Origin of the sequence: Morganella psychrotolerans (assembly GCF_965118875.1) — a bacterium.
Lineage (GTDB): Bacteria > Pseudomonadota > Gammaproteobacteria > Enterobacterales > Enterobacteriaceae > Morganella > Morganella psychrotolerans_C.
In genome coordinates, this window is record NZ_CBCPJD010000002.1 from 288358 (window position 1) to 346028 (window position 57671).

42 protein-coding genes, 1 tRNA gene and 2 pseudogenes (2 of these 45 only partly in view) are annotated in these 57671 nt (G+C 42.5%); 14 read left to right on the plus strand and 31 right to left on the minus strand.

Going from position 1 to position 57671, the window contains the following annotated elements:
- Window positions 1-7: the 3' end of a homoprotocatechuate degradation operon regulator HpaR gene (gene hpaR / locus ACMHKJ_RS04755; RefSeq protein WP_413492357.1), read on the plus strand. Its footprint begins 431 nt before the window's first position; the window shows 7 of its 438 coding nt (coding positions 432-438); the start codon falls outside the window, past its left edge; it ends in the stop codon at window positions 5-7.
- Between the two features lie 60 nt (window positions 8-67).
- Here hpaR and ACMHKJ_RS04760 read toward each other — a convergent pair whose 3' ends face one another.
- Window positions 68-2068, minus strand: coding sequence for a BCCT family transporter (locus ACMHKJ_RS04760; protein ID WP_413492358.1), 2001 nt, complete (start codon window positions 2066-2068; stop codon window positions 68-70).
- 531 nt (window positions 2069-2599) lie between these two features.
- A complete protein-coding gene (locus tag ACMHKJ_RS04765; protein WP_413492359.1) occupies window positions 2600-3136 on the minus strand; it encodes a hypothetical protein in 537 nt (178 codons plus the stop codon).
- A 405-nt stretch (window positions 3137-3541) separates the two neighbouring features.
- Here ACMHKJ_RS04765 and ACMHKJ_RS04770 point away from each other — a divergent pair, with 405 nt between their 5' ends.
- Window positions 3542-4219, plus strand: a complete 678-nt coding sequence (locus ACMHKJ_RS04770) for a DUF421 domain-containing protein (protein WP_413492360.1) — start codon at window positions 3542-3544, stop codon at window positions 4217-4219.
- Between the two features lie 12 nt (window positions 4220-4231).
- On the opposite strand, the gene ACMHKJ_RS04775 is transcribed toward ACMHKJ_RS04770, so the two are convergent.
- The 11 genes from ACMHKJ_RS04775 to ACMHKJ_RS04825 form a co-directional block, all read right to left on the minus strand.
- Entirely contained in the window at window positions 4232-4987 is a 756-nt protein-coding gene (locus ACMHKJ_RS04775) for a DeoR/GlpR family DNA-binding transcription regulator (RefSeq protein WP_413492362.1), read from the minus strand.
- A 43-nt stretch (window positions 4988-5030) separates the two neighbouring features.
- Entirely contained in the window at window positions 5031-5861 is an 831-nt protein-coding gene (locus ACMHKJ_RS04780; RefSeq protein ID WP_413492363.1) for a Cof-type HAD-IIB family hydrolase, read from the minus strand.
- Between the two features lie 41 nt (window positions 5862-5902).
- On the minus strand, window positions 5903-6745 hold the full coding sequence (locus ACMHKJ_RS04785) for a histidine biosynthesis protein (RefSeq protein WP_413492364.1): 843 nt from the start codon (window positions 6743-6745) through the stop codon (window positions 5903-5905).
- A 247-nt stretch (window positions 6746-6992) separates the two neighbouring features.
- The gene (locus ACMHKJ_RS04790) at window positions 6993-8567 is read right to left on the minus strand and encodes a PTS sugar transporter (RefSeq protein WP_413492365.1); all 1575 of its coding nucleotides are present in this window, start codon (window positions 8565-8567) and stop codon (window positions 6993-6995) included.
- Window positions 8568-8929: 362 nt separating this feature from the next.
- On the minus strand, window positions 8930-10072 hold the full coding sequence (gene lldD, locus ACMHKJ_RS04795) for an FMN-dependent L-lactate dehydrogenase LldD (protein WP_413492366.1): 1143 nt from the start codon (window positions 10070-10072) through the stop codon (window positions 8930-8932).
- 47 nt (window positions 10073-10119) lie between these two features.
- Window positions 10120-11700: an L-lactate permease gene (locus ACMHKJ_RS04800; RefSeq protein WP_413492367.1), complete on the minus strand. Its 1581-nt coding sequence runs from the start codon at window positions 11698-11700 to the stop codon at window positions 10120-10122.
- Between the two features lie 634 nt (window positions 11701-12334).
- Window positions 12335-13258 (minus strand): LysR family transcriptional regulator, encoded by a 924-nt coding sequence (locus ACMHKJ_RS04805; protein ID WP_413492368.1) that lies wholly within the window; start codon window positions 13256-13258, stop codon window positions 12335-12337.
- An 82-nt stretch (window positions 13259-13340) separates the two neighbouring features.
- A complete protein-coding gene (gene rnz / locus ACMHKJ_RS04810; RefSeq protein WP_413492370.1) occupies window positions 13341-14258 on the minus strand; it encodes a ribonuclease Z in 918 nt (305 codons plus the stop codon).
- A gap of 42 nt (window positions 14259-14300) precedes the next feature.
- The gene (locus ACMHKJ_RS04815; RefSeq protein ID WP_413492371.1) at window positions 14301-14870 is read right to left on the minus strand and encodes a YiiX/YebB-like N1pC/P60 family cysteine hydrolase; all 570 of its coding nucleotides are present in this window, start codon (window positions 14868-14870) and stop codon (window positions 14301-14303) included.
- Window positions 14815-15168, minus strand: a complete 354-nt coding sequence (locus ACMHKJ_RS04820) for a DUF4878 domain-containing protein (protein ID WP_413492372.1) — start codon at window positions 15166-15168, stop codon at window positions 14815-14817. Before ACMHKJ_RS04820 ends, ACMHKJ_RS04815 begins: the two co-directional genes overlap by 56 nt.
- A gap of 241 nt (window positions 15169-15409) precedes the next feature.
- A complete protein-coding gene (locus ACMHKJ_RS04825) occupies window positions 15410-16618 on the minus strand; it encodes an ROK family protein (protein WP_413492373.1) in 1209 nt (402 codons plus the stop codon).
- A 246-nt stretch (window positions 16619-16864) separates the two neighbouring features.
- Here ACMHKJ_RS04825 and ACMHKJ_RS04830 point away from each other — a divergent pair, with 246 nt between their 5' ends.
- Window positions 16865-17683: a purine-nucleoside phosphorylase gene (locus ACMHKJ_RS04830; RefSeq protein ID WP_413492374.1), complete on the plus strand. Its 819-nt coding sequence runs from the start codon at window positions 16865-16867 to the stop codon at window positions 17681-17683.
- A gap of 128 nt (window positions 17684-17811) precedes the next feature.
- On the plus strand, window positions 17812-19056 hold the full coding sequence (locus ACMHKJ_RS04835) for a nucleoside permease (RefSeq protein ID WP_413492375.1): 1245 nt from the start codon (window positions 17812-17814) through the stop codon (window positions 19054-19056).
- A gap of 61 nt (window positions 19057-19117) precedes the next feature.
- Here the strand turns inward: ACMHKJ_RS04835 and ACMHKJ_RS04840 are convergent, their stop codons facing one another.
- Complete coding sequence (locus tag ACMHKJ_RS04840; RefSeq protein WP_413492376.1) at window positions 19118-20755, minus strand: Na+/H+ antiporter; 1638 nt, start codon at window positions 20753-20755, stop codon at window positions 19118-19120.
- Window positions 20756-21783: 1028 nt separating this feature from the next.
- On the opposite strand from ACMHKJ_RS04840, the gene ACMHKJ_RS04845 reads away from it, so the two are divergent.
- From ACMHKJ_RS04845 to ACMHKJ_RS04865, 5 genes are all read left to right on the plus strand, one after another.
- On the plus strand, window positions 21784-22320 hold the full coding sequence (locus ACMHKJ_RS04845) for a fimbrial protein (protein WP_413492377.1): 537 nt from the start codon (window positions 21784-21786) through the stop codon (window positions 22318-22320).
- Between the two features lie 126 nt (window positions 22321-22446).
- A complete protein-coding gene (locus ACMHKJ_RS04850) occupies window positions 22447-23178 on the plus strand; it encodes a fimbrial biogenesis chaperone (protein ID WP_413492378.1) in 732 nt (243 codons plus the stop codon).
- An 18-nt stretch (window positions 23179-23196) separates the two neighbouring features.
- The gene (locus ACMHKJ_RS04855) at window positions 23197-25707 is read left to right on the plus strand and encodes a fimbria/pilus outer membrane usher protein (protein WP_413492379.1); all 2511 of its coding nucleotides are present in this window, start codon (window positions 23197-23199) and stop codon (window positions 25705-25707) included.
- Window positions 25697-26878, plus strand: a complete 1182-nt coding sequence (locus ACMHKJ_RS04860; RefSeq protein WP_413492380.1) for a fimbrial protein — start codon at window positions 25697-25699, stop codon at window positions 26876-26878. Before ACMHKJ_RS04855 ends, ACMHKJ_RS04860 begins: the two co-directional genes overlap by 11 nt.
- A 102-nt stretch (window positions 26879-26980) precedes the next feature.
- The gene (locus ACMHKJ_RS04865) at window positions 26981-27520 is read left to right on the plus strand and encodes a DUF2058 domain-containing protein (protein ID WP_413492382.1); all 540 of its coding nucleotides are present in this window, start codon (window positions 26981-26983) and stop codon (window positions 27518-27520) included.
- A 51-nt stretch (window positions 27521-27571) separates the two neighbouring features.
- Here the strand turns inward: ACMHKJ_RS04865 and ACMHKJ_RS04870 are convergent, their stop codons facing one another.
- Window positions 27572-28270: an RluA family pseudouridine synthase gene (locus tag ACMHKJ_RS04870; RefSeq protein WP_413492383.1), complete on the minus strand. Its 699-nt coding sequence runs from the start codon at window positions 28268-28270 to the stop codon at window positions 27572-27574.
- Window positions 28271-28503: 233 nt separating this feature from the next.
- Between ACMHKJ_RS04870 and ACMHKJ_RS04875 the strand changes: the two genes are divergently transcribed.
- On the plus strand, window positions 28504-28986 hold the full coding sequence (locus tag ACMHKJ_RS04875; RefSeq protein WP_413492384.1) for a cold-shock protein: 483 nt from the start codon (window positions 28504-28506) through the stop codon (window positions 28984-28986).
- 106 nt (window positions 28987-29092) lie between these two features.
- On the opposite strand, the pseudogene ACMHKJ_RS04880 reads toward ACMHKJ_RS04875, so the two are convergent.
- Window positions 29093-29539: pseudogene (locus tag ACMHKJ_RS04880) on the minus strand (MFS transporter); the annotation flags it as partial.
- 1 nt (window position 29540) lies between these two features.
- On the opposite strand from ACMHKJ_RS04880, the pseudogene ACMHKJ_RS04885 reads away from it, so the two are divergent.
- Window positions 29541-30144, plus strand: a pseudogene (locus ACMHKJ_RS04885) (integrase domain-containing protein); the annotation flags it as partial.
- 436 nt (window positions 30145-30580) lie between these two features.
- On the opposite strand, the gene ACMHKJ_RS04890 reads toward ACMHKJ_RS04885, so the two are convergent.
- A tRNA-Phe gene (locus ACMHKJ_RS04890) sits at window positions 30581-30656 on the minus strand.
- 1349 nt (window positions 30657-32005) lie between these two features.
- Here ACMHKJ_RS04890 and ACMHKJ_RS04895 point away from each other — a divergent pair.
- On the plus strand, window positions 32006-33112 hold the full coding sequence (locus tag ACMHKJ_RS04895; RefSeq protein WP_413492385.1) for a hypothetical protein: 1107 nt from the start codon (window positions 32006-32008) through the stop codon (window positions 33110-33112).
- A 92-nt stretch (window positions 33113-33204) separates the two neighbouring features.
- Here ACMHKJ_RS04895 and ACMHKJ_RS04900 read toward each other — a convergent pair whose 3' ends face one another.
- Both ACMHKJ_RS04900 and ACMHKJ_RS04905 read right to left on the minus strand, forming a co-directional pair.
- On the minus strand, window positions 33205-33687 hold the full coding sequence (locus tag ACMHKJ_RS04900) for a TIGR02594 family protein (RefSeq protein ID WP_413492386.1): 483 nt from the start codon (window positions 33685-33687) through the stop codon (window positions 33205-33207).
- 365 nt (window positions 33688-34052) lie between these two features.
- Window positions 34053-34403, minus strand: coding sequence for a phage holin family protein (locus ACMHKJ_RS04905; RefSeq protein ID WP_413492387.1), 351 nt, complete (start codon window positions 34401-34403; stop codon window positions 34053-34055).
- 939 nt (window positions 34404-35342) lie between these two features.
- On the opposite strand from ACMHKJ_RS04905, the gene ACMHKJ_RS04910 reads away from it, so the two are divergent.
- A complete protein-coding gene (locus ACMHKJ_RS04910) occupies window positions 35343-36395 on the plus strand; it encodes a linear amide C-N hydrolase (protein WP_413492389.1) in 1053 nt (350 codons plus the stop codon).
- Window positions 36396-36631: 236 nt separating this feature from the next.
- Here the strand turns inward: ACMHKJ_RS04910 and ACMHKJ_RS04915 are convergent, their stop codons facing one another.
- From ACMHKJ_RS04915 to mutY, 12 genes are all read right to left on the minus strand, one after another.
- On the minus strand, window positions 36632-37555 hold the full coding sequence (locus ACMHKJ_RS04915) for an alpha/beta hydrolase (RefSeq protein ID WP_413492390.1): 924 nt from the start codon (window positions 37553-37555) through the stop codon (window positions 36632-36634).
- Window positions 37556-37664: 109 nt separating this feature from the next.
- Window positions 37665-39707: a hypothetical protein gene (locus ACMHKJ_RS04920; protein ID WP_413492391.1), complete on the minus strand. Its 2043-nt coding sequence runs from the start codon at window positions 39705-39707 to the stop codon at window positions 37665-37667.
- Between the two features lie 56 nt (window positions 39708-39763).
- Window positions 39764-41182 carry a hypothetical protein gene (locus tag ACMHKJ_RS04925; protein ID WP_413492392.1) on the minus strand — a complete coding sequence of 473 codons (1419 nt, stop codon included), beginning with the start codon at window positions 41180-41182 and terminating at the stop codon, window positions 39764-39766.
- 15 nt (window positions 41183-41197) lie between these two features.
- The gene (locus ACMHKJ_RS04930; protein ID WP_413492393.1) at window positions 41198-45982 is read right to left on the minus strand and encodes an Ig-like domain-containing protein; all 4785 of its coding nucleotides are present in this window, start codon (window positions 45980-45982) and stop codon (window positions 41198-41200) included.
- A gap of 195 nt (window positions 45983-46177) precedes the next feature.
- The gene (locus tag ACMHKJ_RS04935) at window positions 46178-47077 is read right to left on the minus strand and encodes a hypothetical protein (protein ID WP_413492394.1); all 900 of its coding nucleotides are present in this window, start codon (window positions 47075-47077) and stop codon (window positions 46178-46180) included.
- Window positions 47078-47090: 13 nt separating this feature from the next.
- On the minus strand, window positions 47091-48896 hold the full coding sequence (locus ACMHKJ_RS04940) for a lipoxygenase family protein (RefSeq protein ID WP_413492395.1): 1806 nt from the start codon (window positions 48894-48896) through the stop codon (window positions 47091-47093).
- A 62-nt stretch (window positions 48897-48958) separates the two neighbouring features.
- Window positions 48959-49906 (minus strand): Ig-like domain-containing protein, encoded by a 948-nt coding sequence (locus tag ACMHKJ_RS04945; RefSeq protein ID WP_413492396.1) that lies wholly within the window; start codon window positions 49904-49906, stop codon window positions 48959-48961.
- 39 nt (window positions 49907-49945) lie between these two features.
- Window positions 49946-52249, minus strand: a complete 2304-nt coding sequence (locus ACMHKJ_RS04950; protein ID WP_413492397.1) for an Ig-like domain-containing protein — start codon at window positions 52247-52249, stop codon at window positions 49946-49948.
- A gap of 867 nt (window positions 52250-53116) precedes the next feature.
- Window positions 53117-53488, minus strand: coding sequence for a helix-turn-helix domain-containing protein (locus ACMHKJ_RS04955; protein ID WP_413492398.1), 372 nt, complete (start codon window positions 53486-53488; stop codon window positions 53117-53119).
- 784 nt (window positions 53489-54272) lie between these two features.
- Window positions 54273-55349 carry a membrane-bound lytic murein transglycosylase MltC gene (mltC, locus tag ACMHKJ_RS04960; protein WP_413492400.1) on the minus strand — a complete coding sequence of 359 codons (1077 nt, stop codon included), beginning with the start codon at window positions 55347-55349 and terminating at the stop codon, window positions 54273-54275.
- A 68-nt stretch (window positions 55350-55417) separates the two neighbouring features.
- On the minus strand, window positions 55418-55690 hold the full coding sequence (locus ACMHKJ_RS04965) for an oxidative damage protection protein (RefSeq protein WP_067367570.1): 273 nt from the start codon (window positions 55688-55690) through the stop codon (window positions 55418-55420).
- Window positions 55691-55714: 24 nt separating this feature from the next.
- Entirely contained in the window at window positions 55715-56752 is a 1038-nt protein-coding gene (mutY, locus tag ACMHKJ_RS04970; RefSeq protein WP_413492401.1) for an A/G-specific adenine glycosylase, read from the minus strand.
- 227 nt (window positions 56753-56979) lie between these two features.
- On the opposite strand from mutY, the gene trmB reads away from it, so the two are divergent.
- Window positions 56980-57671, plus strand: partial view of a tRNA (guanosine(46)-N7)-methyltransferase TrmB gene (gene trmB / locus ACMHKJ_RS04975; RefSeq protein WP_413492402.1) — the 5' portion only. The gene runs 28 nt beyond the window's last position; 692 of the gene's 720 nt are visible here — the first part of the coding sequence; the start codon lies at window positions 56980-56982; its stop codon lies beyond the right edge, outside the window.

The following is a 57671-nucleotide window of genomic DNA, read 5'->3' on the forward strand; positions in this document are numbered from 1 at the left end:
GCCATAAAATACCTGTGCCGCTGCTCAGAGAGAGCAGCGGCACAGGTAAAACAGCCGTCAGTTTTGTTTATTTCTTGCCGATTAAGTGCAGGAAATGGATATGCTTTTCGTATTGATCAAGGATGTCGTGAATAATCTGCTCCTTGTTCCAGCCCATGATATCGTAATCCTGCCCGCCTTCTTTAAGATGAATTTCGGCCCGGTAGTAACGGTGCTCATCATCTTTTTCTTCATCACTCAGGCCGGATAAGGCAAAAGAGGGCTGATTGTAATGACGCAGGCGGGTTTCATACAGGAAGTTCATATCATCACCCAGATCCACCTCAAAGGTCAGCCGGTTATCGTGGCTGTTATCAATGTGGCTCGGCGTTCCCTGTTTATCCAGTTCTGCCGCAACGGATGCCATGGATTCTGACACCACTTCATCGATAAAGCGTTTGACGAGCGAACGTTTCGGGAAGTAGCCGATATTACGCAAACGGCGCTGCCACGGGATCGGTGTCCGGCTGGCGGTCGGTGCTATGGTGGCTAACTGCTGGCTGTCCCGTTTATGGACGTCTATCCGCAATGCTTTTATCAACCCGTAAATAGAGACTAACAAAATAGCGGCAAATGGCAGAGCGCTGGCAATTGTCACTGTCTGAAGCGCTGACAATCCACCCGCCAGCAGTAGTGTGATCGCGACCACACCCATCAGCCCCGCCCAGAAAATCCGCTGCCAGACCGGTGTATTTGAATCACCACCGGATGCCAGGGTGTCAACAACCATCGCGCCGGAATCCGCCGAGGTGACAAAGAAAACGATAACCATCAGCATGGCAAAGAAAGAGAGAACGGAGGAGAACGGGAAATATTCCAGAAACTGGAACAGTGCCAGTGAGACATCTTCTTTTACCACCGTGGCGAGTTTAGTCGCACCCTGGTTTTTAATCAGATCAATCGCGGTATTGCCAAAGAATGTCATCCACAGCAGGGTAAAACCGGCAGGAACAAATAATACGCCGGTTACAAACTCGCGGATGGTGCGCCCGCGGGAAATACGGGCGATAAACATACCGACAAACGGTGACCAGGATAACCACCAGCCCCAGTAGAGCAGGGTCCAGCCGCCCAGCCAGCCATCTGACTTAGGTTCATAAGCGAAAAGATTAAAGGTATTGCTGACTATCTCGGAGAGGTATCCTCCTGTATTTTCAACAAAAGATTTCAGCAACAGTACGGTCGGACCTAAAATACCAACCATTGCCAGCAGCAGAACCGCCAGCCCTAAATTAAGCTCGGAGAGTATCCGTATGCCTTTATCCAGCCCGGAAACGACGGAAAGGGTTGCCAGGGAGGTGATAATAACAATGAGGATCACCTGTACAGTCTGTGTCTGAGGCAGTCCGAAAAGATGGTTCAGCCCGGCATTGACCTGTAAAACCCCGAAACCGAGTGATGTTGCGACACCAAATACAGTACCAACTACCGCAAAAATATCGACTGCATGACCAATCGGGCCATAAATCCGGTCGCCGATTATCGGATAAAGCGCGGAGCGCAGTGTCAGCGGCAGGCCGTGGCGGTAACTAAAGAATGCCAGGATCAGTGCTACGATGGCGTAAATCGCCCAGGCGTGCAGTCCCCAGTGGAAGAAGGTCAGGCGCATTGCTTCTTTCGCGGCCTGAACTGTTTCCGGTGTACCGACCGGCGGCGAAAGGTAATGCATCACAGGCTCTGCCACGCCGAAAAACATCAGTCCGATCCCCATACCGGCGGAGAACAGCATGGCAAACCAGGAGATATAACTGTATCCCGGGCGGGCATGGTCGGGACCGAGTTTAATATCCCCGAAACGGGATAATCCCAGGTAAGTGACACTCATTAAAATAAGGGCGACAGCCAGAATGTAGAACCAGCTCGCATTTTTAAACAGACTTGTCTGTAGTGCTTTCAGATGGGTTTCTGCCACCTGAGGAAATAACGCGGCAAAGCCGACGATCAGAAAAATAATAAGCGCGGAAGTGAAAAAAACGGGTGGATTAATCTTAATATTTTTTTTAGGTTGTTCTGTGTCCTGATGACTCATGAATTATTCCTTTTTTACCCAACGTCATTCAAGATGCAGGCAGGCGGCAAGAGAGGACAGTCGGGGAGCATAGATAAACTATGTGACCCGGCAGGCAGAGTGCAGCCAACGAACCTGTAATTTGAATGAATAAGGGTATATCAGTTGCAGATAACGCCGGCAGTAAAATGGTGAATGCACTGCACTAAAGCGTCGGACTTTCCTTCTGAAAACGGTACGCGTCAGCGTAGCGATAAATAAAAAAAACCAGCACAAAGGTGTGCGGGAATATCAGAAATTACGGATATGCAGACAGGTAAAAACAGATAAAAACGGGAGTGATATTTTGGATGAATTTCCCCTTAATGATAAAAAAAAGAGGGTAATAGTGCCAAAAATGTCACTCTGCGGCAAGTTATCAGGCTTTTTTACGGGAAAAGATGAAAATATTTTATCTGAATTCCGGCGCGATATGGTGGGAAGCTGATGATATAAAGCAATAAAAAAGCCGAAAAAATATTTCTTTCCGGCTCGTCTTTATTTTACGGATTATTACTGGTTCAGCGCTTTTTGTGCATCACCGGGTTTGTCAGACAGGTCTTGTTTCAGTTCGTCTTTTTTCTCTGTGGCTTGTGTTTTCAGTTCATCCGCTTTTTTCTCTGCGGCCTCTGTTGTGTCAGTTGCCTCTTTTTTCAACTCAGCGACTTTTTCTTCAGCGGCTTTTTTAGCGTCTTCGCCTTTGTCTTTGGCGTCACTGAGAATACTGTCTGCTTCTTTCTTCAGTTCACCGGCTTTTTTATCCGCTTCATTGCGGATATCGGCAGCTTTCTCTTTGGCATCATCGATGACCGCACCTGTTTTCTCTTTTGCATCCTGCTTCAGTTCATCCGCTTTCTTTTCAGTTTCATTTGCGACATTTTTGGCGTCCTGTTTTAGTTCGCCCGCTTTCTGTTCTGCTGCATCCTTAATCTGTGCAGCACCTTCCTGCGCCTTCTGCGCGGCAGGATCGGTTTTACTGCTGTCATCACAGCCGGTTGCAAAAATAAATACACCCGCCAGGATCAGTGAACTTAATAATGTCTTTTTCATGATTAACCCTCTTCGGAAAACGTTGAGTAAAATAACCAGAACAGATAGAAAGATATCTGTGATATATCATTATACCCTTATTCATTCAAACTGCAGGTTCGTTGGCTACGCTCAGCCTGCCGGGTCACATACTGGTGTATGCTCCCCGTTAGCCTTCCCTTGCCGCCTGCCTGCAATCTGAATGATGTTGGGTAATAAAACTAAATCAATGTATCTGCAAACCGATATAATGATGTTATATCATTGTCCCTTTTAGCATAGAAAACTAAATTTCGCTTGTATATGATTTTTCTTATTTAATTAGTAATCCAGAGAAATTATACCCTGTATAATAGAACGGATTCTGCAATATGTTCTGTGGTAATAATGATTGCCTTTTTATTGTGTCGTCATTAAGGAAAGTCTATGACATATTATCTGTTTGTTATTGTTAAGTTTATCATTGGTTTTATTATTGTGATTACGCACATGAATATTTCCGGGAAAACACAGTTATCACAAATGACACCGGTTGATTTTATTGGTAACTTTGTGCTTGGTGGTATTATCGGCGGTGTTATCTACAGTGACAGTATTCCATTGGCACAATATGTTATTTTACTACTGATTGGTGTTAGTTTTATCAGTGCCGTCAATTGGATTAGCAAGCATATTAATTTTTTTCGTTCTGTTGCGATAGGTAATCCGATACCCATTATAAAAAACGGGTTATTTATCATGGATAGTATCCATGAAAAACGAAATAAAATTGATATTCTAAATATTGCATCAAGAATGCACTCTCAGGGGATTTATTCGTTCAGTGACGTTTATTATGCGCAAATAGAGCCGGATGGCCAGCTGACAGTAATTTGTGATAAAAAACAAATGCCTTCTGTGATTATTATGAAAGATGGCGTACGACGTAAAAACGAGCTGGAGCAGATTGGATATGATGAAGCCTGGCTGGAGAGCGGGTTGAAAAAGCTTGGTATCGACAATCCCGAAGAGGTGTTTCTTGCTGAATTTTATGACGGCAATATTAATGTGGTCATGAAGGACGGGCGCATGACCGGACATCACAGTGAACCGGTACAACCGTAAGGGGAGCGCCCCTTACGTCACGATCACAACCTTTTCGGGGTAGATATCCCGGAATTCGTGTGCTTTTTGCCATTTATCGTCACAAATTATTTTATCGATACCGGCAATTTCCGCAATTTTTAAAATACCCTGCTGACCGAATTTGCTGGAGTCCGCCAGAATAATTTTTTGCTTACTTTTTTCCAGCATTTTTTGCGCGATCATGCCCTCTTCCACACTTTTGACCAGTATTCCGTCTCCGTTTATTCCCCCTGCGCCGACAAAGGCAAAATCAGCATAAATATGATCGATTTCATGCAGGGTTTTGGCACCGAGATTGGCGCGGAATTCATGGCTGTACTCGCCGCCCAGCACATAGACTTTCGCGAGTGCATTCTGTGAGGCAATTTTATCGGCGATCAGTGCGGAGTTGGTAAAGACAGTGAAAGCAATTATCGGCAGCAAGCCTGAAAAGAGCAGAGTCGTGGAGCAGGAGTCAATATAAAGTGTGTCGTGTTCAGAGACCAGTCCGGCGGCATAACGAGCGAGAATCATTTTCTCATCACGGTTCAGTTCAAGGCGCTGTTCAAAGCTGCCTTCGCTGACACTTTTTTTCTTCATCGCGCCGCCGTGGATTTTAATGATTTCCCCCTCTTTTTCCAGAATGGAGAGGTCGCGGCGGATAGTTTCTGAGGTGACATTCAGCTCATCAGCAAGATCCTGAACACTGATTTCCCCCTTCAGACCCAACTGGCTGAGGATATATTGCTTTCTTTTAACCGGATTCATGACTGTTCTCATCGCGTCCTTAAACAGTAACAATATTAGCGCATTATCCGCCGTTGCGGAATGCTGAGATAAAATGGCGGAGTGCGGCGGCAACACCGTTATCCCGGCAGGTGCCGGTGATAAAGTCTGCATGTTGCTTCAGCGCGGGAACGGCATTACCCATCGCAACCCGGATATCGGCAGCTTCAAACAAAGAGAGATCGTTTTCCTGGTCACCGATAGCGATGACGGTTCCGGGCGGAATAATACCTTTTTCTGTCAGTTCATGCACAGCGGCGCCTTTGCTGACGGATAATGGCACCAGCTCAAAATAGTGCTGATCGGTAAAAAATGTTCGCAGCGCTGACGGCAATTCCGGGCGCAGAGTCTGTACCTGCAGAGCCAGTTCCTCTGCATCACCGCACAGGGTAATTTTGAGAATATCAGTGCGGCTGAATAATTCATCGGCTGTCACTGTGTTGACCGGCAGATTAAACAGAGCGGCTTCGTGTGTTGTATGTTCTGAGCGTTCACCGGGCAGACAGAGCAGGGCATCTGTAGTAAATGCATGCCAGCCGCAGGAGGCAGAGTTTAAATCAGCATGCAGGACAGGCTGTAACCGGGATAACACAACCGGACAAAGTGTGGTTTTGCTCAGTACCGAATGTGTGCGGTAATCGTAAATAACCGCGCCGTTAAATGCCCCGACAGCCCGGATAACAGTACGCAAACCGGCATCATCAAGCAGAGAAAGAATAGGCTGAAGCGGGCGGGCAGAACAGATAACAATATTGGTTTCAGCCGGGAGGGCCAGTAATGCCTGCCGGTTTGCCTCAGAGATATAATTATCAGGGTGAAGTAATGTGCCGTCGAGATCGATAGCCAGAGTTGTCATAAAAAACCTCAGCGGGAGCAGGCTCCCGCATTGGATAACAATCAGTTGTGATGAATAAAGGATTGAGTGACCTGCGCTGCCGCCTGACACACCACATTATCAATCGCTGTACCGACCACTAAAATATGTACGCCGGTTTCTTTAAATGCTTTGGCATTGGCGACGTTAATTCCGCCTTCCGCCAGTGTCGGCACACTCACTGCGCCAACCAGAGCTTTCAGACGGGCTTTGATTTGTTCCGGAATTTCACCGGCACCCACGCCTTCGTAGCTCATACCGGTCATCAGACCAATCATATCCACGCCGATAGCTTCCATTTTTTTCGCGACTCTTGCGACGTCTTCCGGTGTTTCAGCCGGAATACCAAAGGTGTGTAAATCATCCGGATGACCAATATAGGCATCAACGGTCAGACCAAAATGGTGCGCCAGATTGACAATATCCGCCAGGTCTTCAAAGGTGGATTTGTGCGTGTGCAGCCCGTCAGCCCCTGCGCGGGCAATCTGTAAAATGTCTTCTTCTGTGACCGGTACCGGGATAGTTTCAGTAAAGCCACCGGCGATCCCGACAGTAATAAACACATCGTCAGGGATAACATTACGGATGCCATTAACTGCTTCTGCCATCTGCGTGGTGGAGATTTCATGGCGGATTTGCTCTGCGGCGTGCATGTTATTCACACCACGGTGTCCGCGCGCCAGCGCCAGTGCCGGATGGTTTGGTTCAAGCATTTTCACTCCGGCATCACACACTGCTTTCGCCAGTCGCGCGTCATCACCGGTGATACCTGTACTGAGCAGTGTCTGCCCGTTGTGCAGCGCAATAGCGTTTCTTACTTTAATCATTGCCTGTTCACGTTTTTTATTCATATCACCTATAAACATATTAACCTCTTACATTTTTATATTTTTAGTTACCGACACTTTAAAGTGCCGTTTTAATAAAGCCCTGGTGTTGGCGTGTGATATTTTTTCACACTTAGTATTGCTGCTGTGTATACCCTTATTCATTCAAACCGCAGGTTCGTTGGCTGCACTACGCTCGCCGGGTCACATAGTTTATCTATGCTCCCCGTCTATCTTCCCTTGCCGCCTGCCTGCAATTCGAATGACGTTGGGTATAGTCTTTGGGTCAGCCCGCCGCTTTCGCGGTTGTCACTGCACTGAAACGGTTGGCAATGACAGTAATGGTACAGGTTAAAATCAGAATAACGGTCATGGTCAGCGCCATGTATGCCGCGTTGTTGGATAAGAACGGGGAGGCAAATGCCGGAACATACGCGACGCCTTTAACATCAAACATACCGAGCATCATGCCGCCGATACCGGCAGAAAGAATGGCTCCGCCGAACACAATTTTATTGGCGAACATGAAGGGATAAGCGGACTCCACGAAGGTGCCGAATCCCATATTAATCAGCAGTCCCGGTGCGGCAACCGCCGCTTCACTGCGTTCGCGCGGTGCGATGACATTAGCAAGGTTAATCCCTGCCGCGACCATCACCAGCCCGACCATATCAACAGCACCCAGGAAGCTGACGCCGGATTTCTCCATCTCCAGTAGCACCAGCGGGAGGATAACCGCGTGATAAACACCGCCGAGGATAGCCGGCCAGATAACTAATCCTGCCAGTAAACCCGCCAGTACCGGACTGAATGCCAGTGTGCTTTCCAGTGCCAGTTTGATGTAGTTACCGCCCATCAGCGCCAGCGGGCTGAGGAAGTAATACATAATTAAACCGGCTGCCAGCCCTGAAATTCCGCCTGCCACAATGTTGACGGTGGTCATCGGGAATTTCCAGTTCAGGCACAAAGTAAACAGATAGCGGACAAACACACCTGCCATGATCCCGCCGGCGATCCCGCCGATCAGCCCGCCTTCAACAGAGAGCACCCCGGCAACCACACCGGCGACAATAGAAACTTCATCCAGCTCAGAAACCTGCTTGGCGGCAATCACGGCAACAATCACCGGCAGACCTTTAAGCAGTAACTGGAAGATAGCATCCAGGCTTTCCAGCCCCGGAATGTGACTCAGTGCCAGTACAATTGCCATGGCGATAAAGCCGGGCAGTGCGGGGATCATAATGCCGCGGATATTCATCCGTTTGAGCAGGCTTTTATCAGAAGGACCGCCTGCGGTATTAGCTGCACCTAAAATCGGTCGGAATTTAACACCCCAGTGTTTGCACAGGGAAGAGGCAAATGAAATAGCCCGGGTTCTGCTGGTGGTGCCGGTAGTGCCGGAGGTCGCAATCACATTGGCACCACTTGCCGCAATGTGCGCCATGGATGTACCGCCGGTGCCGACAACCGGAACTTTCTTTGTTGCCGCCGCAGCAAGTGCCAGCCGGTTAGCATTGTGCGGGTCGCCGCTCATCACAATAATGCCGTCGATTTCACCTTGTTCTATCTGTTGTGCAATCCGGGCATCACAGTCACGCACGACATCATTGACTTCAGCCAGTGTGCCGGAAAAGGTAACTGCAGGAATGGCATCCTCTTCTGTCAGGGTATAAACCGCGGCTGCGGTTGTGGGTTTGGCGACATCCATTGACGCTTGTGCCGCAATAAACTGAACAGCAGCAATACAGATATCTGCGGAATGACATTGTGTGTAAATCTCGTTCAGAAGTTTTTCAGGATCTGCACCACCGAGGTTGTACAGATTCCCGCCACTACTGCCCAGTATTACAATCTTTTTCATAATCGGACCTCAGGGGTTCAGGGTAAGTAACGACTTATTGTTGTTTTTTGTTGATATTGCATGGCATAACAAAGCAAAGCAACACGTCAAAATAAGGCGTGTTGTTTATAAAACGATCATTTACCGAGCTTTAATCAGACTTAATGCCCGTTTTCATTCTATATAGTAGTTATGTTTGCTATTATTTTGACATTTACTCGTATTAATATCTTTCTGATTGTTATGTAATTATTTTGTTATATGTTGTTTTATGTGACAGTGATCTGATTAAAAAGTGGTAATGAGAATAAAAACAACATAAAACAAAAAAAGCCACTCAGGAGAGTGGCTTCAGTAAAGATGAAAAAATATAAAATCGTAAATCAGCCCGGCAGATTAACCAGTGAGTCGCGGGAAATATCGCGGATGGTTTTTGCGCCGGTCAGGGTCATTGCCACGCGCATTTCTTTATCAATCAGATCAAGCAGATTTTCAACACCGGCCTGTCCGTGAGCCGCCAGCGCATAAACAAATGCGCGTCCGAGCAGAACCGAATCCGCCCCCAGGGCGATCATCCGTACCACATCCAGCCCGTTGCGTATCCCTGAATCACTCAGAATGGTGATATCCGATTTTACAGCGTCAGCAATCGCAGGCAGGGCGCGGGCGGTGGACAATACTCCGTCGAGCTGGCGTCCGCCGTGGTTTGAAACAATAATACCGTCTGCGCCAAATCGAACTGCGTCTTTTGCATCTTCTGCATCCAGAATGCCTTTGATGATCATCGGGCCTTCCCAGAATTCGCGGATCCACTCCAGATCTTTCCAGGAAATGGATGGATCGAAGTTTGCACCCAGCCAGCCGATATAATCTTCCAGTTTGGTCGGTTCACCGCGATAGGCAGAAATATTGCCCAGATCATGCGGTTTACCCAGCAACCCGACATCCAGCGCCCAGCGCGGGTGTGTCATGGCTTGTAATACCCGTCGCATGGCGGCATTCGGACCGCTCATCCCGGAATGCGCATCGCGGTAACGTGCACCCGGCACCGGCATATCCACAGTGAACACCAGGGTTTTTACCCCGGCAGCTTTCGCGCGCTCCAGTGCATTTTTCATAAAGCCGCGATCGCGCAGGACATAGAGCTGGAACCACATCGGGCGGTCAATCGCCGGGGCGACTTCTTCAATCGGACAGACCGAAACCGTGGAAAGCGTAAACGGAATACCTTTATTTGCTGCCGCTTTTGCTGCCTGTACTTCCCCGCGTCGCGCATACATTCCGGTCAGCCCGACAGGGGCGAGGGTGACCGGCATCGCCATTTTTTCACCAAACAGCTCTGTTTCCAGGCTGAGGGAAGACATATCACGCAGCACACGCTGGCGCAGGGCGATATCTGCAAGGTCGGCGGTGTTGCGTTTCAGGGTATGCTCTGCGTAAGCCCCGCCATCAATATAATGAAACAGAAACGGTGGCAGTTTGGCTTTGGCAGCGGCCCGGTAATCCGTTGAAGCGGAAATAATCATCTTTAATACCTATTTAATGTCTGTAACAAAATCAGCATAGTGTCTGTTTATAAAGTCAGGATAAACGCCATCGCGGCAGCAATCAGCCCATAAATAAACATCGGAACCACGGTCTTTTTGATAATCGATCCCTCGGCATTACTGATCCCGAGAATGGTACATACCGCGATAATATTATTGAGGCACACCATGTTGCCCATTGCCCCGCCGACAGATTGCAGCGCCAGGGTTAAATTCACATTCAGCCCGGTAGTCTGTGCAATAGATTGCTGAATACCGCCGAAGGTCAGGTTTGATACGGTATTGGAGCCGGAGAAGAACGAACCGAGTGCACCCAGATAGGAGGCAAACCAGAGCCAGTTTTCACCGGTAGCACCTGCAAGCGAACGCCCGATAATATAAACCGGCGCATTTTCACCGCCCTGCATCATCAGATTGACCATGATCAGCGCACCAAGCAGGGCAATAAACGGCTTGTTTGTCTGTTGTGCGGTCTGCACAAACATGGTTTTCACTTGCCCGCGCGTCAGTCTGAACAGAAAGATACCGATGATCACGACGAGGAAAAACGGGATCAGTGCCGGGACATACAGGGTTTTATAATCTGCCGCCGCCGGGGTACCGAAGACATTACTCAGGCGGACAATCAATGCATCACTCAGCGTGATATGTCCGAAGAAACCCAGAGTGCCTTCCCAGATAACATTGGTGCTGTTGAGCAGGCCTTTGATCCCGAGCTGGTGGATGCGGGTCACAATCAGAATGGCGATCAGTAATAATGTCGGCGCCATCGCTTTGATAACCTGACCGAACGGGATGATTTTTTTCTCTTGTTTTTGTTCTGTTTTGGTCAGCCCGATTCCGGCACGGGCAATTATCACAGAAATACCCAGACCAATCGCGCCGCCCAGCAGTGCCGGGAATTCATAATTAACCTGCGCCAGCAGCAGATACGGCACAGTACAGGAGAGCACACTGAGAAGAATAAACACGATATTACGGCGGATCTCCTGCCAGCTGACAATAAAGCGCAGCGCCAGCAGCGGAATAAAAAATGCCGCCACAAAGTGAATAAGGGCAGAATAATGGCTTATCTGATACACATTCTCTTCTGACAGCCCGAGATTGGCAAAACCAAACCAGGTCGGCGTACCGACCGCACCGAATGAAACGGGCACGGAGTTCATTACCAGTGTCAGTAATGCGACCCGCATTGCCGGAAAGCCCAGACCTACCAGGATCGGTGCGGCAATTGCTGCCGGTGTGCCGAACCCGCTGGCACCTTCAATCGTAAACGCAAATGCCCAGCCGATAATCATCAGTTGCGCGACCGGGTTCGGGCTGATGTTCTCCAGCCAGTTACGGACAACATTTTCCGCGCCGCTTATCTGCATCAGTTTATTGAGCATAATGGCCCCGGCGATAATGGTTACCGGGGTCAGAACAGACATAAACGCAGTAATAATATTGGCACCGAGTAGCGTAAAATCGGTTTTAAACCAGAACAGCTGAATGCAGAGTACCACTGTCGCTGTAAGCGGCAATGCGATGTAGGAAGGGATACTGCGACGTTTTGTCATCATCCAGATTAACATCACGATAGGTGCAAGACTGAAAAAAATAGCCATAAAGCCCTCAGATATTATTATTGTTGTATACCTTTATTCATTCAAATCGCAGGTTCGTTGGCGGAACGAGGTCCGTCGGGTCACATACTAATATATGCTCCCCGTCAGCCTTCCCTTCCCTTGCCGCCTGCCTGCATCCTGAATGACGTTGGGTATATACCCTTATGCATTCAAACTACAGGTTCGTTGGCTGCACTCAGCCAGCCGGGTCACATACTGATGTATGCTCCCCGTCAGCCTTCCCTTGCCGCCTGCCTGTATCTTGAATGACGTTGGGTATACTGGTTGTAGGGGTTCGTTAAATTTTCATTACGCAATTATTTTAATCACAACCGAAATGAATTATCTATGCTGCATTTTTTTAACAATTGCAAAACAGATAAAAATAGTGAAAAACAGGAATCGATGAATTTATTCCTGTAAATTAAAATTATTGTTTATCAAACAGATAGTTGTTTTATTTGTATGATGAAAGGATGAGATCACATTAATTAAGTGGTTCAGGACGATAGAGAAATTCCAAAAAACGACTAATAGATTGCAGTGAATACATAAGTATACCCAACGTCATTCAAGCGGCAGGCCGGCGGGAGGAGTGCAGCCAACGAACCTGTAGTTTGAATGAATAAGGGTATCAGCCGAAATAAGGACGGATAGCCTGATAAGATTGCTGAATATGATCAATCAACAGACGGATTTTCATCGGCAGGTGCCGAGTATAAGGATACACCGCGTAAACACCGAGTTTTTTTCCGCTGTAGCCGGGCAGCACTTCAGTTAATAATCCGGCGTCTAAATCTTCATGCACCATACAGCGTGGCACCATCGCAATACCATGTCCGCCCAGCAGGGTTTTACGGATGGCGCGGGCATTGTTAAACGCAATATTACCGCTCACCTGAAGCTCATAAATCTCCCCGGTATCCGGGCGTCTCATCAGCCAGTTTGATGTACCGCTTTGCTGATAGGTGTAAGTCAGGCAGTTATGTGTCAGTAAATCTTCAGGGTTTTGTGGTGCGGGATGTTTTTCGAGATAGCGGGGCGAGGCGAGGATCACCCAGTGAGAATCGATAAGCGGGCGGGCTATCAGGCTGGAATCACTCATCATCCCGGTGCGGATAGCGAGATCAATACCTTCATTCACCAGGTCAACAAACCGGTTCTCAAGATGCATTTCCACCTTCACATTCGGGTATTTTTCACAAAATTCTGCCACGCTGTCGCTGAGAACCAGTTCTCCGGAGATAGTGGGTACTGACATACGTATCAGTCCTGTCAGCTCATCACTGTTTGCACTGACGGCCTGCAAAGCGCTGTGAACCTGACCGGTGAGGGATTTTGCATGCTGATACAGCACCTGACCATTTTCTGTTACTGACAGGCTGCGGGTAGTGCGGTAAAGCAGGCGTGCGCCGAGGGCTTTTTCCAGCCGTCCCACCCGTTTACTGAGTACGGAGCCGGTAACACCTGCCATTTCGGCGGCTTTGCTGAAAGAGCCGCAATCCACAATAAGCGCGAACAAAATCAGGTCATTAGCGTAATCGTGGGCGGGCAGCATGATAAAATCTCCGGCGGTGATGTATAAAAGCCACTATATCAAAATAAGCATAACAGTGATAACGCCCCCGCCATGTCCGGGCTTAAATTGTGTATACCATATGGTCATAGGCGAAAACTGTCTCCGGGAATACCGCCTGACATTCGCGGAGTAAACGCTCACAATCTTCTGCGCTATAGCGCCCGCTGAAGTGAGTAGCTATCAGTGTTTTTACCCCGGCATCGCGGGCAAGTGTGGCAGTCTGTATTGTGGATGAGTGCCCGCGACTGTTGGCTTTTTCTGTCATTGAGCTGTCCAGAGTGGCTTCCAGGACAATCACATCGGCGTTTTGTGCCAGGTTCAGTGCATTTTCACACGGCGCGGTATCCCCGAAAATCACCAGGTGCCGCCCGCGCTGTGATGCGCCGAGGTAATCAGCACCATGAATAACCCGGCCATCATCCAGGGTTACATCATCACCCTTTTTCAGCGCCTGCATCCACGGACCTGACGGTACGCCATCATCTTTCAGGCGCTGAGCATCCAGCGCGCCGGGCTTATCATACTCTTCGATACGGAAACCATAGCTGACAACAGGGTGCTCAAGTGAGTAAGCGCTGACTTTCAATTGTCCGTCGTCATAAATTACGCCTTCTTCCGCTATCTCAATAATCTCCAGCGGGAAAGTGAGATATGAACCGCTCAGGCTCAGGGTTGTTTCCACAAACTGCGCCAGTCCTGCAGGGCCAAAAAGCGTGAGTGGTTCTTCACATCCACCCATAGAGCGGCTGCATAACAGACCGGGCAGACCAAAAATATGGTCGCCGTGCAGATGGGTGATAAAGATTTTTTCCAGTTTCGGGATTTTTACCGGGCTTCTCAGAATTTGGTGTTGTGTGCCTTCGCCGCAGTCAAACATCCATAAACCGCGCTGTAATGATTTGAGATCCAGCACCAGGCTGCTGACATTGCGGTTGTTTGACGGAACACCGGCACCGGTGCCCAGAAAAATTAACTCCATATTATTCCCCGAATTACTATTTTTCTGCCCGTCGGTGGCGGCTTACGGAATAAGTCGCCGCTGCGGCGAGCGGGTAAGATTTTCCGGTAAGATTAGCGGTTCTTCGACCATCGGTAAACTCAGACGGGTTTTGCCGTTAATAATTGTCAACCCGGCAGACTGCCAGGCCTGCGCTACCAGTTGAGTACAATAAAGACCTTCCTGCGGATTGATACTGAAAGGAATGCCGGTTTGTGACAGGGCATTGTCACGGGCGAGCAGGTGATGAGCGTCATCTGCAAGTACGGCGTAATAACTGACCTGTCCGTTTTTGGCATGGCGGATAAAAAAATCCGGGGTGTCGCGGTTAACACCGGCTATTCCGCCCCGGGGCTCCTGTGGCGTGGCATGAATAACATAAATGCCGTCCGGGGCAATATCAAGCATACCGACATGACTGAATCCGCTGTGATCCATGGTTCTGACAATGTCACTGATGGCTTCACCGCCATCACGGAAGATAAGGTCGCCGCTCTGAATGCCGGGAGCAGGCTCCCGGCGGATATACGGGGGATCATCAGCGCAGGATAACTTTCCAGTCGTCGTTTTCCTGAGTGAGCAGGAAGCGCTCATCTTTCTGTTTGCCGTCATTGAAACGGACGGTCAGAATAACCGTTGCGCGTTTTTTAGCCTCATCAATATCAACAGATTTCACTTCTGTGCTTTTTACGCCACCGTTTTTGGCGATGCGTCCGGCCATATCCCCGACAATCATCTGTACTTTGCCTTTGATTTCCATCTCATTTTTCTTTTTATCTTTTTCCGGGATGGCGAGCAGATCATAGGCTTTATCTGCATCTTTTTTCTCGACGGCGCTGTAAAACTGTTGTGCCACCGTTTCCGGTGGTTCGCTGCCGCAGGCGATCAGCATAAGACTGCCGGTGATCAGCAGCAGGGAGAGCGCGATTTTTTAAACATAGTTTTTCCTTAACAGCAGCAACGAAATTTTTATTATTTTTAACAAGGCTAAAGGAAATATACGGACATCAGATGGCTTATCAATCCCGGAGGCGGAGCCTGCCTGAGATTCAGAAAAAGATAGCGCAGTGAGGGAGATGCTGCGCAGATTGTGATAATGGCACGCGGATTCGGATGGTTAACTACGCGATAAATCAGGGATTATCGCTGAACAGGCTTTCCAGTACCATCGCGCCAGCCCCCTGAGAAACCACTTCGTAGGAATCAAATGCGGCGACTATCCGGGTATCGATTTGAGGGAATCCGGCGAGTTTTTGCGCCACAGTTTTCTGAACAGTGGCAAAAAACGTATGCTTTGGCGTTAGCGTTCCGCCACAGACCACGACATCGGGCTGAAAAGAGAGAATGATATTGGCTATCGCCTGCCCGTAATAGTAAGCCGCTTCTTCCAGCGCTTCGGTACAGAGAGGATCAGCCAGTTCAATCGCCTTAAAAATCACATGATAATCAATTTCCTGTTCATCACTGACCAGGGTGGTAATGACTGACGGTTTACCACGCCGCAGATGCTGAATTACCGTGTTGCGGATAGCGTCCAGCGAACTGTACTGATTAAGACAACCAAAGGCGCCGCATTCACAGGCACGTCCGCGAAGATCAAGTGTCATATGACCAAAGGCATTTTCCGTACCGGGCGGCATAAAACGGATAGGTTCACTGAGGATGGTACTGCTGCGGATCTCTGCATCACAGGTGGTAAAAAACAGGCGGCGGCTCTGTTTGTGACGCAAGCGGTATTCTGCAAGGGCAGCAAAATTGACACCGCTGCCGATAGTGACCTGACATCCGGTCCGGGTTTCTGCCATTTCTTTCAGGTGCGGGATCAGATATTCATTTACCGACTGTCGGTCACTGCCCGCAGGCAGGGTATAGTCTGCGGCAATGCCGATGCCGGCCAAACCGGCGGTGGTGAGATTATGTTCTTCCAGCAGAGTCTGCAACCGCGAGAGCAACTTATCCAGCAGTACCTGCGGGGTTTCCTGTCCGGTAGCCTTGATTTTACAGGTTGCCAGCACATCCAGTCTGAAATTTTGCAGCACAATGGTGGAGTAAATATTGCTGATCTCAATACCGGCGAGGCGTCCTTTATCCGGGTTGACACTGTAAAGGATAGGTTTACGCCCGCCGGTGGATTGCCCCAGTTCACCTGCAGAGATAAGGCCGAGTCTGATAAGTTCATCGAGCAACCGGGCGCAGGTTGCCGCGTTCATATTGGCTTTTTCTGACAGCGTGTCCGCGCGGACAGATCCATCATTGAGGATAATTTGCCAGAGTGCTTTCAGTTTGCGGGTTTTGGAATTTTTGGATGACCGAAACTCACTGAGTATGCCGGATAGCGCCATAAGCCAGAATCTCCTTTTTTACGGATCACACATGTTTCACCATTATAAGTGAAATCTTTTTCTCATATTGAGAAGAAGATCGTATTTCCATGTTTACATCTGGTCTACAATCGCATCATATACTTCACCTATATACCCTTATTCATTCAAACTGCAGGTGCGTTAGCGGAACGAGGCTAACCGCCTGCCTGCATCTTGAATGACGTTGGGTATAGTTACATACCGGACTAATTCAGGAGATAAATAATGCATCTCACAGCCGATATTGCAGAGAGCAAGGCGTTTGTTGAAGCACAGATAACCATTAAACCGACTATCGGGATCATTTTAGGATCAGGTCTGGGACCGTTTGCCGATACTCTGGAAAACGCAGTGCGTATTCCGTATAACAGCATTCCGCATTTTGTCAGTTCTTCCGCTGTCGGTCATGCCAATGAGCTGGTTATCGGCACACTGGGTGGTCAGAATGTGGTGGCGATGAAAGGGCGCTTCCATTATTACGAAGGCGTATCACTTGATCAGGTAACTTTCCCGGTTCGCCTGATGAAAGCGCTGGGTGTGGAAAAACTGATCATTACCAATGCCTGCGGTGCAGTAAATACCGGTTTTCAGCCGGGCGACCTGATGCTGATTACGGATCACCTTAATCTGACCGCAAATAATCCGCTGATCGGGCCGAATAATCCGGATTTGGGTGTGCGTTTCCTGGATGTCAGTCAGGTGTACAGTAAAAACCTGCGCACAATTGCGAAAGACGTCGCTGCTGAGCAGGGCGTGACACTGCGTGAAGGAGTTTATGCCTGGTGGACAGGTCCGGTATATGAAACACCGGCTGAAATCCGCATGATCCGCACGCTGGGCGCAGATGCGGTCGGAATGTCGACTGTGCCGGAAGCCCTGGTTGCGCGCCATGCCGGTATCGAAACCCTGGGCATTTCCTGCCTGACCAATATGGCGTGCGGCATTCTGGATCAACCACTGAGTCATGATGAAGTGATTGAAACCGCCGAGCGGGTAAAAGGGACATTCCTGAAACTGGTGACAGAGATTATTACCCGTTTCTGATCAGAAAATTATCAATTAAATGCCGCTTTTTTCTCTTAATCAGAGATAACAATAGTGGTGTTCACAGGCCGTGTTGACATCATGGGACGTCGGCGGCCTTTTCCCTCTTTATCTCAGCGGAGATACCCATGGATATCAGAATCAGACTGAAAGCGATGTTGTTTCTCCAGTATTTTATCTGGGGCGCCTGGCTTATCACCCTCGGCGCATACATGATAAAAACCCTGAATTTTACCGGCGCAGATGTGGGCTGGATTTACAGCACCAAAGGGTTGGCGGCGATTATTATGCCCGGGCTGGTGGGTATTATTGCGGATAAATTTATTCCGGCAAACCGGCTCTATGGTTTGTGTCATCTGATCTGCGCGGGCGCACTTTTTTATGCCGCAACCGTCACCGATGTACATGTGTTGTTCTGGGTGATGCTGATTAACGCAATGGCATTTATGCCGACGATTGCGCTGTCAAATTCCGTCAGTTATGCAAGCCTGCAAAAATATAATCTGGATTCAGTGTCACATTTCCCTGCTATCCGCGTATTCGGAACTATCGGTTTTATCGCGGCGATGTGGACGGTCAGTCTGATGAAGTTTGAACTGAGTAATACTCAGTTGTATATCGCCGCAGGCGCTTCGCTGTTGCTGGCGGTTTACTCACTGACTCTGCCGGCTATCCCGGTGGTGAAACAGACCGGTAATACGACCTGGGCACAGCGTTACGGGCTGGATGCATTTGTGCTGTTTAAACAGCCGACAATGGCAGTCTTTTTTCTGTTTGCCATGCTGCTGGGTGCTGTACTGCAAATCACCAATACATTCGGCAGTCCGTTTCTGCATGATTTTGCGCGTGTTCCGGAATATCAGGATTCGCTGGTGGTGCAGTATCCGTCCATTCTGCTTTCTGTTTCTCAGATGGCGGAAGTCGTTTTTATCCTCGCCATTCCGTTCTTCCTCAAGCGCTACGGTATTAAAAAAGTCATGCTGATCAGTATGGTCGCATGGACACTGCGCTTCGGACTGTTTGCTTTTGGTGAACCGGTATCAATCGGTTTCTTCTTCCTCGTGCTGTCCATGATTGTGTATGGCTGCGCATTTGATTTCTTCAATGTGTCCGGTTCGATTTTTATTGAACAGACCGTCAGCTCAAAAATCCGCGCCAGTGCGCAGGGGCTGTTTATGATGATGGTCAACGGCGTGGGTGCTTATGCGGGGGCGATTATCAGCGGTATGGTTGTTGATATGTTTACGGTTGATGGTGTGAAAGACTGGCAGTCAATCTGGCTGATTTTCTCTTCCTATACTGTTGTGCTGGCAATTATTTTCCAGTTTACTTTCCATTATGATCACCGGACTGCAAAACCTGCCTCTGTTTGAAACAAATTAACGGTAACGTAAAAACCCAGCCGCGCCGGGAATGGCGCAGCTGAGTGTTTTTTTAATGCAGCGCGAGCTTCAGCGCTTCTTCTTTCAGATCAAGCTCCTGTATCAGATGAACATAGGTATGCTCATTGATATTTTTACTTTTACGCAACTGTTTCAGCGCTTCCCGCTCTGCGCGCAGGGCAATCAGAGACATGCGCCGCTCCATGCGGATAACATTGTGCCAGTCAAAATTAGCGGTTTTATCATCACCGTCACTGTCCAGGTGGCGACCGTAGATCTCCAGTAAGTGAGTCCCTACTTCAGTGCGCAGTGTCATTTCATCTATATCTTCCAGCGGTTCTGCCATTTGCAGCCGCAGGTTATTCATGGCTGCTTCATTGAGGGTAAAGCGGGCATTCAGCTCATCATTATTATGCGGTAAGTCTGTACTCAGCCCTTTTGTCAGGATTGGCAGGGCGACGGCGGCGATCACCAGCGAGAACAAAATCACGCCCATTGCGAGGAAGATGGCAAGGTCGCGGTGCGGAAACGGCGTGCCGTCATTAAGCAACAGGGGCAGCGTCAGAATGCCGGCAAGTGTAATCGCCCCACGGACACCGGCGGTTGCCATAATCGCCATCAGGCGCAGATGCGGCATTGTTTGCTCGTTACCTTTACGGCGCTGATGGAAAATGGTCAGGGTCATGGAGATCCATACCCAGGAAAAACGCAGCAGCGCCAGTCCGACAGTAATAATCACCACATACGCCAGGAGCATCCACGGCTCTGCGGCACCGGCATCCGCCGCCACTTCAGGAATAGAGCGCCACATTGCCGGTAACTGTTCACCCAGCAGAATAAAAATCATCCCGTTCAGTGCGACCTGCACCGTATCCCAGACCGCTTTGCTCTGCATACGTGTGGCAGACTGCATACGCCCGACAATCCGCTCGTAGTGCATTGCGATACCGGCAGCGACCGCCGCAAGTATCCCGGATACACCCAGATGCTCAGCCGCCAGATAAGAAACAAACGGGATCATCAGGCTGATCATAATCTGGATAGCCGGGTCTTCCCCCGTTCTTTTTACCAGGAACTGGTTTACTTTGCCGACAATCAGGGCAATCAGCAGCCCGGCAATAATACCACCGAGTGCAACAATAACGAATTTCCCGGTGGCTTGTGGCAGGGAAAATGTTCCGGTCAGTGCCGCGGTAACGGCAAAACTGAAGCAGACTAGTCCGCTGGCATCATTAAACAGGGATTCCCCTTCAAGAATGTGTGCCATACGGGAAGGAAGCGGGGCATTAACGGTCATTGCCGCAACGGATACCGGGTCTGTCGGTGAGAGGATCGCTGCCAGCGCAAACGCAACCGCCAGGGAAATGGCAGGTATCAGCCAGTGAATAAATAATCCCATGCCGACGACGGTGACAAAAACCAGTCCGATAGCCAGGGAGAAAATGGGTTTGATATCACTGAACAGGGCTTCTTTCGGAATACGCCAGCCATCCAGAAACAGCAGCGGCGGAATAAACAGGAACAGGAACAGGTGCGGATCAAACGCCACATCAAAGCCGAACAGTGATAACCCGGCACCAATTGCAATCTGAATAAAAGGTAACGGAATTTTATCACCCAGCAGACGGGAGATAAAAACACTGGCAATAACGGCCAGCAAAAAAACGAGAATTAGTGTAACGACAGACATAGGCAGTTTTTATCCTTACAGGATTTTGATACAGAGCCACAGATTTCGGGCAGGCAGAGTATACGATTGACAGTAGAAATAAAGCAGAGAAAACCGCAATTGTAAAATTATTGTGTATCAAAAGATTAACAGAAATTTCTGTTTCATGCTGTTACATTAAAAGGTGACAGATATCTCATTTTTGGTTTTGTGTCATTGTGTGTTCATGAGCTAAACCGTTGCAGCGCGCATGCCGCTTACCTTTTTCGGTTTTATCCTGTCAAAAAACATCATTTCTATGCATATTTTCGTTATTAATATGCATGTTAAGGCTATCCGGCAGTAATGGAATAGATTAGATAATATTAAGTCGTAATTAATAAAAATAAAATAATACGATACACGTAATAGATATTTATTGGATCGTATTTTTATAAAAATAATAAATTCTATATTTTATATAGTGTTAACAATTTAATATTTATAATCGATTAATCACATGTGTTAAATATTAGTTACTAACAGCGAATAACGTTATGTTAACGCATTTTTTGATAAGAATTAACGCATTATTTATTCATGTAATATATAAGATAGTCATTTAAACTCTTAAAAATCAATGAAATACAATTAACTTCTTTTGTGTGAACATTAGGCTTTCTTGTTGCTCAGGATCTAAATTTGTTTTGTAGCGCATTACTCGGCTTAAATTAGTCATTAAAACTGATTGAAGCGATTCAGTCAGGATTTTAAGTCTGATGCTGTCTGGTTTTTTGGATTAAAGTTTTACTAATTCAAAACTTGCGCCAGATCAATTCTAAAGGTGTAACCCTGTATGTTAGAGTATTTCCAAGTTAAGCTACTTACATCCAAATATATCCAAATATAACTATACCCAACGTCATTCAAGTTGCAGGAAGGCGGCAAGGGAAAATAGACGGGGAGCATAGGTAAACTATGTGACCCGGATATTTTAGCGCAGCCAACGAACCTGAAGTTTGAATGAGTAAGGGTATAAATTTATTATTGAGACGACGAGAATATACTCCATGAAAAAAATTAATGTAATTACCGCTATTATTTTTGCTGCTATTTCTTCCGGCGCTGTAGCGGGTGATGGTAAAATTACGTTTAAAGGTGAAGTGGTAAAACAAAGCTGTGTAGTTGAAGGTTCGGATAAAAGTAAAACGGTTACATTACCGACAGTCAGTTCGAATGCATTGCAAACTGCCGGCGATACAACAGGCACAACACCTTTTACCATTCAATTATCAAAATGTGCCGCAGCAGAAACGGTAACCGATGTTGGTTTAAGTTTTATCGGCCCGAACATTGATTTAGCGACGAGAACGCTGAATACCGCCGGCGTGGGTACAACAACCGCGAAAAATGTCAATATCGCATTGTATAACCAGAATGATCAGCTTATTAAGCTGGGTATGGATAAAGATAATCAGAATGTTGGCTTTACCAAATTAGCGGAAGGCAATGTTCAGTTAAACTATGTTGCCAAGTATTATGCCCTGGGTATTTCTGAGCCGGGTTTAGTGGAATCTAACGTTGATTTCGAAATTATTTATAAATAATATTTATTTATAATAATATAATGGAAATAGTCCGGTTAATTTGTTCTAATCACCCTGTTTCCATTTTCTGTTTTTTGTCTTTAACTCATCATTATCCGAGTATATAAAATACGTATGATTAAAAAGATGATAGCTGTCTTTCTGTCGTTGGTGGCTATTCCGGCGACAGCCAGTATTGTGATAACCGGTACCCGGTTTGTATATCCTTCAGGTGATAAGGAAATATCCATTAATGTTGAAAATAGTGGTGAAAAAACAGCACTGAGCCAGGTATGGCTGACAACAGGATTTTCAGAAAAAAGAACAGATAAAGAAATCTCAAAGGCCGATATTGAGGACACTCCATTTGTTGTGCTGCCGCCATTATTTAAAATCAAGCCCGGTAATGTCCAGACTGTCCGTATTTTGTATACCGGTGAACCGCTTGCAACGGATCGTGAAAGTATTTTTACACTGAATGTACTTGATGTCCCGCCAAAAAGTAAAAACATTGAAAATAGTCTGCAAATCTCTGTTTTATCTAAATTTAAATTCTTTTACCGGCCTTCTGCTATTGCCGGTGATTACAATACAGCGGTTGATAAGATTGACTGGACAATAACAAAACAAGGTTCAGATATTTTGTTATCAGCGAAAAATAACAGTGCTTTCTATATAACCCTTGATAAAGCAAGGGTTATTACAGGCGGGCAGGAATATGACGTACAGCCGGGCTTAGCCATGATGTCACCTTTCGGCGGAATAACTAAGGCAAAGATTAGCCGGTTAAATACCGTTCCGGGTCAGTCTGCGGAAATTAAATTTAGTTACATTAATGATTCAGGCGGCAACACGGATTCAGTTAAAATAGTAAATTAAGGTTATTTGGTTAATTTCATGAAATGGTTTATTTATCTGCCGGTTATTTTATCCTCAGTCATGCTGCCGTGCAGTGTGGTATTGGCTGACGATAGTGACGACGATTATGAATTTAACCCCGCATTTATTAAAAATTACGCGGTTAGTGACGATGTCGATTTGCGTGTGCTGGCGACTGATAATGATCAGATGCCGGGATTATACAGTACGGATGTTTATATTAATGAACAACACATCGGCCAGTTTCTTGTTAAACTGGAAAGTAAAGATGAGAAATTACAGCTTTGTTTAATACCTGAATTGATTGATTCTATGGGGTTAACCGATTCATTTGTTCAGTTGTATCATGAGAAATACGAAACACAGGATGAAAATAGCTGTTCTTATTTATCAGACCTGATCCCCGAATCATTTTTCGAATTTATTTTCAATAAACAGCAACTTTCTGTTTCTGTTCCGCAACGCGACTTACTTAAACCCGTCCCGCCGGAAAGTAACCCGAAAAATTGGGATGAAGGTAATTCAGTCATATTCAGTAACTATTTTTATAACCGCTATACCACCCGTGCTGAAGGTTATGAAAATACCGCCGATTCATTAACATTAAACTCAGGTATTAATTTTTATAAATGGCGGCTGCGCCATGACAGTCAGATTAATGATGATAAATATTCAGCGGTAATGACCTGGCTTGAACGGGATATTGATAGTGTCAGAGGAAAACTGACGCTGGGTGATTTTTATTCCGGCTCTGTATTTTCTAATGGCAGTTCATTGCGTGGTGTCAGATTACGTAATGATAATAGTATGTTATTCAGCAGAGAAACCGGTTTTGCGCCGGTTATTCAGGGAATAGCCAAAACACAGTCGCAGGTAAAAGTGTACCTTGCGGACTCCGGCACAGAAATTTACAGCACAGTTGTTCCTGCCGGACCTTTTGAAATAAGCGATCTGCTGCCGCTCTATTATTCAGGTGATTTGCGCGTTGATATTATCGGGGCCGGTGGTGATGTGCAAAAAATGAATATTCCGGTTCAGAGCGGGCTGTCATTTACCCGCCCGGGAAAATTAGACTTTGATATTGGTGTGGGTAAATTACGTTACCGGAATAGTGTCTTTGGTGATCCTGTGACGGATGCGTCATTGCGCTATGGTATTAATAACCGGATATCGGCTTCTCTGGGAACGGTGGTCAGTAATGATTATTTATCCGGCGCGGCAGGTATGACGGTAAATACACCCGTTGGTGCATTTAATGGTGAAGTTATTCATGCAAAAGCTCAGTTGAACGATGCGGATAAAACCCTTGAAGGGAGCGCCTATAAACTCAGTTACAGTAAATCATTTGCGGCAACAGAAACCTATATAAACCTGTCTTCTATACAGTTTGATTCTAAGAACTACATCAGTGTTTATAACGCGATGCAGATAAATGATGCGTATTATCAATATGATGACCAGCAGCAAAATAATGCGTATAAACTGAAAACCCAATATACATTATCAATGAGTCAGCGCCTGCCTTATAACACCGGCAGTATCAGTATGAGTGGTTCAACGGCGGATTACTGGAACAGCAGAGCAAGCAGTAAACAATATACTCTCTCTTACTCAGCAACGGTTTTTGATGCCGGTGTTATTGCGTCATTACAAAAAACAGATAACCAGTATAATAAAGATACGCTTTTCTCACTGTCACTGAGTATCCCGCTTTCTGTCGGTGACAGCACCTATCTGACCAGTAATTACCTCTCTTCAGACAGTACCCGCAATATTGGTGCCGGTGTCAGCGGACGGCTGAATGAAAATCTTGATTATTCGTTATCTGCCGGTCAGGACCGATATGACGGTGAAGCAAACCGGTATGCAACTGCCGGAGCGCGTTATAAAACATCATTTGCGGATTTTTCTTCGGATTACAGCCATTATCCTGACGCCAAAACATTGAGTTTAAGTGCTTCCGGGGCAATAGTCGGTCACAGTGGGGGAATTTTATTCTCCAATACGCTGGGAAGTTCATTCGCTGTTATTAAGGCGGAAGGTGTTGAAAATGCGCAGGTTATTGGTGCGGATACAACAACTAACAGCGCCGGTTATGCTATCCAGCCGAATTTAGTGCCTTACCGGAAGAATTTAATCGGCGTGGAAACCAAAGATCTGGGGCAGAATTACACCATTGAAGAATCAAAGCGAATGGTTATCCCGCGTTCCGGCAGTGCGGTGTTTGTGACACTGGATACACGGATTGGTGCGCCGGTCGTTCTGAAAGCCACAGATGAACAAGGGCATGCATTGTCTCTTGGCGCCACTGTCTATAGTAATGATAATACGCCGCTAACGTTTGTCGGACAGGGCGGGAAAATCTTTCTGAATCTGAATGAGAAACTGACAAAAATTCTGGTGGATACGAATTCGGCTGATGGTGGTCAGTGTGAGGTAGATTTGAATGCAATCAATCAGAAATACCTTATGAATGATAAAGTGTCAGTCATCACAGTTACCTGCGGAGTGATTAATCATGAGAATTAACTGTTTGTTTTCCCTGTTATTGATGATTATCAGCATGCAGGTATCAGCATTCAGCACCATTACTGATATTAAGGGGCACGTTGCCCCGGTCTGGCGGGGAGCGACAAATATTCGTGCCACTATCGGCGTATTTAATTCAGGTAGTTACGGGTTTGGTGAGCCTATCCGTGATACCAGCGGGCGATTAATTGAAACCGAATATATTCCGCATTTCCATACAAGTTATTCATCGCCCAGGTTTAAGTGTACAAAAGGTGAAACGTACCGCGCATCAGTGACTGCAGAAGGAATTGGTACTGTTCTGGGCGAGAAAGACGGCTATGCCATTATTCAGTCAAATATCCCGGGGATTGGTTACCGGCTGGATATCGGCGGCGCATTTTCAGGGACATATGTTAATCCGGTTATTACCCGGTACAGTAAAATAAGCACCACCGGCGCATCAGATATTGATATCAGTTGTACCGCGACGGCGCAGTTTGCACTGGGCGTTAAAGTGACACTGGTCAGAACCAATGAACAGCCGGATGACAATAACGGGCTTGCTTATCTGCCGGTAAATGTTAACTCACCTTATCCTGTTGCTATTTCAATATATAACCGCAGCGGTGCCATTGAATTAGACGGGCGCTGGACTATTCCGCTGAAAAAAAACAGCAATGTTTCTGTTAAATACATGAAAGAGTCCTGTCGTTACCGGTTTTCCAACCGGGAGCAACTTCTGAGTCTCGGCAAAGTCAGCTCTGCTCAGTTTTCCGGAACAGGCAGTACCGCTTATGGCGATAATGGTGCACAGAGTGTGGATGTGTATATCGATTGCGCGGGTACGAATGTTATTCATAATATCCGTGCATCTGTTTTTGAGGCTATCGCCGGAAATGAAGCATCGGGTGCATTGCGGCGTCAGGGGGTTTTACTCAATAATCTGACCGGACAAAATGCAGCAAAAGGTGTCGGTGTTCAGGTATTAATTGATAATAATATTAAGCCACTCGGTACGGATGCGCCGGTTTATATTGATGATGATACTCAGTGGGATGTGGAAAACAGCCATGAGATAATCAGAGGCGTTTATCATTTTTCTGTCAGTGGACGTTATTATCAGGTTGCACCTGAAATCCGGGAAGGTAAAATTCAGACGACCGCCGGGTTTACACTGATATACCGGTAAAACCATTGCCTTGCCAGGTTCAGCAACGTGGTACAGCACCAAAAATTACAGGTATAATCCCGAACATTATTCAATCGGTTCCGAAACGAAAAAGAAACGAAAATGACAAAACTCACCTTACAAGAGCAGATGCTGAAAGCCGGTCTGGTAACCAGCAAAAAAGTAGCTAAAGTCCAGAGAACCGCTAAAAAATCACGGGTTCAGGCGCGTGAAGCAAGAGAAGCGGTGGAAGAAAACAAAAAAGTACAATCTGAGCGTGATAAACAGCTGAGTGACCAACAGAAACAAGCTGCGTTATCTAAAGAATATAAAGCGCAGGTAAAACAGCTTATTGAAATGAACAGAATCAACATTTCAAGAGGCGATATTAGTTTTAACTTCACAGATAATAATCTGATTAAAAAAGTGGTAGTGGATAAGGTGACTCAGGCTCAGCTGATCAGCGGTCGTCTCGCCATTGCCCGTTTGGTTATAGATAACAGTGACGTGAGTGAATACGCTATTATCCCCGCGAGTGTTGCTGATAAAATTATGCAGCGGGATGCGGACAGTATTGTATTAAATAATGCACTTAGTCAGGAAGCGGAAGATGAAGATGATCCGTATGCTGATTTTAAAGTGCCTGATGATTTGATGTGGTAATGGCGCATATATAAGCTTTTTGCGGCAGTATGATTATAAATACGTTTGCTGTCAGAACGTGCCGGCATTTTGGGCGTTAATTGGCTCTCCGCTGACGGGATGAACAAAATTAAGCTCACTGGCGTGCAGCATCAGCCGGGGTATCTTTTCTGTCCCGGGTTGCAGGAGCCCGCCATAAAGGTCGCAGCCCAGAATAGGATGTCCCAGCAACTGACAGTGAATACGCAGTTGATGGGTGCGCCCGGTTTCCGGGGTTAGCTCTACCCGCGTCACGGGCAGTAATGTTCCGTCTTCTGACTTATGATAAAAGCGCTCAATGACCCGGTAGTGCGAGAGGGCGGGCTTGCCACGGATTGCGCAGACAGACATCCGCGGAAATAGCGCAGGGTCTTTGGCAATCGCGGCATCTATCATGCCTTCATCGTCGCTCAGATGTCCGCAGAGCAGTGCGCGGTATACCTTGGACACTGTGCGCTGACTAAATTGTTGGCAGAGAGCGGCGTTTACTGCTTTATTGCGGGCAATCACCATCAGCCCGGAAGTGCCGAAATCCAGACGGTGAACCAGGGTGCAGCCCGGAAATAGTTGTACCAGCCGGTGATGCACTGAATCAAGATTTTGCGGGTTTTTTCCCGAGAGACTGAGCAGTCCTGCGGGTTTATTGATAATCACCAGATGATCGTCTTGCAGGATTATCCCGATCTCGTTATGACACGGCGGGGCAATAAAAGTATCAATAATTGCAGACATCAGACTATCCGGTTGAAGAGCGGAAATGGATGATAGCGAATTTTAAGCCGGCTGGCGACAGTGACTGCCGGGCATTCATCATCCTGATGTATACCCAACGTCATTCAGGATGCAGACAACGAACCTGCAGTTTGAATGAATAAGGGTATAAACCAAAGACATGGTTTGCACAGGCAATGTGCTTTATACTGCGCGCTGCAAAAACTGAGTATATAAATGATTAAGCAGGGGTAATGGCGATGAACGGAACAATCACAACGTGGTTCGAAGATAAGGGTTTTGGGTTTATCAAAGATGAAAATGGTGATAACCGTTATTTTCATGAGGTTAAGGTCGCCAACCCTGAGCTGATAAAAAAAGATGCAGCAGTCACTTTTGAGCCCACGACAAATAACAAAGGCTTATCCGCCTATTCCGTAAAAGTTATACCGGAAAGCAAATACATCTATATCGCGGGTGAGCGCATTAAACTTACATCGATCAAATCCTACCTGATTTACAGTGAAGAAGTGCCTGTTGACTCCACAATTGATAAAGAGAAGACCGTCCTGTCAGTCGGGGTACTGATGAGCAGCATCAGACCCAAATTAACTACTGCGCCGGATGAAATGCGCTCACTGAAAAAACTGGCGATCACCACTTTCCAGGGAACAACACTGATCTTTTCGGAAGATGAGATTGATGTGGATGCTACCGTGAAATTGCTCGGCGTCTGACATTATCCGGGGCTGCCTGCGGCTGTTTATCAGCCGGGTCCCGGTATTGTTTACTGATCTTAGTATGCCGGGCATACGGCTGCTATACACACGGGTAATGAGCGCCTTATTGCATTTTTTTGCAAATTATATTGTTCCCACGGCACTGCTCATATGGCCAGCCCACCAGCGTTTCGATTGTTTTGCGGACCTCTGGCCGGGCATCTTTAATTTTTCCGCCCTGCCTGATCCGCACAATTTCATCTAACACAATCTGATGTGTTTTACGGTTAAGCGTCATCTGGCAGCTAAAGAAAATGGCGATCAGAGCAAGAAGGGTAACTCCGCTAAAAAAGATCAGGGAGATTGCATTAACAGCACTCTCCGGTTGTATATGTGACTTAGGCTGAAAGCCAAAATGTGTCAGAGTAGCCCCCACTGAAAACACGATAACCGAACGTGAGATTTTACCGGCAAACGTCATCGGACCGGCATAAATCCCCTCCCGGCGCCGTCCGGTAAAAACTTCGTCTGCATCCGCCAGAAAGGTATATAAAGCCCACGGAATAGAATAGGCTGAGGGGATTTCAAAACGCACGCTGCAAAATGAGATGGTGGCGGTGAGAAATATTTTAGCCGTTGCCGGTCGGGGAAAACTGGCCGATCCGCAGCATGAGAAACTTAGTAATAAAGCCCTCGGATTGTCCGGTGGGAGCCGGGATGGTACTAAGATTGCCATCAGTGCGGAGCACTATCTCGCTGCGGTTTCCTGTGCAGAAATACAGGACGCTGGTGTAGCGGCGGCGCTGCTGCGCGGAGAGGCGAGGGTTCGCGTAGTATTCGGCACAAAAGGTGGAAGGCCACGTGATACGACGGTGATCGACAGAGAAAAATGTTGTACGCAGTGAATAATGCCCTGAAGGTGGCGGCTGTGCAGAACGGCCGGATCTGAAATCAGCTATTGACCGCTACCGGAATATGGCCCGCAAAGCCGGGCTGACCGGCAAATCGGCACCGCACAGTCTGCGCTATGCCCGGGCGGTGGACGCGATGGCATTCCACACACGCAGTGGCATGAGTGAAAAGGAAGTCAGCGCGATGGTGTCAATGGATCTCGGGCACGGTGACGGGCGCTATGTCGTCAGCGTTTACACGAAATCTTCTGAAAGCGGAATATAGTTTCTGATAGCTCTGTCAGCACAGGCAAATTAGCATCAGGCGGCTAATTCGTTGTCACTGGCAACAGCCGAAATGTGATGTTTATATTAACCCGTGCGGGGGATTTTCCTACGGGAGATATCCCCGTTTTTTAACGGACAGGGATGTCTCATGATACAGAAAAAAACCGCAAACCCGTTGTAAAAGCTGATTTATTCCGGGAGGTAAACAGAGCTGATGTAGCCCTTAAAGGAGGAATGAACAGACTAAGTTTGACTTTAACGGAGAAGATCTGTAAAACTCGCACGCATAAAAAAACAGACTTGCGCGAACAAGTCTGTTTTCTTGAGAGCTTTTTCAAACACGAGTAACAATGCTACGTTATGTTTTACCTTGCTCTTTTTCGCACCTGTCAGGATAACATCATGTTTAACTGACAAGCCGGTTCTGAATTAATTGGTGCCCGGACGCGGAATCGAACCACGGACACGGGGATTTTCAATCCCCTGCTCTACCGACTGAGCTATCCGGGCAACGGGACGTATTAAACCTGATTCTGTCCTGAGCGTCAATCCTATTTCATTAAAACTGTGTCAAGTGACGGTTTTTTCTGCGATTTATTTAGTTTTTAATCAGACCGGATTGTTTTTACGGCAGTACACCCAATGATTCCGATATTGAGTCAGATATCCCTGCTATGCGGAGAGCTCGTTTTGCGTTACTAAAACACCGGGCACTGTGGCTGATTTACAAAATGATAGCATGCTTGGTTTGGTTTTAATTTTGCAGGAACAAGTACGTATTTTTTTGTATGTATTTTTGTGTGACTGAGTTTTGGTAAGAGGGCATTTATTTTCAAAGGAAGTATGTCACAATTACATGCACTCCCACCACATCCTTCAAGACACCATATTTTACATATACACTCTGTATTTATCTGACCATTAATAATGCACTCTGATGGAATGCTATTACAAACATCTCTACTTTCTGTATTTCCAGCCCATGCGGTATCAACTAAAAAAATAAACACTAAGAGTGTTAATTTAAAAGTATACATACGTGACGATCCTCTGGCTATAAGTGGGGTTACCTGATGTCACATGTCGACATTATATGTATACCCTTGTTTATTCAAACTGCAGGTTCGTTGGCGGAACAACGCCAGCCGGGTCACATATTCATGTATACTTTCCGCCTGCATCCTGAATGACGTTGGGTATATATCAGTAGGCATATTGATAGTTCATGATGACAATCCCCGGGTTAAATAAATTAATTATTTTTATAAATAACACAAGTAGATCATTGTTCTATTTATTTTATAGCGAAATTTTTTGTATGTTAATGTTGTGGCGTGAGTTTTAATAACATGAAAGCTAAAGGTAGTGTAATGGGTTTTATGATATGCGTAAAGATATGCTGTTCTGTTTTGAATATCATAAATAAAAGCACTTAAGATAAAAAAGATAATTTCACGTATTAAGTATTTTTATTATTTAAATTAATCCTTTACGCTGTGGTCGGTGGAGGGCTAGTAATGGGTTTAAATAATTATTTTCATTTATTGTATATTGCTATTACCTAAATGTAAATTATAGCGATGGTTCATAATAAATCATTGTTAATTTAAAATACATGATACTTAATATTATAAATAAACTCATGATGACTATATCAATTTCACGTTGTATTTATAAGGTGAACGAAGGGATTGAATATGATATGGCATAATTATTTATTATTGTTTTCCTTCTTGGTTATTAGATTAGAATGAAAATTAATATTCAGAGTTAATTAATTTAAACGATCAGGGTGACTTATTCTCATAACCTGTATTTATCGCAATAAAACAGTATCATTTTACAATGAGGGTGTATCAATGAAAAAAAATCTGGAAAAAAGAGATGTAAGTCGCGTAGAGTTAAATGTTGCAACAAACCAATGGCCTGAAAGTGAGTGGGGACATATTTCAAATACATTTTATGTTACGGTAAAGGATGCAGATGGAAAGGCTGTTGAAAATGCTGTAGGTACTCTGAAGTTTTTAGATGACCTTGGAGAGGAGTCTGAATTAATAACTGCTACCATTGTATCTGAAACTGCACAAAGTAATAAAAATGGTATTTTAGAATTACAATATTATTTATCTGCAATACCATCCCCAACACCTGTAATTGTAGATGTTATTGCTACTATTGATGACGTTGATTCTAACCCGGTTTTACTTGAATTTGTCAGTCCTGCTAAGTTTCTGGCAAAACCCAATGTTCCTGCAATGTTAGATGGCTCTATCGATGATAGTGATGTTGAAAAAGGTATTTATGTCTACGCTAACATAGCAGCAAGTGAAGATTCCGAACTTTATTTTTGCTGGGAAAATGCAGTCTCGTCGTATCACATAAATGCAGGAACAGATATCTACTCTCTAAAAATAGATGAAGGTATGTTAGAAAATGGTGAGCATGATATTTCATTTTATCTTGTTGATGGTGTGAAAAATGCGCAATTCTCACATATTACAGTGGTAAATATTGAACGGGTAGATGGAGGGGGCGCTGCAGAACTTCAGGATTTAGGTCCTGTCGTTATTGTTGAAGCTGAGCAAACAGGGTACATAAATAAGTCAATGTCTGATAGAGGCATAACTCTGAAAATAAATGAGTGGCCAAAACTTAACGATGCAGATGCGACGATAAATGAAGAAAAAACAGGTTTAATTTCCTTGCAAGGATTTAATAAAAAAGGGGATAAAATTGGTTCGCCTCAGTTTTATACGTTAAAAGCAGATACTGATTTTGATAATAAAGCAAAGACATTTAATCCTATTACCAGAGCGGTTCCTTCCTCATTTTTTAATGCTATCGGAGAAGGATCTGTCCAAATTAAGTATTCATTGAATTTAATTGAGGATGGTAAATCACACACAAATGCGAATGCGAATGTGAGTAAATATTTGGTTGATGTGATTCCACCGGCAAGAAATTAATATAACTATAGCCACTTAGCCTATATGGGGAAGTGGCTTTTTATTGTGTTAGTTATGAGAGATAAGCTACATACTCATCATATTTGTCCATATTATGATTCTTTTACTGACAATACGGCAGTTCCTGTTGGCAGAGGTCGATTATCAACCGCAATGTCGTCAGGCCAACGGTAAGCTATTACCCGATCTGTGCCAAATGACTTGATGTTAACCGAGTCGGATTGGTTACCTCCTAAAATAAGTAATGATCCATTTTCAGTTTTACCAACACAAAAACCAACATGCCCGCCACCAGAACGAGAAAAACGGACAATACAGCCGTACTTAGGTTCACTTAATTTTTGCCCAAAATTATCATAAGATCCGGAACTGTCTTTACGTGGAGAGCGGATACCTGAGCGTTCCAGCATGGCATTGACAAAACCGGCACACCAAGGCACTGATTTTGCGGTACCAACTAAACCTGATAATTTACTATCACGCCACATCTGGTCTATTGATGTTGAGCCCGCGGGAGTATGTTCAGATATGCCGATTTCTCCTCTGGCTGCAATAAGCCATTTAGGTTCATTCACGGGTGACTCCTTTAAATGTTATATTTTTATCTGGTCGGATTACCCGGATACAGAATATTAAGTTATTGCTATTTCAAATAGGACTGATTAGCTCATAATAAGATAGATTAAAAGGTCACAACAAATCACTATACAGAAAGTGATTTGATGAAATTGTATAAATTTTTATTCAGCCATAATTATATGGTTGATGATTAAATATAGATGAGCTATCATTATTGGTCCATTTATATTAATATGCTCTGGCTATTCTGTGGAGTTAACATAATTTTAAAATAAGGCGTGGTTTTGAAAAAATTATTATACCCTTTGGATGACGTTGATCAAACATGGAGTAATGTTTTTTAGACTACGTCAATTTAAAATTATTTATTTTTATCTCCAAACCTATTTTTAAAAATTTGCACAGCGCCATCAAACAGCGCATACAGTTTTTTAGTTCCAAGAAAGCCGATCATTACACCACAAAACTCAGCCAGAATAACCCATGATTCATCATCTCCACTCCGGGTGAATTGCCAGGCGATTAGCCGAATAGCGCCCACACTTAAAAGTCCGCATGTTATCGATTCACCCAGCGATTGTCGTCGACAGGATCCTTCTCTGCGCTCCCTGATATAAGAAATTGTTGCTGACATAAAAAAACCACCAATAAAAGGGAGGGCATTTTGCAGCCAATGTAATATTTGCTCCCACCACTCGAATTTATTTGGCATACACTCATATCTTACTCCTTTTGGAGTGTTCTGTGATTAACACCAGTATAATGAGTAGCTAATCACTATAATTATTGAAATACCAACCTAAGTGCAATTCATTATCGAAGATTGTAATGCAAAAAATATACAGCACGTACTAATATAATCTGATTACCGTAGTTATAGAATGTATCAATTGGCTGATTTTTAAATAATGTAATTTGGTTAAATAATAATTGGTAATAATCATAAGTTATTATGAAAAACAAAAGTATTGAGTATGCCTGACTCGTTTGTTGCGTATTTAAATAATAAACTCATTATGCAAGTATTCACAATAACATCGCCCAATATCTGTAATCTGATTTTTATATTCACACAAAAACAATCAATAATCTATAAAAATAATTATCTTTCTAATCATTGGAATAATCTAAAAGAAATTCATTAACTATCTGATGCTTGTTATATGGAAATAACAACAATTAATATGTAAATAACTATAGTGCATAGATTGGGATATGCAACCTATTTCAATAACACATTACGTGATTATCAATCAATTGATTTTTTTTGATTGGATGTATAAACAAATTATCCGAGTGATTCTAATGTTTATGTTTTATCATTTGTAATGACACACTTCATGGGTTGAGCTAAGGTTTATTGATATATGAGATGATAAATCCAAAAAATATATTGCTTTATTAAAAACATAAAATTTACGTATTTTTATTATTGTCAATAAATAATCCGCAATTACTCTATTTATTTGTGTCATTATTTATAACAATAAAAATAAGTTTATTATCGTTTGTCATGACAATTTTACCCGGGAAAGTTGTAATAGCCTAATTATCACCAATGTAAATTGACATTATATTAAGTAAGACTATATATTACATTAAGCCAAGCTAGTGATTCTCACTTCGATAATATAAATATTGAGAGGTTCAAATGTGTACGAATTTTCATATCAAAACGAAAAATAATGCAGTAATTGTAGGGCGCTCAATGGACAATGAGCTGTTACTGCCACCTGCTTTTTACATACATCCGAGAAATAAGCCACTGAGTAATAAACATGTATCTCTTACTCATAATAAAGGAATAGAATCTCAAAGTTCTGTTTATGGCTATGTTGGTGTAAATATTAATAGCTTACCATCCATAAATGAAATTAAAGGCGTTAATTTACGGAATATTATTGTAGATGGTATGAATGAAAAAGGCTTAAGTGCGGGTTTTTTGTATATGCCGGGAACTAAATATCAAAAGCCTGCTGATGAAAATAGTGATATCAGAGTGCATTTTTTGTGTCATTGGGTGTTAGCTAACTACGCAACTGTTGATGAAGTTAAAGAAAAATTACCTAATCACCATGTTTGTTGGTATCCGGGGCTTGATGCTTTATTTCCATTTTATCTTGCTGTTGTAGATAATACTGGTCAATCAATTGTAATTGAATTCAAGGATGGAAATATGTTAATTTCAGACAATCTTGTCGGCGTTTCAACTAATGAGCCTTGGTTTGATTGGCACTTAGAGAATTTAAATAACTATGCATTTATACACCCTTATACTCAAAAGTCATTTATAATGGGAGAGCATAAAGTATCTCCATATGAGGGAGGGGGAGCATTATGCATTCCAAATCAAAGCAGTTCAGTCGGGCGCTTTATTCGTACAGCGTATCAAAAGCATTATTTGATTGAACAAGAAAATGCTGATGATGCATTCAATGCTGTAACTCATATGCTAAACAGTATAGATCATCCCCCGGGAATGATTTTAGATACAGAAAATGCTAATGAACCTACTGATGGAAAAGTTGATGTGACCCGTTGGGCTGCTATTAAAAATCTTACTGATGGCGTTTTTGCTTTACGTATATACAATAATATGCGTTTTCGTGCTCTGGATCTCCGAAAAATTGATTTTGACAAAGTTAATGCTCAAATATTGGAACTGCCAATATTACCACCATTTGAATATATTGAACCAAAATAATAACGAGACCTGAATATACTGATAAGTTTTGTATTCAAGGTGCGCATGAATTTTACCATATGTATTGTAATCCAGAGCTAAGTGATGAATATTCATTACGGGACTATAGTCATTATTTTTTAAAGTATCAATTTAATCATTATTAATTAGTTACTTACTTTAAATAAAGGCATGGCTTCAATGTATGAAACTATGCCTTTTTATTAAAAAACTATTACAAAAATAAATTATTATATTTAAATCACACCAGAATTCTTCAGGAAGTTATGGATGAAGTCACGGTATTTTTTATTATCTGTTGCAATACTATTTTGATGAATTGCATTATCACAAATAAAAACCATATCCTTAGGGTTATTATGTGCATCTATAATATTTTGTGTTACTTCAGGTGAAACGAGAGGGTCATATCTTCCACTAATACTACACAAGGGGATATATGAGCTATGGGTTATTTTATCTATCGTCAATCCATCTTCCAATTTAATTAATTGGTCTTTAAATAACAAATCATTAACGACATCTTTAACAGCTAATATATCTTCATAAGAAAGAAAAGGAAGTACCAGACCAATATTGATAATAAGAGACTCAACAGTTGAGCGATAACTACTATCACTAATAGCTGCTTTCACATTTGATAAGATTGTATCTGAAGACATGGTTTGTAACATGGTACCCGCCCCCATTGATATTCCCATTAAAACAATATCATGGCCGGGCGATATTGTTACAATTTTATTGATCCATTTTAATAGATCTTCATTATCATGGAGCCCAAAATTTCGGTTCAGCTCTGTATTTCGTCCATGCCCCCTTAAGTCAGGTGTTAAAATATCAAAACCTAATTCATAGAACTGCTTCACCCATGCTCCGGTATTATCTGCTTTCCCCGAAAATCCATGAAGTAAAATTAATGTTTTTTTCTGATTGCTCACATTCTTTATTAAGTCAGCAAAAAGTTCATACCGTTTTCCCCCAGGTGATTCATAAGGTATTGTTAATAGTTCTTTTTGTTGCAGTCGGTACCAATCTCTATCTTTATTAGTAATTGAAGAATCAGGGCCGGCTAGTATTCCGTGAAGATCATTAATAAGGTTTGAGAAAAACATGTTGTAATAAAAATTAGCTAAATCCTCAAGGTCATAGTTTTTATTCATATAATGTCCTTAGTTAATAATAATTATTGTTGCAGATGTGCTGTCTATTTCATTGTAGTGTTATTTTCCATGGGTACATCAATTTTTTATAGAATAAGATACAGTAAAATTAATACCTTTTTACAAAAAGCAGGTCGGCGGAAATAATAGATCCTGAACTTTCAGGTAAAGTAAGTGTGGCTGTGATCTTTTCTTCAACAGAATTGATAATATCAATTTCAACTGAATGGTCACTATTAAGTAAAATATCTGCTGTTTGACCGGGATACCCGACAATTTTAGCATTACCTGATACCACGACTCTGACCTGAGTAATTGGTCTTTTAAGTGAACTTTCATTTTCTGTAATTAAATAAATAGAACAAGGCATGATTTCATCTGCGGATGCATTTGTAGATGAAGCCCATGCAATAAATTTACCCTGCTGATCGTGATAGGATTTAAATTGGGTAATAGCACTTGCTTCAATGCCCGGATTGGATTCAACAAATCCGCCTACTACAATAGTGCCTGATGAGGGTGATAAAAGCCTGAAGCGCGCTATGCCACTTTCGTTTAACGTGACACGATAATCACTACTGCCGGATTCATCAAATTCTGCCGGGCGGGCACAGCTAAGTGCAACGGAGGATCCCGGCGAACCAATGATGATACCATGATTAAATGGATAAACATGAATAGCATGATAATCATGGGGAGGCGCTCCGGTAGTCAAAAACATCTGCAAGTCAGGTTTAGTTATCATATTAAGTTTTGCTTTTGATGTTTCTGAATAATCGAAACCTTGAGAGCTGTTGTATTGGACAGAGTAGTTGGAAAAAAGCTGGCCATTATCACCAACAGAAATTGCTTTTTCTAATGGCAATTTAACTTGTATAAATCCTTCGCTCACATTTTGAGATGACACAATGTGCGAAGCCTGCCATGTGGCATTCTGTACGTGATTATTTGATTCATCGAGTCCGTAAACATGAACAGTCACTCTGTCATTGATCGCTAAAGTATCATATTTTATCTGAATAATGACCCCATTAGTTTCGGTGATGTCATCCAATGACAAAATATCATTTGTTGCCTGAGTGAACAGAGGGGGAGGTAATAATTTATTGTCTATTACATCAATATTTACACTACCAAAATAAGATGAGGATATAATACCATTTTTGGTAACGGTATAATAAGAATCAAATCTGCCTAATCCTACGAGAGTCGCAATGTTTTTAGAGAATGTTATATCAAAATAACCCAGCTCAACATTAGAGGAATTAATTATTAATTTTTGAGATAAATCAGTTCCGGGTACGGCCTGACCCTGTATATCAAACCCAAAAATAAATAATTCAATGTTATCATTGATTGATATGCCAGGGTATTCTCCACGGACTTTTATCCCATTGATAGTTTCATTTGATGTCAGCCAACCATCAATATTATCTATAAAATCTGGAGCGGGTAACGTTTCAACTGGTAATAAATTTAATATTGCTGTTCCAATTTTGGAGTTTTCTGTTATGTTTTCATTTCGTTTTACAACGTATCGTGCCTGGCAAGTTCCTTTGCTTATAATATTTAAATAGGCTTTAGGAACTAAAACATTAAAACCATCAGTAATATCTTCATTGATGATAGTATGGTTAACATAGTACTGAGAACCAGGAACGTTTTGTCCATTTTCATCTAATGTCCAATAAAAAACATCAACATCCTCTCCCGGGCTAATACCTTGGTAGGCTGGTATACTGACATGTGTTCCGTTATTTGAATTAATAGACCCCTGAGTTATTTGATTATTACCATCAGCATCGATGAATATAGGTGGCGGGAGTACTCCTTCGTTGAATCTATCAACGATTGCCCACGAAATAGGCGATATATTTTCATTACCGGCTAAATCAGTAGAGCTATAGCTAACCTGATATTTCCCATCACTAATTAAATCCGCATCATATTCAATTATTATTGGGAAGTTGGTTGTGGGATTTGTTACCAAAAAAAATTGGGTACTAAGATTTCCAAATTTTAATCTGATTTCGTCACCTGCCTGAGCATCGGAATAAAACAAAACCTCCACATAAATTTTATTTGTTAGCTGAATATCTTCAATGTTAATAACGCCATCATTCATTTGAGGCAAGTAAGGAGGGTAAAGCATGTTAACATTCCTCATATAAGTAAATAAGCACCTTTAAAAGGTGCTTATGTTATAATTTAATCAATAATAGGTGTGATTTTAAACCCATTTACATTTATTTTTTTTCCTGGTACCCGATTATTCCTCCCTTCTCCAGGCGCGATTATATCTACCTGGTATTTAATTTCTTTTGAAAGATAATATGCATTAGTGTCGATATCAAAATATGACACCCATACGCCTATATATCCTTCACCAATTCTTTCTAAAATAGACCTGTCAGGGCCTGGTTGATTAGATCCTGGTGTTTCGATCAAGGTGACGGGTTGTATAAATAATTCTTTATTTTTTTTATCATAACCCCGATAAACACATTTTGATTTACTTACATCTACCTGTATTTTCTCCCCGCTTCCATACACCGCCTCTGGTAAATAAGTCTCGAGGCCAGCAATTGCCATGACCTTATTTATATATTGAACTTCTTTCCCTAAGAATAAAATTTTTGATTTTTCTGTTAAAGGCTCTGAACTGCCACCTCCATTCAAACGGTCAACAAGTATTCTGCTCTGAGTTGAAAATGAGGCATTTTCATTTTCATCTAATGAATAAAATGCACATTTATGCAGTCCGTTAGTCAGGAATGATTCATCAATAATCACGCTAAAATTTGCTGCAGGTTGGGAAATGACAGATTCAATAACCCCCCGGTTAAGTGCGAATCCGATTATTGATCCTGCCGGCAGTATATTGCCATTTTGTAAATTAACTCTGATGCCATTTTCCAGTTCAATATCTTTGTCATCAACAACGCCATTTGACATAGCCGGAATGATAGGTGCGCTTAATCTGGATGAGGGATCTTCAATTTCGATAATTCGTCTCATAACATCGACAGAACTGATAATCGCTCCATCCGTATTTTCATGTTCTGCAATGATTTCCATTACGCTTTCTGCAACACCGTCAATTTGCATATAAAATAAGGCAAGCCCGTACTGATCGGTATACTGAACTCCGGAGCTTGGCTGTATGGTATAATCAAAGTCATTACCGGAAGCGGTGGGCACGACATTTAATTGAACTTTGGCATTTTCAATGGGCTCACCATTTGGACCAATTGCAATAACAGTAATTGGTTTTAATTCATCTTTCCATTCAGAACACCACTCATAATGGCTCATTGAAAAGTATAAACTGTCAATATCTACCGGAGCAGGCTCTGCTGTAAGAACACCAATATTTACACTTTCAGATTCTGTACCTTCAGCTGCTGTCAGCATTATCTCACCTCCTGCAATTCCTTTAACTTTTACAGTCGCTTCGCCTGCTGCGTTTGTAAGCATCTTGTCAGGTGCAACCGTTGCTATGCCGGTATCGGAGCTGGTAAAGCTTATTTCAATACCCTGAGCTTCAGGAAGTCGTTTTACCGTAACATCTTCTTCTTGTCCGATAATAATACCGTTAGATGGAACGCTTATAAATTCGAGTGACATATAATTATCCTTGTTTTAATTGGCCTGGCAAATAACGCCATAGCTTAGTGGTTTTGCGTCAGTAATCTTTCCGGTTCTTACATCAAATCTAATGTTTTTAGATTCTGTTCCTGACTCCTTTTGTATATATATAGGTGCGAATTTGCTTTCAATATTAGGATAGTAAGTCAGAGCACCCCATTGACTCAGAAACTCTCTCTTAGCGATATTTATGAATATGTTTCCTGCTGTTAATTGATTAATAGGTGCAACCTTGGCACTTCTGTCAATACACCACTGTTCATATCCATTTTCTGCCATTGATTCTCCCGGTGCTGTTATTATGTACCAGTATGTCGGTGAAAATACTAAAGATTGATAATTTACAGGGTTACCAATTTCACTTGCTGTAATAGTGACTCTCATGTTATTTCTGAATTTATTTTGGAATGTAACAACGCCATAGATTGAAACCGTGACATACGGATTATCACTGGTCCAATTAAGTGTGCTGTTAAATTGCCCATCACTATTATGCAATATTTTAAATGTAGCACCTTCAAAGGCTGAGTCAGGAAATATAGAGTTATCAGGTATGTCCTGCCTGTTTCCTGCAACCTCTATCTTATTTAGGTTTATTTTTACTCCTGTGCTAAAGGACATTTCAATATTCACTGATTTATTATTTGAATCTAAAATTGCAGTTATTAATTTTGTTTTTGTCGTTGAGCTAATTATAGCAATTTCAGCTTGACCATTGTTATCGGAGAGAACCTCCGGTGTTAAAATAGTTACCCCCTGGTTTGACGAACTGAATTTTATTTTTTCACCTTCTACAGGATGAGCATTTCCATTTTGGTCTCTTGCTGTTACGGATGCCAATATTTTGTTTTGGTCACTACCATTACCCAGCGCACCATTTTTTATAATATCTAATTTTATATCTATAAGCTGAGGATCAATCCTGAACATTACTTCTGCTTCTTTATCTGTACTATTAATACTCCCTTTTATAGTGCTTTTTCCCCAGGAATAGCTGGTTATGTCAGTGCCCGCTTCGCCTTGTGCATCTGTTTGGACTGCTACTGTAACCACTGTGGCGCCGTTTGTTGCACTGAATGTGACGGTCTGATTTGCAACAATATTTCCGGTACCATCTGTGACAGTGGCTTTTACGCTGTTGGTCGCAATGCCGTTTGCTAATGCGTTATCTTGAGTGATAACTAAGCTATCGATCCTGACTGTCGCGCTGTCCGGTATAAAGGTAGTGTCCGCTGTTTTGCTGGTGTTGTTTATGCCGGCGGTAACCGCGCTCAGTCCTGCTATTGTGTTTGTCAACTCAGCGGCTGCAGTGCCCTGAGCATCAGTTTGTACTGTCGCCGTGATCAAGGTGGCGCCATTTGTTGCACTGAACGTGACTGCCTGATTGGACGCCGGATTTCCCGTGCCGTCGGTGACGGTGGCTTTTACGCTGTTTTTTGAAATGCCGTTTGCCGGAGCATTATCTTGTGTGACAACTAAACTATCGACTTTAACCGTCGCACTATCAGTGATAAAGGAGGTATCTGCTGTTTTACTTGTACTGTTTGTGCCGGCGGTAACCTTACTCAGTCCGGCCACTGTGCTGGTCAGTTCCGCGGATGCAGTGCCCTGTGCATCAGTCTGCACTGTGGATGTGACCATGGTGGCACCATTTGTTGCACTGAACGTAACAGTCTGATTGGACGCCATATTTCCGGTAGCGTCGGTGACTGTAGCGGTTACGCTGTTGGTCGCAAGGCCGTTTGCCGGGGCGTTATCTTGCGTGATGACCAGGCTGTCAACTTTAACCGTCGTGCTGTCCACGATAAAGGTGGTATCCACTGTTTTACTTGTGCTGTTTGTGGCGGCGGTAACTGTGCTCCGTCCTGCTATGGTACTGGTTAAATCAGTGGACGCATTACCCTGAGCATCAGTCTGCACTGTTGCCGTGATCACGGCAGCGCCATTTGTTGCACTGAACGTGACGGTCTGATTTGCCACCACATTTCCGGTACCATCAGTGACGGTAGCTTTTACACTGTTTGTCGCAAGACCGTTTGCCGGGGCGTTATCTTGTGTGATGACTAAGCTATCGACCTTAATCGTCGTGCTGTCAGTGATAAAGGTGGTATCTGCCGTTTTACTGGTATTATTTGTGCCGGCGGTAACTGTGCTTAAGCCTGTCACTGTGTTGGTCAGCTCAGCGGATGCATTGCCCTGTGCATCTGTCTGCACTGTCGATGTAACCATGGTGGCGCCATTTGTTGCACTGAACGTAACAGTCTGATTGGACGCCGCATTTCCGGTAGCATCGGTGACGGTGGCTGTTACGCTGTTGGTCGCAAGGCCGTTTGCCGGGGCGTTATCTTGTGTTATGCCCAGGCTGTCAACTTTAACCGTCGTGCTGTCCACGATAAAGGTGGTATTTACTGTTTTACTTGTGCCGTTTGTACCAGCGGTAACTGTGCTCTGTCCTGCAACGGTACTGGTCAGCTTAGCTGACGCTGTGCCCTGTGCATCGGTCTGCACTGTCGCTGTGATCACGGTAGCGCCATTTGTTGCACTGAACGTAACGGTTTGGTTTGCCGCCGCATTTCCGGTGCCATCGGTGACGGTGGCTTTTACGCTGTTGGTTGCAATGCCGTTTGCGGGGGCGTTATCTTGCGTGGTAATCAGGTTGTCAATTTTAATGGTCGCACTGTCGGCGATAAAGGTGGTATCCACTGTTTTACTGGTGTTGTTTGTGGTGGCGGTAACTGTGCTTAAGCCTGTCACTGTGTTGGTCAGCTCAGCGGATGCATTGCCCTGAGCATCTGTCTGCACTGTTGATGTAACCAGAGTGGCACCGTTTGTTGCACCGAACGTAATGGTCTGATTTGCGGCTACATTTCCGGTATCGTCGGTAACAGTCGCTTCTACGCGATTGGTCGCAATGCCGTTTGCCGCAGCATTATTTTGTGTGACGACTAATTTATTGACACTAATTGTCGTATTGTCCAGGATGAAGGAAACATCGGTATGAGCATTTTTCCCCGGGATACTTTTCAGATTCGCGTAAACTTTCGTATCTATAACCTTGCTACCGGAAATCATCGTAACAAGTAAGCCATTAGTATCGGTTAGTCCTTCTTCTATAGATGAATTAGCTTCTCTTACATTAAAGTTAATCGTTTGGCGGGCTATTGGTATACCATTGCTGTCAGTTAATTTCGCTGTCGCAACAATAAGGTCATTGTTATTAGCTAATGCAATATTTTTATCTGTCGTTAATGTCAACAGTGAAGATTCTAAGGATGGTGGAGCAACAATAATCAGCATTGAAGCTGTATTTGATCTGTTTCCTTTAATATCGGTAGCTTTGGCTTTGAGCTGATAGGTGTTATCACCATTATTATTATAATAAGGTAGTGTTATTTCAACGCTATCATCTTGCGGGTATGAAGTAATACCACCAGTAGGAAAAGTGCTATCATCCCAGAAAATATCATTTAAGGTATATGTTGATGTTATATTTGCTTTAACTAAAATGGTATCACCCGCATTACCTATTTTTGATTCAGGTAGTGATATTTTAATTACTTCTTGTTTTTTATAGTCTAAAATTATTTCGTTATTTCTATTAACTAAGTCATAGCGGCTTTGAGATAGTTTTCTCATATTATCAACATAAAGCCCTGATAACTGATTTTTAATATCTTCACCGAATTGATAATTAAATTGTAAATTCAGAGATGTGTCATTTTTATTACTTTTTCCCATCTGGTGATCAAGACCAAGTGAAACCAGAGGGAAGGGGGTATAGTTTACTCCAAGGGTGAATGCATAAGGGTTTTTTTGCCTTTCATCTTTTCCGAAAAGGGCAACTTCATTTCCCTGATAAGTTTCATAAATAAGTTTAGTACCTAACTGAGGATAAAATGGTAAATACCCTTCAGCCCGAATATCAAAGCCATTAGCCGGCCGTTCATTATAGTCGGAAAAGTCACGGGACTGATGCCAGTTAGTGATGCCAATGTATTGATTGGCAGACAGTTTTAAATAATCCCGCCATGCTTCTATACCTAAGCCTATGCGCTGGTTTTTACCTGTAATATCAGCATCAAAAAATAAGTTACTTCCCAGCATCCAGTCATCTTGTGTAAAAAGCCGGGTTCCGATACCTGAATTAAGTGTGGCACGATCGTCAAGGTATCGTCCACCCAACTGGGTATAAAACAGAACATTGTCTTCATCATAAAGTGGAATTAACACATCCAATTCACTACCTGTTAAAGATAGTGAGTTGTCTACAGTTAATTGTCCTTCAACTGTACCAAATTGATTAAACCATGTTGAAATTGAATCATTAATTTGCCCGACTACATAATTTTTTGCTTTATCTGAAGCGTAGTTTTCCAAACGAAAATTTGTTAATTTTATAGCTGTATCTGCAATATCTTCCTGAAGATAAACATAATCATTGTCTTCTTTTAAAGATAAAATCATTTTTTTAGGGACATATATCTCATCGCCAACCGACAATTCCTCGAAGGGTATATCGTATTTATTGAATTGATTTAAGTACCTGAGTTTTTCAACGGATATAGAATATTTTTTTGCAATGAAGTTTATATCTTCTCCTGTTTTAATCAAATGCACCTCAACCTGAGGTGCATTTGATACCTCCGAGCCTGATGTTTCATCTATAGATGCAATGGCAGAAACTGGAGAAAGAGGTATTAATATAGAAAATAAAACCTGAATGAAGATAATAGTACAGATAAAAAAAGATTTTACCTTTAATGGATAAAAACTATTCACAATAATCACCATAGAAGACTAACTGACAATGTATAATTTCATATTATACATTTAAGTAACCAGCAACAAAGCAAATGAAGGCATAAAAGATCACCAAAAGCCGAATTGGTGATCTTAAGCACTAAAAAAACAACAATTAATAGTTTATTGCTCCATTGATGATTATGGTATGAACATAATTACCAAGAATTGATGTTAGCGAGGTGACTTACCTGCGATGAATAAAAATTTAAGCATGTAATCAGACATCTTTACGTTATGATAAAACCCTGTATCTAAGTTAAAAATATAAACTGTCCCTAATAAGGTATTATGTTTCTCAGTCCAATATTCTTCATTGTCACCCCATCCAGGGTAGCTACTTATTTTACCCCATTCCTGATATAATAATTCATATGACATTTTATCTAAGATGTCATATGCGTCTTTGTTAATTAGTAAATCTTTATATTTAACATTTTTTTCGCTCATCAATATGAATTTTTTAATATTAAGATTAAATGTCACTTTTTCATTGGTAATGTCATCAGTTCCTACTAATGTCAGTACGCTTTTTATTTCTTTTAAAATGGTTACTTTGGATTTGTTTTTATCTTCATCTTCATTTTCAATTAATAAAAAATCAGATTCATCAAAATGCCACTCTACCTTACCTAATCCACCTGTTGTTTCTATATAAAAATAAGCACCAACCCATGCAATCGATGGCTCACCTTTATTAAATGTATGGTTTATATTTGTGACATGACTAATTTTAATCGGGGTGATCTCATCGTGAAATGATATGCTTGCATTTTCTTTAATGTCAGGCATGTCAAATAAATAAACTTCAACTATATTGTTTTCACTTTTACTATTGGTAATGTGTATGGCTACTTCCCCAACCTCATTTGTCTTTGTTTTTAATATTGGCGAGTTTGATTCTTTAAATATGGCAGAACCATTAACCTTGCAAATCACACTGATGTCAGCGATATTTTCGTTGTTACCTCTATTTGTTGTTTTGACTTTAATTTTAGCAAAATCAGAAGGGCTGGATTCAGCGTGACCTTTGATTATTTCTAAGTCCAGTTTTATATCATCAAAAAAAATCATAGTCGTATCCTATTTAAATGTTAATACTGGCAGGGATGTTTTTTGGAATTAAATACTCATAAGGATAAGGACGGCTTCCATTCCTTTCTCTGATTATTTTTTCTATTTCAGCCAGGTTTTTTTTGAATTTTTCTAACGGTCCATTGTTTTTAATTACCTCATAGTCATCAAATACGAGTTTATAATCCAAACCTACATACTCACCAAGGTATCCATGATACAGTTCTCCTAAGAGGGTATATATTATGACTTTTTGGCTGGCTCTATATATTTTAGGTAGCATACCTAACCATTGGTTGTTAGAGCTGCCGGTTACTGATGTCGGTTTAGTGGAAGCCATAGTACCAATAGTTAATGGGGCGTACATTAACCAATCCGGTTGAGAATAATTAACGGCAGCGTGCTGTGCTGATGAAGTGAATATGATCATAGTTAACGTATCAATAAGCTCATCTTTAGTATTAATATTAGTAAAACCTTTAACCTTGCCATTATCTATTATATCTTTTATCCAAGACTGAAGGTTTTCGTCGAGCTTAATTGTTGCACTGGTAAGATAATAGATATTAATATATTCCTTAACCCAATCTCTTATCGCATTCCAAATTAATAATCCGTCGTCCCTGTAGGGATAACTGGGAAATGCGTCAATATTATCTACTTTTCTCTGTTTTAATGATTCAGGAAAGTAATGAGCTTTGAAGTCGTAGGACAGTCTGATATCAATGACTGCTTTAGCCATATTTGTTAAAGGTGCTGCAAAAAGCATATCAACAAATTGATTTTCTTTTAATAATGCAAGAGTTGCATTATGGTTAATACGATTAGTTGCTTCAAAGTGTGTTATTAACAATCGGTATATCGGATGTCCTTTTGGTAGTTTTCTCAATGTAGCCAGAGAAAATGCTTCCATTAATAAATGAGTTAAACCCAGATGAGTTGATAATTGATGTTCGGATTCATCAGCCGTTTGTATGACATACTTAGCTCTCTGCCATCCCCAATATCGGTCACTGTTGGGATCCTCAGTAGCTAAAAACATGTCATTAGAATTGTCAGGGTCTTGTCCGCATTGTATTGCAACAGCAGTTAGTTCTTTTGTTTCCAGTGAAACAGTAAATAATGCAATTGCGGCATATGAATAACCCGGCATAGGATTGGTACCCGGAGAGCCTTCAGGTTTTGTATACCCATCTTCAGCAACGACTCCGGATAAGTAGTTGTAATTTAGCATATAAATTCTATTTTGTTTTAATGCATCATTTAATGAATCCTCACTTCCCATCACAGATTGGTATTGTTCATTAGTTAGCGGGAAATTTGATGGTATTTCTGATACGCCTGTTAATGCAACAGGATTCGCGCCCGCAACCCGTTGGTATGAAAATAAATCATCTCGATGCATATAATCAGCAACAAAAGGTCTGGTTATTATCTTAAATAATTTATCATAAAGTTCCAAACCAGATTCTTTACTTTCATCTGGTAGTAGTTCAACTATTTCCTTCCATATATTCTCAATTTCATTTTGTACGCAAGTACTGTTACTTAGCAGGGCAGCGTAGCAATTAACCAGTGAATTTGTTAATGAGTTTATTTGGTTGTTTTTATATTCATCATATTCGAATAATCTGTTGAATATATCTTTGAAATTATCCTGAACTTTCTTTACTAATAAATCCAGATTCTTGTCGTATTCACCTCTGGGTCTTAATGATATAGGTACATCAATTCCTGGTGGTTTATCATACATCGGCACTCCAATAAGTGGTGATAAAGTAGTGGTCCATTTATATTCTTCATTATCATATTTCTTCATATTAAACTCACAAAAATAAAAATTAGAAAGTAAAGACCCACAGTAACTGTGGGCCGGGAAATTTAATTTTTTATAAACCTACCTGAGCGGTAAGCATGATAACGTTTTGTAAATGCGCCATGGTCTGAGTCGCGTAAGGTACCATCCTTGATATTTGCAACCGTTGCTTTTCCAAGATGTTGATATTCACTAGTCCAAAATTCTGCTACATTTACATCAGCATCAGTTTCTTCACTTTCTTTAGGCTCCGGGCCTGTGCCTAAAGACCATTCCGGGAATACCGTAATATCTCCCCACTCTTTATGAAGTTCCATATAATCAAATGGAGATAATAAAAACTCACCATGCTGACTGATAGCCTGATTTAGTGTTCTTCTGATATCTAAGCTGGGCTCGATATAAAGCTTAATGAAAAATGAAAATTCATCTTGTTCCTTTGTGATATTATCAGTAACAGTAATTTTTACTGGTTGGTAAGGATGTGATTTTATTGTTACACCTGCGCTGTAATTATTGAGTGATTCCACTTCAGCTTCAGCAACAGCTCCCGAAATTGCCCATTTTAGATCACCAGAACCCCCGTTGGTTTCTATGATGAAAGATGCCGCTGTCCATGCTATAGTAGGTTGTTCTGCGGTAAATGTATGATTTCTATTATAAACACTTGTAATTTTTAATTTATCACTACTCGCTAAAAATGTAACTTGTGTTGATTCTTTTTGATTGGGGTCATCAATAACTGCAACGTCTACCGTTACTTTTTCAGGGGCTGTATTTGTAATGTGAATAATTGCTTTCCCATTACCATCGGTAGATGTACGGAAAAATGGGCCATTACTTTCTTTTATTGTGGCATTACCATCCACTCTAAATGAAACATCTAACTTCGTTGCAGGTTCTTGTGTTTCTGATTCAATAAAATAGGCTTCAACAATATTTTCACTATAGCCATTAGCCTGTGCATTATCATTTGGAACACGTAAGGTAATTTCAAATTTTTGGTCTGCCATATTATTATCTCACATTTAGTTAAAAGTTATTTTTATTTATCACGTAAATATTACTACATCATGCAATGTGCTATTTGGCTCATTGCTAATGAATGTAACTATATTAACGTGTTGAGTTGTTAAGTTTTTAATTGAGAAATTAATATCTCCGTTTAAATTGGTTTCTTTTGCGAGTAATGAATTGTTATTTTCAATAAACGTTGCATTTCCATCAATTACTACTATTATTTTTTTATTACATAAGGGTTTTTTATTTACGGCATTCGTAATATTCACCCTGACTTTATTGAAATCCTCCCCATCAGATTTTGCATTATTTTTTATAATTGACAATATCATAGAGAAATCATTGTTTATTTGTTTGTTTCCATTGTGATATGAGTGGGCTATATAGCCATTAACATTCTCAGGGATGTCAGATATATTGCTTACATCGCTGTTTTCTCCAATTATTGATAATGTTTTATTATCATGTAGACATATAAATGAATCCGGAGGTGAATCTCTTGTGATTCGATACCCAGCCTTTGGATTTGTAGAAAATATTTCATTTATTTTAAATGTGTTAAAGTTCCACATTACAATTTTTCCAGTTTTAGATATAGCGAAGAAGCCACCAATGGAACTTGAGATTGTAATAAAGTTATTTATTTCTAATATTTCTTTGGGTATTTTTGCACCAAAACTATGAGCTCCCCATGCGTTAATCGTTCCATTTTGTTGTAACACACAAAATGCTGCATCAGATGCGCTAACAGAAATAATATTATCCAGCAGCTGAATACTATTAGGTAGTGAACCTCCGTTAAATGGTTGTCCCCAGCCGTATACATATCCGGTATTATTTAATGCAACAAAGGCACCCGTATTAGATGATATCGTATTTATATTGCGTAGCAATATTGATAATTTACCTCCAAAATCTTTATGCCCCCATGCTTCAACAGTACCATCATCCATTAAAACGGCAAAAGCACCATCTGTTGAAAAAATAGTTTTTATATTATTTAGTTGAGCGATCCCGGGAGGTAACTTTCCGCCAAATTCTTCAGAGCCCCACGCATAAACGTTACCGTTACGGTGTAAAGCACAAAAAGCAGAGCGGGTACCTACAACCTGAATAAAACCATTAATCGAAGCAATGTTTTCAGGCAGTTTACCTCCGGCGGATGCGACTCCCCATGCAATAATTTTTTGTTCTTCGGTAATTGCGGCAAAAGCCGTTCTGGTATATCCAACTGTATTAATACCTTCAACAGGAACATCTAATGCTCCATTGCCACTTTCGCCCCAGCCATATAATTTATTTTCATTTGTTAATACTACTGTTGCATATGGTGAGCTTAAAATCCCACGAACAGATGATAAACCAGTTACTGTTGCGGGAGGGATTAACCAGGCCGGAGTATCGGACCCCCACGAAAATAATTTTCCACTCTCTGTTAATATATAGGCTCTTGACTTACCATCAAAGCCTAAACTATCAACGTTTCTGGGAACTATAGTCAGGTTGTTTTCATTTGAGGTAACGAATACATGTATTTCCTTAAGGGGGTGAAGGTCAGTAAAATAGGGTGATAAATGAATGTTTTCTTCATCTTTATACTGCCAGTATACCGAGGTTGGCATCAGTGAATTTTTATTTATAGCAACTAAAGAATTTACTGAGGAAAGATCACCTCTGTTTCCTATGATTTCAATGTCACTTATAAGCGCAGATACAACAAGGTACGTTACTGACTCAGAAATAATTTCATTGTTTAGTGTGTAGTGAATGTTAATAATGTTATTTAAGTATGGTTCCAGATACTGCACCTTACTAAGATCCAATACAATATCATTTCCAATATCGAATTCATTAACAGTATAATTTATTTCCCAAGGTGAAACATCCATGGCAAAGATATCTAATACATCATTGACTTTCATTCCGTTCCATTGGGGAATTCTTAGATGAGCAATTTCATTAATGTTAGATAAGTTTATTGTATTATTTGTTGCTTCATCAATTTCAGGTGGGTAAATTCCGACTCCTGGTGAATCACCAAATGTTGAAGGTCCGCTGTCTTTTACAGAATGGTCTTCACTATAACTCGCGGTGACTATTACGGTTTCTGCTGTTGTATCCGTTAGCTTGACAGTTGCTCGCCCAAGAGCATTTGTAATTGCAGATGTTTCATTTGTTCCGGTTTCAGGAAATATTGCATCATCTGTGACATTAAAGTTTATTTTTTTATTATCAAGCAGAGTGTCATTATTTTTTAGAATAACACTCGCTTCATTTGTATCTGAACCATTCGCATTAGCTCCTGATGTAGTTGTTATTGCTATAGTTATACTCACACCCGCCCCTCTCTTTAAGATAGTTAAGCTATATTGATTGTTTTTGAGGTTAATTTATAAAAAACATAAAGTAAAATAATCATCATGAAAACAAAATATTAACTTGATAAATATCAATTTTATAAGTTAACTTTATGAAAATACTCAATTTTATTGTAATTAAAAGCAAGAAAAACAAAGTTAAAAATCCAGGAAAAGAGGTTTTTTTGTCGATTATGTTATATACATATTAGGTTGGTTAAATTAAATACTCCTTTAATGATTATTAAAATTTATGTATTTAGGGTGTGTTAATGAAATTATCCCTAATGTAGATATCACTATCCTCACTAGTTCTATCCAAGGTAAATACTTTTTCATAAGAAGAAAAAAAGAGAAGAAAGGGAATCGTGGTATTTTTAATACTGTCATTTTTTAATTTCCATTGTGTCAGTAGGGTTCGTATTTACATAACAACATGACGACAGGAAATAAAAAATATTAAAAAATATGGATGTATGGTAGTGTAATATTTGAAATTAAATTTGCGGTAGCATTAATAGGTATGAGTACTCTGTATTTTAATAATTCGCCATTAATAAATTAATGACAGTATGATAAATGCTTGTTGTTTCATTTTTATATGATATATTTCTTCAACTATAATATAGCTACAATAGCAGTGTTATCTTTGTATAGTTACCCATGTAATTATATAGATGCTTTCTTTTACACTATAATAGATCTTGTTCTATAAGGTGATGGCATGTTTTTACTTTTATAAATAACAAAATATATGGTGTTGGTAATATTTATCATGGACACTGGTTTTATTTAAATAATAATAAAACTCTATTTTCTATTGGTTTCATTAATTATCGAAGTCGGTTAATTTATAATGTTATTTTTAGTATGATTGTTTTTTTCACTAATATCCATTTTAGTGAGCCTTGAAACCAGAGGGGAATACTTTTCATGCATAGATGGTTCATTGGTTTTTAATATCTCCATGATTTCAAAAAAAAACTGGAATAATGAAATATCCAGTTGGTACAGTATGCATACCATTGTGCCAAGATCCATTCTGGTATAGCCACGTTCAAAACGGGACATTTGTTGTTGACTGATGCCAATCATTTCTCCTAATTCAGTCCCTGATATTTTTTTACTTTTTCGTATCCGGGATAACTCATTCCCGATCAGTTTTAAAATTATTTCCATTTCTCTTTTAACAATTAATCGTTTTTCCAATCTATTCATTTATTTCTTATCTCATTTACATTTTGGAGTATTAATAGTTGTTAGCAAGGTAAGTGGTTTTCCTTAATTCAGGATAAGTCTAAATGCTAACCGAAACAAAATCAAATTCTATTTAAGTTGGAAAAGGCAACATTTAATCTTATAAAAACTCATTTTTTTTGTTATTATCACCAAATAAACAATGTAAATAGGTTTTTTTATGCGTAATTTTAAATTTTTTATACTTTATTTCAAAGGTTAACAAAATAATAAAATAACAAAATAATAAAAATATTTAATTTAATCATGTGTTTGTTCTTGTTTGACATGAAATGTAGCATTCAAAATACAATATTATTACAAATAGGTTGTTCAAAATAATAATTATAAGAAATATCCTAAGGGTGACGCGCAATTTTTCAGAAAGTACCTGTGTATGTACTCACCAAAAAGTGCCATCCACTTTCGAATGTCTTCCGTATGTTTAGAGCTGACCTGTTTCAATGTGAATCTTTGCTTTGCAACGTTCAGAAAAATACTGTCTTGTGTTATCTGCTGTTGTTCCGCTTCTTTTGCTTGTTTAGTCTGAGGATTAATTTTTTGTCAGTATCAGGATATTTTGGGTTTGTATTGTCCGGGGCTGAGGGATAAGCATCACCACCATTTATTGCAGGTCGCTTTAACTCGCCGGAACAGGTCGTTACTGTTGTGGCTGATGATTTTTTGGGAGGATTTAGGTTTGTATGTGTGAGGGATGTGGGCTTGCGTATTTCTGCGGACAAGAAATTCCCGTCCGCAGAAATAATTAACGACGATAACCTTTCTGGAGATCGTTAACTTTACGCAGGTAGTTACGGGATTCGCCTGACGGGTGTTTTGTTGTCAGTGTTTCGTATACTTTACCCGGTTCCATACCACTGATGATGCGGGCGGCCTGTTTTTTATCACTGTGGAACACGCGCAGCACACTGCCCGCACCGCCGTTGTAGGCAGTGATGACGGCATAACGTCGTGAGGTCGGGTTGCTTATCTCGCCAAGGTACGTATTTTGCAGGATAGCCAGATAGGCAGTCCCGGTATCGATATTACTTGCCGGATCAAACAGATAGTTTCTGCCCGGTACACCGGAACGACCTTGCGATTTAAACACATCACGTCCGGCGGTATTCGGCATGATCTGCATCAGACCCAGCGCATCAGAACGGCTGACGGCATACGGGTTGAAGCTGGATTCAGTCTGCATAATAGCCAGGATCAGGGATTCTTCCACACCATATTTAGCGGATGCCTGACGGATAAACGGCAGATATTTGTGCGCGCGCTGATCAAGATGGTTTGGTACCAGTTTCAGTGTGATGTAGCTAATCATCTGTGAACCGGACTGGCGGCGCTGTAATTTACTGGTGACAAGGTAATCGGCAAACTTGGTGGCACGCCATTCCCAGCGAACCGGCTGACCTTCATTGTCCAGCACCTGACCAAACAGGAACGGCTCTTTACTGATAGTGACGTCATTGGCATCGGAATAAAGGTCAACCGAGCCCGGATCTTCGCCCATCAGTAATGTGCTGATAATCGCCCGGCGCAGATGCGCTTGCGCCTCTGTCCCGGCAATAGTTTCAATGGTTACTGTACCCGCATCAAAGTTAATGTGGGAGCGGGTTTGATATTGATCGGTATATTTGACGTAATCCTTTGGTCCTGCAATCAGGACCTCTTTCATTCCCCAGATATTTTCTATGTTATGGGCGAACTGCCCCATCAAAATATCAAATCCGTTTGTATCCTTAACATACTCCGGACGGTAATCCGTCTGGTCTTGCGAACCGGTACAGGAAGCCAGCAGCGGTGCAATAATCATCAGCGTAACAATTTTTTTCATGGGTATAAATACGATGAAGTCCGGGTTCAGAAACAATATCAGAGCCGGCAGCGGCTCTGATATCAGGATTATTTCTCAGGCGGCGTGTAGCCTTCAATATGAATATCATGGCCTTCAAACAGGAAATTGACCATTTCCTGCTCAAGCAGTTTGCGATCATCAGGATTCATGGTGCTGAGTTTTTTCTCATTGATAAGCATGGTTTGTTTTGACATCCACTGTTGCCAGGCTTCTTTGGATATCTCATTGAAAATACGCTTGCCTAATTCTCCCGGATAAAGCTGGAAGTCCTGACCATCGGCATCGCGCTGAAGAAAGGTGCAAAAAATAGTTCGGCTCATGTAACATCCTTAAAAATGGGGTATTTACCCGATTTGCTTTAGCAGGTTTTCCACCGGTGCGGCAAGGCCGATTGCCGGTGGATTTTGGCTGTTATACCAAATCCCGTCGCTGCCGTCCCGGACAGCAGTGCGATCAGTAATGTTTGTGGCAACGGGAACAATATCCAGATGAAAATGACTGAATGTATGACGGAATGCAATCAGTTGCTGCAGGGGAGTATGGCGGACATGTTGTTGCGCCAGCCATTCATGCAGGGCATCTTCGGTTTCAAATTGCGGAAAACTGTATAATCCGCCCCAAATTCCTTTCTCGGGGCGTTTTTCCAGCCAGATCTCATTATCCTGTTGCATGATAAGAAAATAAGCCGTTTTTTCCGGAATGGTTTTTTTCGGTTTTTTACCCGGCCAGGCGGTCGGATTATGCTGCGCATAGGCGATACAGCCGCTTTGCAGCGGACACAAATCACATTTTGGCTTGCTGCGGGTACAGACCATCGCACCCAGATCCATCATCGCCTGATTAAAATACTGCACACCATCTGCCGGCGTGACGCGGGTTGAAATATCCCACAGCCGGTTTTCGACATCTTTTTTGCCCGGCCAGCCGTCAATGGCATAGCAGCGAGCCAGTACCCGCTTGACGTTGCCGTCCAGAATCGGGAAATGCTGATTTTGCGATAATGATAAAATAGCACCGGCTGTTGAGCGCCCGACACCCGGGAGTGCAACAACATCCTCAAATGTGACCGGAAACTGCCCGCCGAATTCAGTGGCGATAGTCTGCGCGGCTTTATGTAAGTTGCGGGCGCGGGCGTAATAACCCAGACCGGTCCACAGGTGCAGCACTTCATCCGTTGGTGCTGCGGCTAAATCGCTTATCGCCGGAAAGCGGGCGATAAAGCGGTTAAAATATGGGATAACCGTTGCAACCTGGGTCTGTTGCAGCATCACTTCAGAGAGCCAGACATGATAAGGGCTTTTTTCCTGCTGCCATGGCAGGGTTTTTCTGCCGTAGCGGTGATACCACGTCAGAACTGATTGCGAAAATTGCAGTGCATCCATTTGAATATAATTATTGAATAATTTTAATTGTCTGAGATTCCAGCACACTGTTTTGCGGCTGTAAACCAACTTTTACCGGAAATTGTGCAAAAGGTATGATTAACCGGTGCGAAGTGTGCTGTCTCTTGCTAAACTTGGCGCACTTTTCGCGTGTCTGCCGTACGGGCAATATCTCCCTGCCGGACACGTTATGCTATATTTTTGCCGGAACACTGACAGCAAACCTTATGATGAACAATGTAATTTCGCCTGAATTTGATGAAGACGGCAGAGCTATGCGCCGGGTCCGCAGCTTTGTGCGCCGTCAGGGGCGTCTGACTAAACGTCAGGAAGATGCAATGACTCAATTATGGCCTTCCGTGGGGATGGATTTCACACCGGAACTGCTGGATTTCACCGTGCTGTTCGGGCGCGATGCGCCGGTTACACTCGAAATTGGCTTTGGCATGGGAACATCGCTGGTCGAAATGGCGAAACAAAATCCGGAAAAAAACTATCTGGGTATTGAAGTTCACGGGCCGGGTGTGGGGGCGTGTCTGGCTGATGTACAGGATGCCGGCGTGACCAACCTGCGCGTTATGTGCCATGATGCTATTGAAGTCCTGGATAAAATGATCCCGGATAACAGCCTGCATATGGTGCAGCTGTTTTTCCCTGATCCATGGCATAAGACCCGTCACAATAAACGACGTATTGTTCAGTTGCCGTTTGCGGAAAAACTGCGCGGAAAACTGGCTCAGGGTGGTATCTTTCATATGGCGACCGACTGGCAGCCGTATGCAAAACACATGATTGAGGTAATGACTCAGGCGCCGGGCTATGGCAATATCTCGGCAACACAAGATTATGTACCGCGCCCGGACACCCGGCCGGTTACCAAGTTTGAAAAACGCGGCCATCGCTTAGGGCATGGTGTCTG

Bases quoted from the DNA above. Each gene is read 5' to 3' on its own strand.
- ACMHKJ_RS04760 (WP_413492358.1), bottom strand. From the start codon at position 2,068: ATGAGTCATCAGGACACAGAACAACCTAAAAAAAATATTAAGATTAAT.
- ACMHKJ_RS04765 (WP_413492359.1), bottom strand. From the start codon at position 3,136: ATGAAAAAGACATTATTAAGTTCACTGATCCTGGCGGGTGTATTTATT.
- ACMHKJ_RS04770 (WP_413492360.1), top strand. From the start codon at position 3,542: ATGACATATTATCTGTTTGTTATTGTTAAGTTTATCATTGGTTTTATT.
- ACMHKJ_RS04775 (WP_413492362.1), bottom strand. From the start codon at position 4,987: ATGAATCCGGTTAAAAGAAAGCAATATATCCTCAGCCAGTTGGGTCTG.
- ACMHKJ_RS04780 (WP_413492363.1), bottom strand. From the start codon at position 5,861: ATGACAACTCTGGCTATCGATCTCGACGGCACATTACTTCACCCTGAT.
- ACMHKJ_RS04785 (WP_413492364.1), bottom strand. From the start codon at position 6,745: ATGTTTATAGGTGATATGAATAAAAAACGTGAACAGGCAATGATTAAA.
- ACMHKJ_RS04790 (WP_413492365.1), bottom strand. From the start codon at position 8,567: ATGAAAAAGATTGTAATACTGGGCAGTAGTGGCGGGAATCTGTACAAC.
- lldD (WP_413492366.1), bottom strand. From the start codon at position 10,072: ATGATTATTTCCGCTTCAACGGATTACCGGGCCGCTGCCAAAGCCAAA.
- ACMHKJ_RS04800 (WP_413492367.1), bottom strand. From the start codon at position 11,700: ATGGCTATTTTTTTCAGTCTTGCACCTATCGTGATGTTAATCTGGATG.
- ACMHKJ_RS04805 (WP_413492368.1), bottom strand. From the start codon at position 13,258: ATGCTGCCCGCCCACGATTACGCTAATGACCTGATTTTGTTCGCGCTT.
- rnz (WP_413492370.1), bottom strand. From the start codon at position 14,258: ATGGAGTTAATTTTTCTGGGCACCGGTGCCGGTGTTCCGTCAAACAAC.
- ACMHKJ_RS04815 (WP_413492371.1), bottom strand. From the start codon at position 14,870: ATGAGCGCTTCCTGCTCACTCAGGAAAACGACGACTGGAAAGTTATCC.
- ACMHKJ_RS04820 (WP_413492372.1), bottom strand. From the start codon at position 15,168: ATGCTGATCGCCTGCGGCAGCGAACCACCGGAAACGGTGGCACAACAG.
- ACMHKJ_RS04825 (WP_413492373.1), bottom strand. From the start codon at position 16,618: ATGGCGCTATCCGGCATACTCAGTGAGTTTCGGTCATCCAAAAATTCC.
- ACMHKJ_RS04830 (WP_413492374.1), top strand. From the start codon at position 16,865: ATGCATCTCACAGCCGATATTGCAGAGAGCAAGGCGTTTGTTGAAGCA.
- ACMHKJ_RS04835 (WP_413492375.1), top strand. From the start codon at position 17,812: ATGGATATCAGAATCAGACTGAAAGCGATGTTGTTTCTCCAGTATTTT.
- ACMHKJ_RS04840 (WP_413492376.1), bottom strand. From the start codon at position 20,755: ATGTCTGTCGTTACACTAATTCTCGTTTTTTTGCTGGCCGTTATTGCC.
- ACMHKJ_RS04845 (WP_413492377.1), top strand. From the start codon at position 21,784: ATGAAAAAAATTAATGTAATTACCGCTATTATTTTTGCTGCTATTTCT.
- ACMHKJ_RS04850 (WP_413492378.1), top strand. From the start codon at position 22,447: ATGATAGCTGTCTTTCTGTCGTTGGTGGCTATTCCGGCGACAGCCAGT.
- ACMHKJ_RS04855 (WP_413492379.1), top strand. From the start codon at position 23,197: ATGAAATGGTTTATTTATCTGCCGGTTATTTTATCCTCAGTCATGCTG.
- ACMHKJ_RS04860 (WP_413492380.1), top strand. From the start codon at position 25,697: ATGAGAATTAACTGTTTGTTTTCCCTGTTATTGATGATTATCAGCATG.
- ACMHKJ_RS04865 (WP_413492382.1), top strand. From the start codon at position 26,981: ATGACAAAACTCACCTTACAAGAGCAGATGCTGAAAGCCGGTCTGGTA.
- ACMHKJ_RS04870 (WP_413492383.1), bottom strand. From the start codon at position 28,270: ATGTCTGCAATTATTGATACTTTTATTGCCCCGCCGTGTCATAACGAG.
- ACMHKJ_RS04875 (WP_413492384.1), top strand. From the start codon at position 28,504: ATGGCGATGAACGGAACAATCACAACGTGGTTCGAAGATAAGGGTTTT.
- ACMHKJ_RS04895 (WP_413492385.1), top strand. From the start codon at position 32,006: ATGAAAAAAAATCTGGAAAAAAGAGATGTAAGTCGCGTAGAGTTAAAT.
- ACMHKJ_RS04905 (WP_413492387.1), bottom strand. From the start codon at position 34,403: ATGCCAAATAAATTCGAGTGGTGGGAGCAAATATTACATTGGCTGCAA.
- ACMHKJ_RS04910 (WP_413492389.1), top strand. From the start codon at position 35,343: ATGTGTACGAATTTTCATATCAAAACGAAAAATAATGCAGTAATTGTA.
- ACMHKJ_RS04915 (WP_413492390.1), bottom strand. From the start codon at position 37,555: ATGAATAAAAACTATGACCTTGAGGATTTAGCTAATTTTTATTACAAC.
- ACMHKJ_RS04920 (WP_413492391.1), bottom strand. From the start codon at position 39,707: ATGCTTTACCCTCCTTACTTGCCTCAAATGAATGATGGCGTTATTAAC.
- ACMHKJ_RS04925 (WP_413492392.1), bottom strand. From the start codon at position 41,182: ATGTCACTCGAATTTATAAGCGTTCCATCTAACGGTATTATTATCGGA.
- ACMHKJ_RS04935 (WP_413492394.1), bottom strand. From the start codon at position 47,077: ATGATTTTTTTTGATGATATAAAACTGGACTTAGAAATAATCAAAGGT.
- ACMHKJ_RS04940 (WP_413492395.1), bottom strand. From the start codon at position 48,896: ATGAAGAAATATGATAATGAAGAATATAAATGGACCACTACTTTATCA.
- ACMHKJ_RS04945 (WP_413492396.1), bottom strand. From the start codon at position 49,906: ATGGCAGACCAAAAATTTGAAATTACCTTACGTGTTCCAAATGATAAT.
- ACMHKJ_RS04955 (WP_413492398.1), bottom strand. From the start codon at position 53,488: ATGAATAGATTGGAAAAACGATTAATTGTTAAAAGAGAAATGGAAATA.
- mltC (WP_413492400.1), bottom strand. From the start codon at position 55,349: ATGAAAAAAATTGTTACGCTGATGATTATTGCACCGCTGCTGGCTTCC.
- ACMHKJ_RS04965 (WP_067367570.1), bottom strand. From the start codon at position 55,690: ATGAGCCGAACTATTTTTTGCACCTTTCTTCAGCGCGATGCCGATGGT.
- mutY (WP_413492401.1), bottom strand. From the start codon at position 56,752: ATGGATGCACTGCAATTTTCGCAATCAGTTCTGACGTGGTATCACCGC.